Raw genomic sequence first — 57671 nt, 5'->3', positions numbered from 1 at the left:
GTGGCGACTTCCTGCGAAGCGAGCATCTTGTCGAAACGCGCTTTTTCCACGTTAAGGATTTTACCCTTCAACGGCAGGATGGCCTGATTTTTACGGTTACGTCCCTGCTTGGCTGAACCGCCTGCGGAGTCACCCTCCACCAGGTAGATTTCAGACAGCGCCGGATCACGCTCCTGGCAGTCCGCCAGTTTGCCCGGCAGGCCTGCCAGATCCAGCGCGCCTTTACGGCGGGTCATTTCACGGGCGCGACGAGCCGCTTCACGGGCGCGGGCCGCATCGATGATTTTACCGACGACAATCTTCGCATCACCCGGATTTTCCAGCAGATATTCTGCCAGCAGTTCGTTCATCTGCTGTTCAACCGCCGTCTTCACTTCAGAAGAAACCAGTTTATCTTTGGTCTGCGAAGAGAATTTCGGGTCCGGTACCTTCACGGAGACCACCGCGATCAGGCCTTCACGGGCGTCATCACCGGTGGCGCTGACTTTGGCTTTTTTGCTGTAGCCTTCTTTATCCATATAGGCATTCAGGGTACGCGTCATCGCGGTACGGAAACCAACCAGGTGCGTGCCGCCATCGCGCTGCGGAATGTTGTTGGTAAAGCAGTAGATGTTTTCCTGGAAACCATCGTTCCACTGCAAAGCCACTTCCACGCCAATACCATCTTTTTCCGTTGAGAAGTAGAAGACATTAGGGTGAATAGGCGTTTTATTTTTGTTCAGATACTCTACGAACGCCTTAATACCGCCTTCGTAGTGATAGTGATCGTTTTTGCCGTCGCGCTTGTCTTCCAGCTTGATAGAGACGCCGGAATTAAGGAACGAAAGCTCACGCAGACGCTTGGCCAGGATTTCATATTCGAAATCGGTGACATTGGTAAAGGTCTGATGGCTTGGCCAGAAACGCACGCGCGTTCCGGTCAGGTCCGTTTCACCGGTCACGCTCAGAGGAGCCTGAGGCACGCCGTGCACGTAAATCTGCTGGTGAACTTTACCTTCACGGCGGATGGTCAGCTCCAGTTTTTCCGACAGGGCATTCACCACGGATACACCTACGCCATGCAGGCCGCCAGAGACTTTATAGGAGTTATCATCGAACTTACCGCCTGCGTGCAGCACGGTCATGATCACTTCCGCAGCAGAGATACCCTCTTCTTCATGGATGCCGGTAGGAATACCACGGCCATCATCCTGCACGGAAACAGAGTTATCCGCATGAATCGTAACCAGAATATCTTTACAGTGACCGGCGAGTGCTTCGTCGATGGCGTTATCCACGACCTCGAATACCATGTGGTGCAGACCGGTGCCGTCATCCGTATCGCCGATATACATACCAGGGCGCTTGCGTACTGCATCAAGCCCTTTCAGAACTTTGATACTTGAGGAGTCATAAGAATTCGACATCAACGTTTCTCGCTCGTTTAATCTTCAGGTTGAACCGCTATTTTACCCTGTTCTACGTGGAACATCTTGCCCTTTTCGTCAGCCATGTCGAACACGTGTTCGGCACCAATTGCGCTGACAAAAACCTGGGCATGAGTGGCTTTCAGTCGCGCCGCTAACAGCTGCCGACGCGTTTCATCCAACTCAGAGGCAAAATCATCTATCAGATACAGGCAGCGTCGCCCGTTCTGTCGGGTAAGAAACTCACCCTGCGCCAGTCTGAGGGCGCACATCAGCAGCTTTAACTGGCCGCGTGAGAGTAAATCTTCCACCGGCGTCCCGTCGGCACGGATACGAAAATCCGCTTTGTGCGGGCCGCTGGCGGTATAGGTCAGCGCCCGATCGCGTTCAAACTGGCGTTCGAGCAGCTCGCTGTACTCGCTCTCTTTGTCCCAGCCGCGCTGGAAAGAGAAGTTCAGCTGAAATTCCGGTAAAAATTGCGCGCAGGTGACGTTAATATCCGCCGCAATCGCTTCACTGTAGGCTGCACGCCATGTGCTTATCTGTTCGGCCAGCGGAGCCAGCTCCTGATCCCAGGCGCGAATTTGCTGGTAGCGGGAAACCTGCCGCAACGCCGCATTGCGCTGTTTCAGCAGCCGCCGGAGGTTGCTCCAGGCGGTGAAAAAGCCGGGTTCATTGTGAAAGCAGCCCCAGTCGATGTAAGCACGGCGATATTTTGGCCCGCCATTCAACAGGGTAAAGCCTTCCGGGGTGATCAGCTGCATCGGCAGCATCTGCGCCAGCTCTGCAACTTTATGCCCGTCGCTGCCATCAATCCGTACCTTGCTCTCTCCGGCACGATTTTTAGTCAGGCCGACAGAAATTTCCCTTTCGGCGCCTTCGATGCGGCCATGCAGCACAAAAGCGTCCTGATCGTGCCGGATAACCCTTCCCGCCTGCAGGCTGCGGAAAGCCCGACCATGGCCCAGGGTGTAGATCGCTTCCAGCACGCTGGTTTTACCGCTGCCGTTAGCGCCTACCAGAAAGTTGAAGCCGGGAGCCAGCGCCAGATCCGCATTTTCAATATTGCGAAAGTCTTTGATTAGAAGGCGGGTTAAAGCCATTTGAACCACATCCGGGGCATCTCAGAAACGGGAGAAGGCGCAACTGCCGCCTGACGGCCCGCGGGCTGCCTGGCGACAGAGCTGGAACTCTGCCTCGCGTCCCGTCTCCGTTTCGCGCGGCGCCCCAAAGATATGGGGGCAAAAGTTCTGGTTACAACCTCATTGGCATCACAACGTAAGCCGCGCTCTGACTGGCCGCATCCTCGATCTGTACGCTGGAAACGGAGTCCGTTAACAGCAGACGCACGTTCTCGCATTTCAGTGCGTTAAGCACGTCAAGCACGTAGCTGACGTTGAAGCCGATTTCCAAATCGGTGCCACCATAAGTGACGTCCAGCATCTCTTCCGCTTCTTCCTGCTCAGGGTTATTCGCCGTGATCTTCAGCTGATTTTCGCTGATATAGAGGCGAACGCCACGGAACTTCTCGTTAGAGAGAATGGCCGCGCGCGCGAAAGCCTGCTTGAGAATATCGCAGCCTGCATCCAGCGTTTTATCGGGGTTCTTTGGCAAAACGCGGCGATAATCCGGGAAACGGCCATCAACAAGCTTGGAGGTAAAGATAAAGTCGCCAACGTGGGCACGAATGTTGTTGCTGCCAATCTGCACCTGCAGAGGCGTTTCGCCGCCGTCAAGCAGACGAACCAGCTCAATCACCCCTTTACGCGGCACGATCACCGAATGGTTTGGCAGCGACTGTCCAACCGGCATAGAGCAGACCGCAAGGCGGTGGCCGTCGGTGGCTACGGTACGCAGCTCTTCCCCTTCGGTTTCAAACAGCATGCCGTTCAGGTAGTAACGAACGTCCTGATGCGCCATTGAAAACTGCGTGGCTTCAATCAAACGCTTCATGGTGGCCTGAGGAAGGGTGAATTCCACCTCGCTTTGCCAGTCATCCAGGTTCGGGAAGTCGCTGGCAGGCAGCGTGGAGAGCGAGAAGCGGCTGCGACCGGAACGCACCAGCATCCTTTCACCGTCCAGCATCACGGTAATCTCCGCGCCTTCGGGCAATCCCCGACAAATATCAAAGAATTTGCGTGCCGGTACCGTGGTGGCACCCGGTTCGTGATCCTGTGTCAGCGCGACACGGGCCACCATCTCCATTTCCAGATCGGTGCCGGTCAGCAACAGGCTGCCTTCATTCACCTGCAACAGCAGGTTGCCAAGGATGGGTAAAGTTGGCCGACCGCCCAGTGGGCTGCTGACCTGCTGTAAGGGCTTAAGTAAATGCTCGCGTTCTACAATAAATTTCATAGCGTCAGGAAGATAATGTTCTGATTAAATTGGAGAAATCTTCTTTAATATCGTGACTTTCTTCACGCAGCTGCTCGATTTTACGACAGGCATGCAGCACCGTAGTATGGTCACGACCCCCGAAAGCATCACCGATTTCCGGCAAACTATGGTTGGTCAATTCTTTTGCCATCGCCATCGCCATCTGGCGGGGACGCGCCACCGAGCGGGAACGCCGCTTGGAGAGCAAATCAGCCACCTTGATTTTGTAATACTCTGCCACCGTTTTCTGGATGTTGTCGATGGTGACCAACTTTTCCTGAAGCGCCAGCAGATCGCGCAGGGCTTCCCGCACAAAATCGATAGTGATGGCCCGGCCGGTAAAATTGGCATTGGCAATCACACGGTTCAACGCGCCTTCCAGTTCACGCACGTTGGAACGCAGACGTTTAGCAATAAAGAAAGCCACTTCACCCGGCAGACGGATATCGTTTTCATCCGCTTTCTTCATCAGGATCGCCACGCGGGTTTCCAGTTCAGGCGGCTCGATCGCCACCGTTAATCCCCAGCCAAAGCGTGATTTCAGACGATCTTCCACCCCATTGATCTCTTTTGGATAGCGATCCGAGGTCAGAATGATCTGCTGATTGCCTTCCAGCAATGCGTTAAAGGTGTGGAAGAACTCTTCCTGAGATCGTTCTTTATTGGCAAAGAATTGAATATCATCAATCAACAGCGCATCTACCGAACGGTAGTAACGCTTAAACTCTTCAATAGCATTGTTCTGCAGCGCCTTCACCATATCCTGCACAAAGCGCTCGGAGTGCATGTAGACCACTTTCGCATTTGGTTTACGCGCCATAATGCCGTTGCCTACCGCATGCAGCAGGTGGGTTTTACCCAAGCCCGTGCCGCCATAAAGGAACAGAGGATTATAAGCGCCGCCGGGATTGTCTGCGACCTGGCGGGCTGCCGCACGGGCCAGCTGGTTTGATTTACCTTCAACGAAGTTATCAAAGTTGTGCTTGGTGTTAACGTTCGAGCGGTAAGAGAGCTCTGCCGGTGCCGGCATGCTGTCCCAGCTTGGGCGCGAAGGCGCCGGACGTGAACCCTGCATCGGCGCGCTGGCCTGAGCGGCGCTCGCCATAACCGGCTGGCTGATCTGCCGTGTCACCGGCTTACTGCCCACTTCAAAACGCAGTAACGGCGTGTCTGCACCGCAGAAATCATTCAGCAGGGCGTTAATGTTATTAAGGTATTTATCCCGAACCCAATCGAGCACAAACCGGTTTGGTGCATACAGGGCCAACGTGTTGTCGTTTAATTCGGCCTGCAATGGACGTATCCACATGCTGAATTCGGTGGCAGGTAGTTCATCCTGCAAACGGGCAAGACACTGTTGCCAAAGCGTAAGTGACACGGCGGACTCCACTCGAAAAAATTCGATAAGAAAAAAGGCGCTGAAGCGATAAATTCATCATTGTTGACGCATGCAGATGAGGCACATACGAACCGCTGTCCGCGGTTATCCCGCCACTGATCGACCCGGAGGATCGCAAACGGAAGGGCGGATCATAGCGTAAAGCGAAGCAGAGATCTTCACTTTCTACACAGTTTTGTTCCAATTTATCCACAGGCCCAGAGACGCGGGGATAAGTGTAGGCTTTCGGCCATAAAAGGCATTCAGGATCGTCTGCTTTCGGTGAATTTTAAAGGTGCCGTCACGTTATTATCGCAAACGTGATGTAAGCGGATCGCAAGAAGATCCTGGCCGATCCTTGCGCTTTATCCCAGACGCCGTATAATTCTTGCCCCGGCGTATTGCGCTCTGGCCCAAACCGGCTGGTTTTGCGGTCGAATGGGATATCCAGGCGCGGCTTTTTAACGCGAAGTAAATTGACTCCGGACTGTACAATTATTACAATCCCGCCTCTTTATTAAAGACACACTGAGGCGTCGGTCGGTTTTCTGACCATCAAAACGCGTCACCAAGTGAAAATTTTCCAAGTTTAGGTAGAAATCGCCATGAAACGCACTTTTCAACCGTCCGTACTGAAGCGTAACCGTTCACACGGTTTCCGTGCTCGTATGGCAACAAAAAATGGTCGTCAGGTTCTGGCACGTCGTCGTGCTAAAGGCCGTTCACGTCTGACCGTTTCTAAGTAATAAAAGCTAACCGCTGAGTGGTTAAGCTCGCATTTCCCAGGGAGTTACGTTTGTTAACTCCCACTCATTTCACTTTCGTCTTCCAGCAGCCACAAAGAGCTGGCACGCCGCAAATTACTATTCTCGGCCGCCTGAACTCGCTGGGGCATCCCCGCATCGGTCTTACCGTCGCAAAAAAACACGTCAAACGCGCGCATGAACGCAACCGGATCAAGAGATTGACCCGCGAGAGTTTTCGCCTGCGTCAGCATGAACTTCCAGCAATGGATTTTGTGATCGTGGCGAAAAAAGGCGTGGCTGACCTGGATAACCGTGCGCTGACGGAAGCGTTGGAGAAACTATGGCGTCGTCACTGTCGCCTGGCTCGCGGCTCCTGATAGCGGCCATTCGCGTGTACCAACGCGCGATAAGCCCGCTACTAGGCCCCCACTGTCGTTTCCACCCCACCTGTTCTCAATATGGAATTGAGGCCTTGCGCAGGTTTGGGGTGGTAAAAGGCAGTTGGTTGACGCTGAAACGCGTATTAAAATGCCACCCCTTGAACCCGGGTGGCGACGATCCGGTGCCGCCACATAACCATTGATACCAGAGAACATTAACGATGGATTCGCAACGCAATCTTTTTCTCATCGCTTTTCTGTTCGTGTCTTTTATGATCTGGCAAGCCTGGCAGACGGACCATGCTCCGCAGCCTGTGCAGACGCAGACCACGCAAAACACGACAGCAACCGGTGATGCCGCAAACCAGGGTGTCCCTGCCAGCGGCCAGGGCAAAACGATCACCGTTAAGACTGATGTCCTGTCTTTACATATCAACACCCGTGGTGGCGATATTGAACAGGCACAGCTGCTGACTTACCCGGACAAACTGGGTTCTTCACAGCCATTCCAGCTGCTGGAAACTACCCCAGGTTTTCTGTATCAGGCGCAAAGCGGTCTGACCGGTCGTAACGGCCCGGACAACCCGGCTAACGGCGCGCGTCCTCTGTTCACCACCACTCAGGAAAGCTATGAGATGGCGGACGGTCAGAGCGAATTGCGTATTCCGATGACCTACACCGCTGAGAACGGCGTAACCTACACCAAAACCTTCGTACTGAAGCGCGGTGAGTTTGCCATCAACGTGGATTACCAGATCAACAACACCACCCAGCAGCCGCTGGAAGTGGCGATGTTTGGTCAGCTGAAGCAGACCATCGACCTGCCTAAACATCGTGATACCGGCAGCAATAACTTTGCGCTGCATACTTTCCGTGGTGCGGCTTACTCCAGCAGTGAGACCAACTACGAGAAGTACAAATTCGATAAAATCAGCGATAACGAAAACCTGAGCACCACCACCAACAATGGTTGGGTGGCGATGCTTCAGCAATATTTCGCTACTGCCTGGGTGCCTCGTACCAACGGTACCAATACGCTTTATACCACTAATCTGGGTAACGGTATTGCCGCTGTCGGTTACAAATCTTCCCCAATCTCTGTCGCGCCGGGTTCGCAGCAAAACCTGGCTGCCACCTTGTGGGTAGGTCCGGAAATTCAGGATAAGATGGCTGCTATCGCGCCTCATCTCGACCTGACGGTGGATTACGGTTGGTTATGGTTTATCTCGCAGCCACTGTTCAAACTGCTGAAATTCCTGCACAGCTTTATCGGTAACTGGGGCTTCTCCATTATCGTTATCACCTTTATTGTTCGTGGCATCATGTACCCGCTGACCAAGGCGCAGTACACCTCCATGGCAAAAATGCGCATGCTGCAGCCGAAAATTCAGGCTATGCGTGAGCGTATGGGTGATGATAAGCAGCGCATGAGTCAGGAGATGATGGCGCTCTACAAAGCAGAGAAAGTGAACCCGCTGGGCGGCTGTCTGCCGCTGGTGATCCAGATGCCTATCTTCCTGGCACTGTATTACATGCTGATGGGCTCGATTGAACTGCGCCATGCGCCGTTTGCGCTGTGGATCCATGACCTTTCTGCGCAAGACCCGTATTACATCCTGCCGATCCTGATGGGCGTGACGATGTTCTTCATTCAGAAGATGTCGCCAACCACCGTGACCGACCCGATGCAGCAGAAGATCATGACCTTTATGCCGGTTATCTTTACCGTGTTCTTCCTGTGGTTCCCGTCCGGCCTGGTGCTGTACTACATCGTCAGTAACCTGGTGACCATTATCCAGCAGCAGCTGATCTATCGCGGCCTGGAAAAGCGTGGCTTACACAGCCGCGACAAGAAGAAAGCGTAATTTGCGCCAATAACCGCAAATAACCCAGTAAAATAAGGCGGTCATCTGACCGCCTTATTTTTTGCCTTAAAAAGAGAGTTAACTATGAATCACAGCGAAACTATTGTCGCTCAGGCGACCCCGCCAGGCCGCGGTGGTGTAGGCATTCTGCGGGTTTCCGGCAGCCAGGCGTCAGAGGTGGCTCAGGCGCTGCTGGGCAAGCTGCCAAAACCACGCTATGCCGATTACCTGCCTTTTTGCGACAGCGAAGGCAACGCGCTGGATCAGGGCATCGCGCTGTGGTTCCCCGGCCCTAACTCCTTCACCGGAGAAGATGTGCTGGAACTTCAGGGGCATGGCGGGCCGGTAATCCTCGATATGCTGTTAAAGCGGATTGTCGCCCTGCCGGGTGTACGTATTGCCCGCCCTGGCGAATTCTCTGAACGTGCATTCCTCAACGACAAACTCGACCTGGCGCAGGCAGAGGCGATTGCGGATCTGATTGATGCCAGTTCAGAGCAGGCTGCGCGTTCCGCTTTAAACTCGCTGCAGGGGGCTTTTTCGCTGCGCGTAAACAATCTTGTGGAAGCGCTCACTCACCTGCGAATCTATGTAGAGGCGGCGATCGACTTTCCGGATGAGGAGATTGACTTCCTTTCTGACGGCAAAATTGAAGCGCAGCTGAATCAGGTGATCGGCGATCTCGATGGAGTGCGTAACGAAGCCCGCCAGGGTAGCCTGCTGCGTGAAGGGATGAAGGTGGTGATTGCCGGGCGACCTAATGCCGGCAAATCCAGCCTGCTGAATGCGCTGGCAGGCCGTGAAGCCGCCATTGTGACCGACATTGCCGGTACCACCCGCGATGTCCTGCGCGAGCATATTCAGATCGACGGTATGCCGCTGCATGTGATTGATACGGCTGGCTTGCGTGAAGCCAGCGATGAAGTGGAGCGTATCGGCATTGAACGCGCCTGGAAGGAGATTGAACAGGCTGACCGCGTGCTGTTTATGGTCGACGGCACCACAACTGGCGCGACAGAACCCGCTGAAATCTGGCCAGACTTCATTGCGCGCCTTCCGGAGTCGCTACCGATCACCGTGGTACGTAATAAAGCAGATGTTACCGGTGAGCTTCAGGGCTTAACGGAAGTGAATGGTCACTCACTTATTCGTCTCTCAGCCCGCACCGGTGATGGCATTGATGTGCTGCGTAACCATCTTAAAGAGAGCATGGGCTTTTCCGGCAATATGGAAGGCGGTTTCCTGGCCCGCCGTCGCCATCTGCAGGCGCTTGAGTTAGCAGCTACTCACTTACTTCAGGGACGTGACCAGCTGCTGGGCGCACGTGCTGGTGAACTTCTTGCTGAGGAACTTCGGGTCGCGCAGCAGGCGTTAAGTGAGATTACTGGCGAATTTACCTCTGATGATTTGCTGGGCCGCATCTTCTCCAGTTTCTGCATCGGTAAATAAGCCTGCGCCGCTGGCTGGCTGACAACTTTACTTCTCCGCTTTTGTAGCAGCGAATCAGACCGGGCCGTCAGGGTACTTAACCTGACGGCCCGGTTCCCCGCACGCTGTGGTTGTGCTTCAGTTGCTCACCTTCATCTTTCTGTTTTTCATGCAGACATTTTCTTTTCAGGATCTGAGAGGCTCACTTGTATGGCTCAGGTCGCAAAACATGATCTTTATCTGAAAGTTTCCAATTACAGAGCAAGAGAGGTGATATTTGCTAAGAAAATTCTTACAATAACAGTGATGAAATTCCGACCATTTTCACGGAGCGACAGATGGCAGGTCATTTTGCACGCCGGACACTTGTCCACGGCACCTCGCTGGTGCCCAGACTCCCCCAGAACCTGATAAATTTTGCCGACACGCTGGCTGAAAAACGCCGAACGCGCTATCTCGCCGCCCGTTCGCTGCTGGCTGAACTGATGCTGCGGATTTACGGTATTACTCAACTTCCTGAATTAACCCTTTCCCCCTGTGGCCGCCCTCGTTTTGTCGATGGCGATCTGCCTGACTTCAGTATTGGCTATGCCGGGAGTATTGTTGGCGTATTGCTGGCCGAGGAAGGTGGCAGAGCCGGGTTGGGAATGGAAATTATGCGTGCCCACAGCCGTCAGACGATGGATCTCTTTCTGCGCGATCTCTCTTCGGGAGAGAGAGCCTGGATTAATGCCCAAACCGATCCGGCTGAGGCTGCAACCCAGCTTTGGACAATGCGTAAAAGCCTGCTGAAGTTGACGGATCGGGCAGAAAACCCGGGCGACTCGCTGCGCTTACATCCCGCTTCAGGCAGATTAAGAGCGCTTAATTTTCCGGATATTCAGGCTGTTTCAGACGTTGAACCCCTACTGCTCTGGTCCTGCGCCTTTTCGCCGGGCAACGAACGGCTGCATCTGTGGGAGCTGGATGAGAAGGAGAACTGGGTCCGGTTGCAGGAAATTCAGATTAACAAAGCCATTATGGGTGAACGCGTGCTGCGTCTGACCAGCATGCCAGCGGAGAGAGTAGGGAGTTGTTGATAACCGGCATCCGGCGAAGCGGTGGAAAAGGGTAAGAAACAGGCCGTTTTCACGGCCTGTCCGGGGATCAATGAGCGTCGATAAAGGCAATTTTCAGCACAAACAGCAGCGCAACAATCACCACGCAAGGGCTGATTTCACGCCAGCGACCGGTACCCAGCTTCATCACGCAATAGGAGATAAAGCCCAGCGCGATACCTTCAGTAATAGAGAAGCTGAACGGCATCATTGCGGTGGTAACAAACGCAGGCACTGCTTCGGTCAGATCATCCCACTTCACGCGCGCCAGGCTTGAGGTCATCAGCACGCCAACGTAAATCAGCGCACCGGCGGCTGCATAGGCTGGCACCATGCCTGCCAGCGGCGAAAGGAACATCACCAGCAGGAACAGAATGCCCGTCACTACCGCCATCAGGCCTGTACGTCCACCAATTGAGACGCCTGAAGAGCTTTCAATGTAGGCCGTCACGGAAGAGGTGCCGATGTAAGCACCCGCTACGGAGCTGATGCTGTCTACGTAAAGCGCCTGCTTCATGCGTGGGAAAGTGCCTTTCTCGTCAGTCAGCCCCGCCTTATCCGTCACGCCAATCAGCGTACCTGAAGAGTCAAACAGGTTAACCAGCATAAAGGAGAAGATGATGCCAGCCATGCCGACATTGAACGAGCCAGCCAGATCGACCTGACCCAGTACGGAGGTGACGCCGGTTGGCATTGAGAACACGCCACCATATTTCACATCGCCTATGGCCAGCCCAATCAGGGTGGTGATCACAATCGATATCAGAACGGCAATATGAATGTTACGGGAGGCCAGGATGGCGATAATAAAGAAGCCCAGCGCGCCCAGCAGGACGCTGTGAGAGGTTAAATCGCCTACCGCCACCAGCGTATCTTTATTGGGTACCACAATGCCGGCATTTTTCAGGCCGATCATCGCAATAAACAGACCAATCCCGGCGGTAATCCCCACGCGCAGGCTGACCGGAATATTCGCAATCATCCAGTAACGGATGCGGAAAATCGTCAATAAGAGCAGTCCCACCGCGCCCCAGAAGATGGCGCCCATGCCCACCTGCCAGGAGATACCCATCGCGCCTACCACCACAAAAGCAAAGAAGGCATTCAGGCCCATCGCCGGAGCCAGCGCAACCGGAAGGTTAGCCACCAGGCCCATCAGGATGCTGCCTCCGGCCGCAATCAGACAGGTGGTCACGAAAACCGCCTGTGTGTTCATGCCCGCCACGCCGAGGATCTGCGGGTTAACGAACACGATGTACACCATCGTCAGGAAGGTGGTGAAACCGGCAATCACTTCAGTACGCGCTGTCGTACCGTGCTCCTGCAGTTTAAAGATCCGCTGTAGTAGACCTGAATTATTCATTATGTGATTCCAAAACGGAGAAAAGTTATCGACGGCTATCCTAACCTATAAAATTTATTTTGGTAGCTAACCGCAGGGATTTTTCGCAACCGATTGCGCTGATCTTTCCGCAAGATCGCGACCACTAACTGGAATTGACATTTGTTAAGCGCAAACCCTCGCCAGTGAAGTAAAGTGAAAGGACGAGAAAATAACGAAGGGAGTGTTTGATGACCGTTGGCTGCATATTTTTTGATTGTGATGGCACACTGGTAGACAGTGAGCTGCTGTGTACGCAAGCCTATGTAAACACCTTTGCCCGGTTTGGCGGCGAGCTTTCGCTGCAGGAGATGTTTGAAAAGTACAAAGGCGTCAAGCTCTACGAGATCATCGACGATGTCTGTGCAGAGCATCACCTTACTGTGAGCAGAGAAGAGTTTGAGCCAGCCTATCGTAAAGAGGTTGCGCGGCTTTTTGATCTGGAACTGAAACCGATCGCTGGCGCCAAAACGCTGCTGGAGCAGGTCACCGTACCGATGTGCGTGGTCTCGAACGGCACCGTGCCTAAAATGCAGCACTCGCTGGGGCTGACCGGCATGTTGCGCCATTTTGATGACCGGTTGTACAGCGGCTACGATATATCAAGCTGGAAGCCTGATCCGGCGCTTATGCTGCACGCCGCAGAGCAGATGGGCGTGGCAATTGAGCAGTGCATTCTGGTCGATGATTCAGAAGCGGGAGCCAGAGCCGGTATCGCTGCGGGCATCCCGGTGTTTTACTTCTGTGCGGATGCGCACAACAAGCCGCTCGATCACCCGCTGGTCACCTCTTTTACGGAGATGTCGCAGCTCCCGGCGCTGTGGCGTGAACGCGGCTGGGATATCGCGGGCTGAAAATGCGGGGCAAGGGAACGCCCCGGTCTCTGTATGCCGCTGCTGCGTCAGGCTCTTTGCCAGGCTTCAGCCAATAGCTCCCAGCGCATCCTCACTCCCCTGCTTTTTCGGCAGCAGAAACAGCGTGGCCGCAATATCCAGCAGATAAATCAAGGCCAGCAGAGTAATTGCTGCCGTAAAGGAGAGGTTAACCACCAGCAGCCCAATAACCAGCGGACCAAAGCCGCCCACGCCGCGACCGAGGTTAAACAATACGTTCTGCGCTGTGGCACGGACCTGGGCTGGATAGGTGTCGGAAATCAGCGCACCGTAGCCGCCAATCATACCGTTCACAAACATGCCCATAATCGCGCCGGTAAAGAGCATCACCGTGGGATCGCGAAGCTGGGCATAAACAATCACCATCACTACCGCGCCGAACTGATAAAGCAGGAAAATTTTCCAACGGGCGAAGCGGTCAGCCAGTACGCCAAACAGCCAGATACCAAAGGTCATTCCTACTACCGTCACCGCAGTCCAGAGTCCCGATTTAGTCAGTGAGAAGCCAAAATTGCTGGAGAGATAGCTCGGCATCCAGATCATCAGGCCGTAATAGCCAAAGTTCTGCACCGAACAGAGGATAAAGATCCCCAGGCTGGCTTTGGTGGTGGCGGCATCCTTAAACAGCAGCCTGATGCGGGCGGAGAAAGAGAGCCCCTGATTCACATCAACATGCCGGGTGAAGCCTTCCGGCTCGCCCATGCCGCGACGGATGGCAAAAGAAGCCAGGGCAGGCAACAGCCCCACCAGAAACATGCCGCGCCAGCCAATATGGCCGAGCAGGAAAGGAGTAATAAACGCCGCCAGCAGCACGCCCAGCTGCCAGCCGATGCCAACCCAGGCTGAAGCACGGTTACGCTTGTTGGCAGGCCATGCCTCGGCGATCAGCGCCATCCCGATGCCAAACTCTCCGCCCAGGCCAACGCCCGCCAGCGTGCGATAGAGCAACAGATCCCAGTAGCCCTGCGCAATAGCGCAAAGCCCGGTAAAGAGAGAGAACATCAGAATAGTGAAGGTCAGGACACGAATGCGCCCGAAGCGGTCGCTGAGATGACCGAAGATAATGCCACCCATAACTGCGCCAATCAGCGTCCAGGTCACCAGCGAGCCGGCCTGAGAGGGATTCAGCGCCAGTGAAAGGCTGATGGCGGGCAGCATAAAGCCCAGGATCAGCAGATCAAAGCCGTCCATGGCGTAGCCGCTAATGGCAGCCAGCATCGCTTTACCCGGAGTGGCGCCCTTTACAGCTCTCTTTTGTGTCATGAGTGTTCCTTGCCAGAATGTCGTGCGGCAAGTATACGTTTTCAGCGGTTACATTCCAGACGAAAAAAGCAGGCCGGGCGAACCCGGCTTGAGGAGGGATCAGGTGGGATTGTTCTCGCCATTGCTGTCGCCGGTTAACAGCTTATCCAGCTCGTCACCGCCAACGTGGCGGAAATCCTGTCCTTTAACAAAGTAGAAGATAATTTCGCAAATGTTCTGGCAACGGTCACCGATGCGTTCGATAGCACGAGCACAGAACAGCGCGGTCAGCACGCTTGGAATGGTTCGCGGATCTTCCATCATATAGGTCATCAGCTGGCGCACGATGCCCTCATACTCCTGGTCGACTTTTTTGTCTTCCCGGTAGATCTCAATCGCCGCAGTGAGATCCATGCGCGCAAATGCATCCAGCACATCATGCAGCATCTGGATAGTATGGTGGCCAAGGGACTCCAGACTCACCAGCAGCGGCTGATGGCTTTGTCCAAACTTCTCCAACGCCGTGCGGCTGATTTTTTCAGCCACATCGCCAATACGCTCCAGCTCGGAGATGGTTTTGATGATCGCCATCACCAGACGGAGATCGCTGGCGGTTGGCTGACGTTTGGCGATGATGCGCACGCAGGCTTCATCAATCGACACTTCCATCATATTAACCTTCTGGTCGCCATCAATGACCTGCTTCGCCAGCTCGCCATCCTGGTTATGCATGGCGGTAATCGCATCCGTCAACTGCTGTTCAACCATGCCACCCATGGTTAATACCTGGGTACGGATATGCTCCAGCTCGGCGTTAAACTGCCCGGAGATATGTTTGTTCAGATTCAGGTTATCCATCGTATTCTCCAGTCAACTCAACCGTAGCGGCCGGTAATGTAGTCTTCAGTTTGTTTCTGATGCGGCTTGGTGAACAGCGTGTCGGTGTCGCTGAACTCAATCAGTTCGCCCAGATACATAAAGGCCGTGTGATCGGAGCACCGTGCAGCCTGCTGCATATTGTGCGTAACGATAACCACGGTGTAATCCTGCTTAAGCTCGGTGATCAGCTCTTCAATTCTGCCCGTAGAGATAGGGTCCAGCGCAGAGCAGGGTTCATCAAGCAGCAGCACTTCAGGGCGAATCGCAATCCCCCGTGCGATGCACAAACGCTGCTGCTGGCCGCCCGAGAGACTGTAACCACTCTGATGCAGTTTGTCTTTGGTTTCCGTCCACAGCGCCGCTTTGGTCAGCGCCCACTGCACGCGCTCATCCATATCAGCACGCGAGAGCTTTTCAAACAGACGTACGCCAAACGCAATATTGTCATAAATGGACATCGGGAACGGCGTGGGCTTCTGAAATACCATCCCCACGCGGGCGCGCAGCAGGGCGATGTCCTGGCTGGCGGTCAGAATATTTTCCCCATCCAGCATGATTTCGCCTTCGGCGCGCTGCTCCGGATAAAGTGAGAACATTTTGTTAAAAGTACGCAGCAGGGTGGACTTGCCACAGCCTGACGGGCCGATAAAGGCGGTAACCTGGTTTTTGGCAATATCCAGATTGATGTTTTTCAGCGCATGAAATTTACCGTAATAGAAGTTCAAATCACGAACCTGAATCATCTTACGTGAGGTGTTGTCAGCCATTCTCTTTCTCGCTTATTCGCGCCGCCGCAGCCGCGCCAGGGAATTAATGTTTACTACGGGCAAAAACGATGCGCGCCAGGATATTCAGTAACAGCACGCAGAGGGTAATCAGCAGCACGCCCGCCCAGGCCAGACTCTGCCATTCGGCAAACGGGCTCATGGCAAATTTAAAGATGGTCACCGGCAGGTTAGCCAGCGGCTGCATCATATCGGTACTCCAGAACTGGTTAGAGAGCGACGTAAACAGCAGCGGAGCGGTCTCTCCGGCAATACGGGCAATTGCCAGCAGTACCCCGGTCAGGATGCCGGAGACAGAAGCCTTGAGCGTAATGGCTGAAATCATCTTCCATTTCGGCGTACCCAGCGCATAGGCTGCTTCACGCAGGCTGTCCGGCACCAGTTTCAGCATGTTTTCCGTGGTACGAATCACAATGGGGATCTGCAGAAGCGCCAGAGCAATTACACCAGCCCAACCCGAGAAGTGCTGCATCTGAGCCACCACAATGGTGTAAACAAACAGGCCAACTACAATTGAGGGAGCAGAAAGCAGGATATCGTTGATAAAACGGATCACTTCTGCGAGCCAGGATTTACGCCCATACTCCGCCAGATAGATCCCGGCCATGATCCCCAGCGGGGTGCCAATCACTGTGGACCAGAGGATCAATAATCCGCTGCCCGCAATAGCGTTCGCCAGCCCGCCGCCCGCCGTATTAGGCGGCGGCGTATTTTCCGTAAACAGCGACAGCGTCATGCCGTCCACGCCGCGCGTCACGGTGGCAAACAGGATCCATACCAGCCAGAACAGCCCAAACGCCATGGTCAGCAGCGAGAGGGTCAGAGCAATGCGGTTCTTCATCCGACGCCATGCCTGCATTTTACGGCGTGACGCTAACAGCTCAGCACGAGTCTGCATCTCCATGGTGGTCATGAACGCGCTCCTTCACTTTTCGCCAGACGCAAAATCATGAACTTTGAGCAGGCCAGCACAATAAAGGTGATGACAAACAGGATCAGACCCAGCTCCATCAGTGCGGCGGTATGCACACCGGATTCAGCTTCAGCAAATTCGTTGGCCAGTGCCGAGGTAATACTGTTACCCGGCATAAACAGTGAAGGACTATCCAGCTGGTAGGTGTTACCGATAATAAAGGTCACGGCCATGGTTTCACCCAGCGCACGGCCCAGGCCCAGCATCACGCCGCCAATCACACCATTTTTGGTGAACGGAAGCACCACCCGCCAGATGACTTCCCAGGTAGTGCAGCCAATGCCGTACGCCGACTCTTTCATCATCACTGGAGTCTGTTCGAACACGTCACGCATCACTGAAGCGATATAGGGAATGATCATGATGGCCAGAATAATCCCGGCAGCCAGAATACCTATCCCAAAAGCAGGACCCGAGAACAGCGCGCCGACGATGGGAATATTTGCCATCAGGTCGCCCAGCGGCGTCTGGAAGTAGTTAGCAAACAGCGGGGCGAAGATAAACAGCCCCCACATGCCATAGACAATACTTGGGATCGCAGCCAGCAGCTCAATCGCCACACCCAGAGGGCGGCGTAGCCAGCCAGGGGCAAGTTCTGTCAGGAACAGCGCGATACCAAAACTAACCGGAACGGCGATAACTAACGCAATCACCGAGGTCACGACGGTGCCATAGATAGGCACCAGCGCGCCAAATTGTTCGTTGGGAGCATCCCAGGTTTTGGTCCACAGGAAGGAGAAGCCGAACTTCTGCATGCTGGGCCAGGAGGAGAAGATCAGAGAGACAATAATGCCGCCGAGCAGAAACAGCACAATCAGCGCAGCCAGTTTAACCAGCGCACCGAAGATGAGGTCACCCTGTTTTCCGGGAGCTTTAAATGTCGGCTTGGTTTCAGCCATAAGATTCTCGATATTGAAAGTGTAGGGGCGGCACGACGATGCCGCCCGATGGCACAGGCCGGATTAACCGGCCCCTACAACCGCTTAGTAAAGCGCTTTACCCGAGCCGTCTTTTACGTTGGTTTTCCATGCTGCGCGGATCTGCTCAACAACAGAGTCCGGCAGTGAAGCGTAGTCCAGGCTGTTAGTGGTTTTGCCACCGTTTTTGTATGCCCAGTCAAAGAACTTCAGTACAGCAGCACCTTTGTCAGCATTTGCCTGCTCTTTGTGCACCAGAATGAAGGTGGTGGAGGAGATTGGCCAGGCATCAGCTCCTTTCTGGTAAGTCAGGTCCTGCGCGAAAGATTCGCTCCAGTTAGCGCCTTTCGCGGCGTTGCTGAAACTCTTCTCGCCTGGCTCAACGGCTTTGCCATCGGCATCAACCAGTTTGGTGTAAGCCAGGCTGTTCTGTTTGGCATAGGCGTACTCAACATAGCCGATAGAGCCAGGCAGGCGCTGTACGAAGGCCGCAACGCCGTCATTGCCCTTACCGCCCAGACCGGTAGGCCAGTTTACGGTGTTGCCTTTACCAATTTTGCTGTTCCAGTCGCTGTTAACTTTTGCCAGGTAGCTGGTGAACACAAAAGAGGTGCCTGAACCATCAGCGCGGCGAACCACGTTGATGTTGCTGTCTGGCAGTTTCACACCCGGGTTCAGCTTAGTGATAGCCGGGTCGTTCCACTTTTTGATGGTGCCCAGGTAAATGTCGCCCACGGTTTTTCCATCCAGCGTCAACTGGCCAGATTTAATACCCGGGATATTAACGGCCAGAACCACGCCACCGATCACGGTAGGGAACTGGAACAGGCCGTTTTTCTGCAGATCTTCATCTTTCATTGGCGCATCAGATGCACCGAAATCAACAGTCTTAGCAATGATCTGTTTTACACCGCCGGAAGAACCGATGCCCTGATAGTTAACCTGTGCGCCCGTTTCGGTGTTGTAGTCAGCAGCCCATTTGTTATAAACAGGCGCCGGGAAGGTGCCGCCAGCGCCGGTCAGATTAGTGGCGGCAATTGCAGAAACCGCGCTCAATGAGAGGGTTACAGCTACGCATTGAGCCAGGGTTTTTTGCATCAGTGTCATGTTCCCTCCAGGGGATTTCAGGTCTGCTTTTTAACAGGAATAATGATTGTTGCTGGAGGCAAAATAGGACAGTTTGATGACATTACCGTGTACGTAATATGACAGTTTTATGACAAAAATCCGGATAGCAGTAAGGTGGGTAGAACAGGCTGGTTTTAGTGCGTCAGCTAACAGGAGTATCAGGGGCAGGAAGCTTATTTTTTTATATGTCGCGCGAGGGATCACTCCTGAAAATAAATAGTTTATCCTTAAAATCATAAAAGCCCTGACTATGACAGCCAGGGCTTTTAGGGTACTACACTTTCATTAATTAGCATTAAATTACTTAATTTTCACATACTACTGTTTGTACAACTTAGCATGTACAAGTTCACAAAGATAATATTAGGTTCTGAGTCTATAAATACCTCCTATTATTACCAATTAACATGACCTGCCTTTTCACTCTTAAACAAGACAGGCTGAACCAGTACAATTCCCTTCGCGATATCTACTTTTTGATGCGTGGCTTTACATCTTCACTTATTGATGCGTTGCCTTACATCATCGCGATTTTATCCCCACTGCGATGAACATAACAACTACGTGGCCTTAAAACATCATGTGGGAAAAGAACTCCTCACTATGATCCCCATACAACAATATAACGAGGCCTTTATCGCAGATAACTCTTTTACGCTCTTAAGCGTCAACTTACTTACTACTGACAGACAATTTCGTCTGCCGTTGATTAATAATCTACGCATCTTTAAAACGAAGTCAATACTGTTTTTAATAACATGTGATTACTTACAGCTTTTCTGCTGTGGTGGCATTAAATCGGCCGGAGAATAAATAAATATTCCCGATATTTCCTTCTTAACCGGCTCTTACTGACCGGGTTCATTAAGGAAAAACCCGTACCGGTTCACTCTGTTTTGCTGCATTAAGAAACCTGTTTACCCGTACCGTTTTCTCTGCATCGCCTATAAAAAATCCGGTCAGCCTTTTAATCGGCATAACCGGATTTTTTCAGGGAAAATCAGTCATTCATCTCACTGAACTGACTTTCCAGGGAAGCGGACTATTCCACCGTCACTGACTTCGCCAGGTTACGCGGCTGGTCAACGTCCGTGCCCTTGATCAGCGCCACGTGATAGGAGAGCATCTGCAACGGAACGGTATAGAAGATGGGGGCAATAATCTCCTCAACGTGCGGTAACGGGATAATGCGCATCCCTTCCGAGTTGCTGAAACCGGCATCCTGGTCAGCAAAGACATAGAGCAGGCCACCGCGCGCGCGAACCTCTTCAATATTCGACTTCAGCTTTTCCAGCAGCTCGTTATTTGGTGCAACCACAATCACCGGCATATCGGCATCGATCAGCGCCAGCGGGCCATGCTTGAGTTCACCTGCCGCATAGGCTTCCGCGTGAATATAGGAGATCTCTTTCAGCTTCAGCGCCCCTTCCATCGCGATCGGGTACTGATCGCCACGGCCCAGGAACAGCGCATGATGCTTATCAGAGAACTCTTCAGCCAGCGTTTCAATCAGCTTGTCCTGCGAAAGCATCTGCTCGATACGGCTTGGCAGCGCCTGCAGGCCATGCACGATGTCATGCTCGATCTGCGCGTCCATGCCTTTCAGGCGGCCCACTTTCGCCACCAGCATCAGCAGTACGGTCAACTGGGTGGTGAACGCTTTGGTCGAAGCTACGCCAATTTCGGTACCGGCTTTAGTCATCAGCGCCAGGTCAGATTCGCGCACCAGCGAGGAGCCAGCCACGTTACAGACGGCCAGCGATCCCAGATAGCCCAGCTCTTTAGAGAGGCGCAACGCCGCCAGCGTATCCGCTGTTTCGCCAGACTGAGAGAGGGTGATCAGCAGGCTGTTTTTGCGCACCGCAGATTTGCGATAACGGAATTCTGAGGCAATTTCGACGTCACAAGGAACATTCGCCAGCGCTTCAAACCAGTAGCGCGATACCATGCCGGAGTTGTAAGAGGTGCCGCAGGCCACAATCTGGATATGCTCAACCTGCTTCAGCAGCTCGTTGGCATTCGGACCCAGCTCGGAGAGATCCACTTCGCCGTGGCTGAAGCGCCCGGTCAGCGTGTTTTTGATCGCCATCGGCTGTTCATAAATCTCTTTCTGCATGTAGTGACGGAACTGGCCTTTGTCACCCGCATCATACTGTACGGTAGATTCGATTTCGCTGCGCTCTACTGACTCACCCTGACGATTAACAATTTTCACCTCACGGCGGGTAATCTCTGCAATATCGCCCTCTTCGAGGTAGATAAAGCGGCGAGTCACCGGCAAAAGGGCCAGCTGATCGGAAGCGATAAAGTTCTCACCCACGCCACGACCAATTACCAGCGGGCTGCCGGAACGCGCAGCCACCAGCACCGACGGATCGCGGCTGTCCATAATCACCATGCCATACGCACCGCGCAGCTGAGGGATCACGCGCAGTACCACTTCACGCAGCGTACCACCCTGCTGTTTCTGCTCCCAGTGTACCAGGTGAGCAACCACTTCAGTATCGGTCTCAGAGGCGAAAATATAGCCCCGTTCCGTCAGCAGTTCGCGCAGGGGTTCATGGTTTTCAATGATGCCGTTATGAACGATGATGATATGTTCAGAGATATGGGGATGCGCATTAGCCTCGGAAGGCTCTCCGTGCGTAGCCCAGCGCGTGTGCGCAATACCCGTGCCGCCCACCAGCGGGGTAGTTTCCGCAGCTTCGGCCAGCTTAGCGACCTTTCCCAGACGACGCAGACGCGTGACCTGGCCTTCTGCGGTGACCACTGCCACACCGGCAGAGTCATAACCCCGATACTCGAGGCGACGTAACCCTTCAAGCAGGATTTCAGCGATATCACGCTGGGCAACTGCACCTACAATTCCACACATAATGTTATTCCTGTCGTCATGATCCTGTGGATCATTAACTTTGTCTTCTGACCTGATTAGTCCGGCTTTACCGGTTCCCCGAGCCTTTGTAGAGAGTGGGGTTTATATTTATAACTGCACTTACGGGAGGGATGAGTCCCTCAAGAATAATAGTGGGGCAGCCTGCGCTGCCCGATTGATTTACTTCTTCTTCGCCGGACGCTGCCAGTCTGTTTTCAGATTCTGTTCTTTGCGGTTGTAAACCAGCCCGGCGGTCAGGACATCTTTCATTATCGTGGTGCCAGCCGCAATGGTTGTGCCTGCAGCGACCGAGACCGGCGCTACCAGCTGAGTATCAGACCCCACGAAGACATCATCACCAATAATCGTCAGGGATTTATTTACGCCATCGTAGTTACAGGTAATGGTGCCGGCACCGATATTGACGTTTGCGCCGATTTTCGCATCACCCAGGTAGCTCAGATGTCCGGCTTTGGAGCCTTTACCTAACGATGCCTTTTTCATTTCAACAAAGTTGCCTACGTGCGCGCCTTCTGCCAGCTGCGAGCCGGGGCGCAGACGGGCAAACGGGCCGATGGTGCAGGCCGCAGAGAGTTCCGCTTCTTCCACCACGCTGTAGGGGCTGATTTCACAATCATCGCCAATCACACAGTTTTTCAGGATGCAGCCGCTGGCAATTTTGACCCGATTGCCCAGCACTACCCGGCCTTCAATAATCACATTGGTATCGATTTCGACATCTCTTCCGTGGGTCAGCTCACCACGCAGATCGAAACGGGCAGGATCTTTCAGCATCACACCCGCTAACAGCAGTTTCTCAGCCTGTTCCGCCTGATACACCCGTTCAAGCTGAGACAGCTGCAGGCGGTTGTTCACGCCTTCCGTTTCGGTGGCCCGCTCAGGATGCACCGCTTCGGTAACGCGGCCTTCCTGATGGGCAAGGGCGATAATATCGGTGATGTAATATTCACCCTGAGCATTGTTATTGGTCAGCTTGCTTAACCAGCGTTTCAGATCGGCTCCGTTAGCCATCAGAATGCCGGTGTTGATTTCTTTGATCGCGAGCTGGACAGGGGAGGCGTCTTTCTGTTCGATAATCCCCACCACCGAGCCATTCTCGCGCAGGATGCGACCGTAGCCGGTTGGATTATCCAGCATCACCGTCAGCAGGGCGATACCGCCTTCAGGTTTGGCTTGCTGTAAACGTTGCAGCGTCTCTACCGAGATCAGCGGCACGTCGCCATAGAGCATCAGAATGTCTTCATCATCGGCAAAGTGCGGCGCGGCCTGCTGCATGGCATGGCCTGTTCCCAGCTGTTCCGCCTGCAATACCCAGTTAAGCGAAGGCTCAGGCAGGGCTGACTTCAGCAGCTCGCCGCCGTGGCCATAAACCAGATGGACATGGGCGGCACCAAGCTTGTTCGCCGCATCGATAACATGTTGCACCATCGGCTTTCCCGCCAGGCGATGCAGTACTTTCGGCAGGTCGGAGTACATGCGGGTACCCTTGCCGGCAGCAAGGATCACCACGCTCATTGCGCTGTTAGACATAGACATCCTGAATTTCAGTAATTAAACGGAAGTAAAACTGTTTAGCTGTGAAAATACTACATTTTTCTCGGCAAAAAAAATGCCAGTCAGTTTCCTGACTGGCATTCGGGCTGCTTAAACCTGAGTTACATCGCTTTTTTGGTCAACTCGATCACGCGCAGTTTGGCGATCGCTTTAGCCAGTTCAGCCGACGCGGTAGCAAAGTCCACATCACCGTGAGAGCTGTTCATATGCTCTTCGGCTTTGCGTTTCGCTTCCATCGCACGAGCTTCGTCGAGGTCGGTTCCACGGATCGCTGTATCAGCCAGCACGGTAACCGCGCCCGGCTGCACTTCCAGCAAGCCGCCGGAGAGATAAATATACTCTTCGTCGCCTTGCTGTTTAACGATGCGAACCATACCAGGTTTAATGGCGGTCAGCAGCGGAGCGTGGCCAGGGAAAATCCCCAACTCACCTTCGCTACCTGACACCTGGATTTTCTGTACTGATCCTGCGAACATTTGTTGTTCTGCGCTGACAACGTCCAGGTGATAAGTCATAGCCATGATTAACCTCCAGAGAAACTGTTACAGCTTCTTCGCTTTTTCCACGGCTTCTTCGATGGAACCAACCATGTAGAAGGCCTGCTCTGGCATATGGTCGAATTCACCTTCCATGATGCCTTTAAAGCCACGGATGGTATCTTTCAGCGACACATACTTGCCTGGAGAACCGGTGAAGACTTCTGCCACGAAGAAGGGCTGGGAGAGGAAGCGCTGCATCTTACGAGAGCGTGCTACCACCAGTTTGTCTTCTTCAGAGAGTTCGTCCATACCGAGGATGGCGATGATATCTTTCAGTTCCTGATAACGTTGCAGCAGGGACTGAACGCCACGGGCGGTATCGTAGTGCTCCTGGCCAACAACCAGTGGATCCAGCTGACGGCTGGTAGAGTCCAGTGGGTCAACCGCTGGGTAGATACCCAGAGAAGCGATCTGACGGCTCAGTACCACGGTTGCGTCAAGGTGCGCAAAGGTGGTGGCTGGTGATGGGTCAGTCAAGTCATCCGCAGGGACGTAAACGGCCTGAACGGAGGTGATTGAACCAGTCTTGGTGGAGGTAATACGCTCCTGCAGGACACCCATCTCTTCCGCCAGCGTTGGCTGATAGCCTACCGCAGAAGGCATACGACCCAGCAGTGCTGATACTTCAGTACCGGCCAGGGTGTAACGGTAGATGTTATCGATAAACAGCAGAACGTCACGACCTTCGTCACGGAACTTCTCAGCCATAGTCAGGCCGGTCAGCGCTACGCGCAGGCGGTTTCCTGGTGGCTCGTTCATCTGCCCATAAACCAGAGAAACTTTATCGATAACGTTAGAGTCGGTCATCTCGTGGTAGAAGTCGTTCCCTTCACGGGTACGCTCGCCCACACCGGCAAAGACGGAGAAACCTGAGTGCTCAGCCGCAATGTTACGGATCAGCTCCATCATGTTTACGGTTTTACCTACACCCGCACCACCGAACAGACCGACTTTACCGCCCTTAGCGAACGGACACATCAGGTCGATAACTTTGATACCGGTTTCCAGCAGCTCTTGCGAGTTGGACTGATCTTCATAAGAAGGTGCTGCACGGTGAATGGCCCAGCGCTCTTCTTCGCCGATGTCGCCCTTCATATCGATAGGCTCACCCAGCACGTTCATGATACGGCCAAGTGTGGCAGTGCCAACTGGCACTTCGATTGGGTGCTCAAGGTCAACCGTTTCCAGACCGCGCTTCAGGCCGTCGGAAGAACCCATGGCGATGGTACGAACCACGCCGCCACCCAGCTGCTGCTGGACTTCCAGCACCAGACGAGCATCACCATTTTTAACCTCAAGGGCGCTGTACACTTGTGGTACTGCGTCCTGAGGGAACTCGACGTCCACAACGGCGCCGATTACCTGGACAATCTTTCCAGTAGCCATCTTGAATCCTCTACCTAATTCGTTTATACCCCGCCAGCTCTGAGCCTCAGCAGGGTATACCTGGTTAAACCGCGGAGGCCCCACCGACAATCTCGGTAAGTTCCTGGGTGATGCTGGCCTGACGAGCTTTGTTGTATACCAACTGCAGCTCTTTGATCAGGTTTCCGCCGTTGTCGGTCGCAGCTTTCATCGCCACCATACGCGCGGCCTGCTCGCTGGCCAGGTTTTCTACAACACCCTGGTAAACCTGAGACTCGACGTAGCGACGCAGTAATGTATCCAGCAGCGCTTTCGGATCCGGCTCATACAGATAGTCCCAGGTACTCTTCTTCACAACGCCTTCGTCTTCATCTGCTGGCGGTAACGGCAGCAGCTGGACGATTTGTGGAGACTGGGACATGGTGTTGATAAATTTGTTGCTGACGATAAACAGCTTGTCGAGACGACCTTCATCATAGGCTTGCAGCATGACTTTCACTGGGCCAATCAGATCGGACAGAGAAGGTTTATCTCCCATGCCGGTCACCTGGGCAACCACGTTGCCACCAACAGAGCTGAAGAACGACAGGCCTTTGGAACCGATAATGGCGAGATCGCTCTCGACGCCTTTATCAGACCAGCCTTTCATATCTGCCAGCAATCTTTTGAACAGGTTAATGTTCAAACCACCACAAAGCCCGCGGTCGGTAGACACGACCAGGTAGCCGACGCGCTTGACGTCACGCTCTTCCAGGTAAGGGTGCTTGTACTCCAGATTCCCTAACGCAATGTGACCAATCACTTTGCGCATGGTCTCTGCATAAGGACGGCTGGCCGCCATGCGTTCTTGCGATTTACGCATTTTGGAGGCGGCGACCATTTCCATCGCTTTGGTGATCTTTTGCGTGTTCTGGACGCTTCCGATCTTACTACGTATCTCTTTTGCGCCGGCCATAAGCTTCTCCTCAAAGCCTTGCGGCCTGCTCCCTGAGGAGCAAGCCGCCAGACATTACCAGGACTGGGTTTTCTTAAACGTTTCGAGGAGGCCTTTCAGCTTCTCTTCGATTTCGCCGTTATAGTTACCAGCCTGGTTGATTTCAGCCATCAGCTCAGCGTGATCGCGATCCGCAAAAGCCAGCAGCGCCGCTTCGAAGCTGCCAATTTTCGCCAGTTCGACGTCATTCAGGAAGCCACGCTCGGCCGCAAACAGCACCAGACCCTGCTGCGCTACGGACATCGGCGCATACTGTTTCTGTTTCAGCAGCTCGGTCACTTTCTGACCATGGCTCAGCTGTTTACGGGTTGCTTCATCCAGATCGGAAGCGAACTGAGAGAACGCTGCCAGTTCACGATACTGTGCCAGCGCGGTACGAATACCACCGGACAGTTTCTTGATGATCTTGGTCTGAGCTGCACCACCCACACGGGATACCGAGATACCTGGGTTAACCGCCGGACGAATACCGGAGTTAAACAGGTTCGTTTCCAGGAAGATCTGACCATCGGTAATCGAGATTACGTTAGTCGGAACGAACGCAGAAACGTCGCCAGCCTGAGTTTCGATGATTGGCAGCGCGGTCAGTGAACCGGTTTTACCTTTCACTTCGCCGTTGGTGAAACGCTCAACGTAGTCAGCACTCACACGGGAAGCACGCTCCAGCAGACGGGAGTGGAGGTAGAACACGTCACCAGGGAAAGCTTCACGACCCGGTGGACGACGCAGCAGCAGAGAAACCTGACGGTAAGCAACAGCCTGTTTAGACAGGTCATCGTATACGATCAGCGCATCTTCACCGCGGTCACGGAAGTATTCACCCATTGCGCAACCGGCATACGGTGCCAGGTACTGCAGCGCAGCAGACTCAGAAGCGGTAGCCACAACCACGATGGTGTTAGCCAGCGCATTGTGCTCTTCCAGTTTGCGAACCACGTTAGCGATAGTCGACGCTTTCTGACCGATAGCGACGTACACACACTTGATGCCGGAATCACGCTGGTTGATGATGGCATCGATCGCCATCGCGGTTTTACCGGTCTGACGGTCACCGATGATCAGCTCACGCTGGCCACGGCCGATTGGAATCATCGCATCGACTGACTTATAGCCAGTCTGTACAGGCTGGTCAACAGACTGACGATCGATAACGCCAGGTGCAATCACTTCGATTGGCGAGAAGCCATCGTTGTCGATTGCGCCTTTGCCGTCGATTGGTGCACCCAGGGTGTTCACCACGCGGCCTAACAGGCCACGGCCAACCGGTACTTCAAGAATACGGCCAGTACACTTAACTTTCATGCCTTCGGCAAGGTCAGCGTAAGGGCCCATCACTACTGCACCAACAGAGTCGCGCTCCAGGTTCAGTGCGATTGCGTAACGGTTGCCCGGCAGTGCGATCATCTCACCCTGCATAACATCGGCCAGGCCGTTTACGCGGATGATACCGTCACTGACGGAAACAATAGTACCTTCATTGTGAGCTTCGCTCACTACATTGAACTGAGCAATGCGCTGCTTGATCAGTTCGCTGATTTCGGTGGAATTCAGTTGCATATGCTCCAGTCCCCTTAAGACTGCAAGACGTCTGCAAGACGCTCAAGACGGCCGCGTACGCTGCCGTCAATGACCATATCACCCGCACGGATGATTACGCCTGCCATTACAGACTTATCGATTTTGCAATTCAGCTTAACTTTGCGTGACAGACGTTTTTCCATAGCGGCGCTGATTTTGGTCAGCTGTTCGTCACTCAGTGTGGTGGAAGAGATTACCTCAACGTCCGCGGTCGCATCATGTGCGGCACGTAGCTGGATAAACTGAGCCAGAACACTGGGAAGCGCTGGCAAACGTTTGTTTTCGGCCATGATCTTAATCAGATTTTGACCGGCTTCGTCCAATTGATCACCACAGATAGCGATGAACTGTGCAGACAACGCTTCCGGCGCAAGCGCGCCGGAAAGAAGTTCTGCTACCTGTTCATTGCTGGCTACCTCGGTAGCGAACGCCAGCATCTGCTGCCAGCGATCGACACTTTGATGCTCAACAGCAAAGTCAAAAGCTGCTTTGGCGTAGGGGCGAGCTACAGTAGTAAATTCAGACATCAGCCCCTCCCTCCTTACAGTTCAGCGACCAGTTTATCAACGATGTCGCTGTTAGCAGCTTCATCCACGGAACGTTCAATGATTTTTTCGGCGCCAGCCACAGCCAGCATCGCGACTTGCTTACGCAACTCTTCACGTGCACGTTTGCGTTCGGCGTCGATTTCAGCCTGCGCCTGGGTGACGATCTTGTTACGTTCCTGCTCAGCCTCAGCTTTCGCTTCGTCCAGGATCTGCGAACGACGCTTGTTAGCCTGTTCGATGATTACCTGAGCTTCTTCTTTCGCTTTCTTCAGCTGATCGGTCGCATTAGCCTGTGCAAGATCCAAATCTTTTTTGGCACGTTCAGCGGAAGCAAGGCCTTCGGCAACTTCTTTCTGGCGCTTTTCGATAGCGGCCATCAGCGGCGGCCATACGTACTTCATGCAGAACAGGACAAACAGGATGAACGCGATAGCCTGGCCGAGGATTGTTGCGTTAATGTTCACAGCACAATGCCTCTTGTTAAGTTAACTTTTTCTCCGGCCGGCAAGCCAACCGGAAGAATCGGTTCATCGCCAGGTGACCAGCGATGAACTATCGGTTATTACGCGACAGCAAACATCACGTACAGACCCAGACCAACAGCGATCATTGGGATTGCATCCACCAGACCCATTACAACAAAGAACTGCGTACGCAGCAGAGGGATCAGATCCGGTTGACGCGCGGCGCCTTCCAGGAATTTGCCTCCGAGGATGCCGATACCGATCGCAGCACCGATTGCCGCTAAGCCCATCATCACAGCGGCAGCCATGTACAGCAGATCCATATTCAGGTTTTCCATGACAGTCTCCAGTTTGTTTCAGTTAAAACGCAGTAGTGTTGAGAAAAAAATCAATGTTCTTCAGATGCCATCGACAGATAGACAATCGTTAAGACCATGAAAATGAAAGCCTGCAACGAAATGATCAGGATGTGGAAAATGGCCCAGGGCACATTCAGAATCCACTGTGACCACCACGGCAACAGACCGGCAATCAGGATAAAAATCAATTCACCCGCATACATGTTTCCGAACAGTCGCAGACCCAGGGAAACCGGTTTGGACAACAGGCTTACACCTTCAAGGATCAGGTTGATCGGAATGAAAATCGGGTGATTGAAGGGTTGCAGTGTCAGCTCTTTAGTAAAGCCGCCAATGCCTTTCATCTTGATGCTGTAGAACAGAATCAAAATAAATACGCCAAGTGCCATTGAGAGCGTGATGTTCACGTCTGCAGAAGGCACAACACGCAACGCTGGCAAACCTAAGAAGTGCTCACCGATATAGGGCAGCAAGTCGATAGGCAGCAGGTCCATGAAGTTCATCAGGAAGACCCAGACGAAAATCGTCAGAGCCAGCGGTGCGATTACTTTGCTTTTACCATGGTACATGTCGCGAACGTTGTCATCGACAAAGCCGACAACCAGTTCAATCGCGGCCTGCATTTTTCCCGGCACGCCGCTGGTGGCTGTCTTCGCAACTTTACGAAACAGCACCAGGAACACCAGTCCCAGCACCACAGAGAAAAACATGGAGTCGATATTCAATACCCAGAACGTCGCCGGTGCGTCGTGTGGATTCACCAGCTCGAAGGTACGCAGGTCCAACTGAAGGTTATTCAGATGATGGCCTATGTATTCCTGCGGCGTAGAGATTTCTCCTGCAGCCATGATGCCTCTTACCCTTTGTTGTTAATTACAGCCGGTGCGACGATTTGCACAATCAGCACCGATAACCAGGCCAGTCCGAGCGGTGTAAACACCGCCCCAAATACCGCCAGCGCCACGACAAGCAAGAGAATGGTGGCCAGAACCTTCAGCACCTCACCCAATAAAAAACTCCAGGCTATGCGCCCTTTTATCGGGTCTCCTGCCTGATGACGCCAGGCAAAAATCATAAATACAATGTTTGGCAGCCAGGCTGCCAGTCCACCTGCAAGGGCGGATAAGCTCCATGCCAGATCTTTAAAGGCAAACAGCGCGCCGATTACGACAAAGGTCACCAGCTGAAGCAGCAGCACGGTTCGGGCAAATTTCACTCTGTAAAGGGACACTGACATGACGCTGAAACTCTCCTGCCCCCTCGGGGGTATGTCGCGTGTCGTATAAAACTGCCTTTGCTCTTTTGAGTCAAGCAGCAAAAAACGAGCAAATTATACGGTGCGCCCCTGCGATTTCAATGGATAAGTAGCGAAAAGGTGAACAATTATTTAAATTTCTTTCGCGAGGCCTGTTTTTCAAAACTCAGAAGAACGGCAAACCGGAAGAAATTTCCTGCAAGAGTCGACAAACCTTGCTCATAAAGCGTGCTGAAGATCACAATTCAGCAACTTAATGATTAAGTTATGTTCAGGAATAATCTTAATTTAATAAAAAACCAGTCTATATAATAGAGAAAATTCAATGGCTTATGGATATTTATTTTAAAAAGAACACCTCTCAGCGTTTAAAACCTTATATTGACATTTGAAGCATCGAATTATTCCACCAAAGCGCCTTACTCACGTCGATTTATAAACAGAAAATATTTTCCGCCGTCACCATCTGACAGGGAATAATCGTTGCTTAAGGTGATAAACATGATAACAGAATGTGAAATTATCGTTAAATGTTACAGAGAGTTTCTGATAATTTCAGCCTGCCGTTTTAACCTTATGGAAACAACCTGGCAGCGATAAAAAGTGTGAAGAAGATCGTTTGAGTGATGCATTTTCAGACAACGCCTGCCGGGCGGTAACGCAGAGGGTGCGGTTACGGTTAACGATAGTCACGCAACTTAACTAAAATCCTGTTACTTAAAGCACTTACGGTCAATAAGGCTATTCGGCTTTTACGCGACACTAAGATTAAAAAACCGTAATAACAGCCGCCTGTTTTGGTTACTTAAACAGCAATCTGACTTCACTTATTCACATTTACTACGATCAGATGACGCTCACCTTCCAGCTGAGGTACCAGCAGTTTAACTACGCGATCGACGGTAAATCCATCCGGCAAATGGGCTAATTCATCCTGCGGAACTACTCCTTTAAGAGCATAAAACTGACCTGTTTTACCAGGCAAATGGTGGCACCAGTTTAGCATGTCATTCAGCGAGGCGAAGGCACGGCTGATAACCCCGTCGAACGGCGGTTCGGCCGGAAAGTCCTCTACCCTGCTCTGCACCGGTGTGATGTTACTCAGCTTCAGCTCATGCTGGACCTGTTTGAGGAAACGGATGCGTTTGCCCAGGCTGTCCAGCAGGGTAAAGTGCGAATCAGGGCGGACAATAGCCAGCGGCACGCCTGGCAGGCCCGGACCGGTTCCCACATCAATAAAGCGCGTTCCCTGTAGCTGTGGCTCAACCACAATGCTGTCCATAATATGGCGAATCAGCATCTGCTCAGGGTCACGTACCGAGGTCAGATTATAGGCTTTATTCCACTTGTGCAGCATGTTGACATACCCCACCAGCAGATCCTTTTGCCGATCGGAGAGAGAAATATGGGCGGCGTTAAGCAGCGAAGTGAGTTTGGTAATCACACTGAGTTCCTGTGAAAAGGTCTGCGGGCGAAGGTATTCGTCCCGCCTTACAAAAACAAGAGGGGCGGATTCTCTTCCGCCCCCTTACGTTATGACAGCTGAACAGATCAGGCGCTTTTACGCAGCAATCCCTGTTTCTTCAGGTAAATCAGCAAAATGGAAATGGCTGCGGGCGTGATCCCTGAAATACGGGAAGCCTGGCCAATCGATCCCGGTTTGTGATCGTTAAGCTTGGCAATCACCTCATTTGAAAGGCCGCTCACCTGACGGTAATCCAGTTCAACCGGCAGCAGCGTATTTTCATTGCGCAGCTGGCGGTCAATCTCTTCCTGCTGGCGAGCGATATAGCCTTCGTACTTCACCTGAATTTCAACCTGCTCTGCGGCCTGAGGGTCGCTCAGCGCCGGGGCAAAGGTGCTCAGGGTCATCAGCTGCGGATAAGTCATCTCAGGACGGCGCAACAGGTCTTCACCGCTTGCCTCTTTGGTCAGCGCCGCGCTCAGTACGCCGTTGACCTCCTCAACACACTCCGACTTCGGGTGCACCCAGATGTCACGCAGACGCTGGCGTTCCTGTTCAATGCTTTCCAGCTTCTGATTGAAGCGTGCCCAGCGGGTATCATCCACCAGACCCAGCTCACGGCCCGCTTCGGTCAGTCGCAGATCGGCGTTATCTTCACGCAGCATCAGACGATATTCCGCACGGGAGGTAAACATGCGGTATGGCTCTTTCGTGCCCAGGGTGCAGAGATCATCAACCAGCACGCCGAGATAAGCCTGATCGCGACGTGGCGCCCAGGTCTCTTTGTCTGCCGAAAGGCGACCGGCATTCAGACCAGCAAGAAGGCCCTGCGCCGCCGCTTCTTCATAGCCAGTGGTGCCGTTGATTTGTCCTGCAAAGAACAGCCCCTGAATATATTTACTTTCGAGCGACGGTTTCAGATCGCGCGGATCGAAGAAATCATACTCAATAGCGTAACCAGGCCGGACGATCTTCGCGTTTTCCAGACCCTGCATGGAGCGGACGATCTGGATCTGTACATCAAACGGCAGGCTTGTTGAGATGCCGTTCGGGTAAATTTCATTGCTGGTCAGGCCTTCCGGCTCCAGGAAGATCTGGTGAGCGTTACGATCGGCAAAACGCATCACCTTGTCTTCGATAGAAGGGCAGTAGCGCGGACCAATACCTTCGATAACGCCTGAATACATCGGGCTGCGATCCAGATTATTACGGATCACATCATGCGTTTTCTCGTTTGTGTAGGTGATGTAGCAAGGCACCTGTTCAGGGTGCTGGTTCACATTTCCCATAAACGAGAAGACCGGCATTGGCGTATCGCCATGCTGCGGCGTCAGTACGCTGAAATCAATGGTTCTGGCATCAATGCGCGGTGGCGTTCCGGTTTTCAGACGGCTGACGCGCAGAGGCAACTCACGCAGACGGCGGGCCAGAGGGATCGAAGGAGGATCGCCAGCACGGCCGCCGCTGTAGTTATCGAGACCAATATGAATTTTCCCATCAAGGAAAGTACCTACGGTCAGCACAACGGCTTTTGCACGGAACTTCAGGCCCATCTGGGTCACTGCGCCTACAACCCGATCGTTCTCAACGATAAGATCGTCTACAGCCTGCTGGAAGATCATCAGGTTTGGCTGATTCTCTAACGCTGTACGAACAGCCTGTCGATACAACACGCGGTCTGCCTGAGCACGAGTAGCCCGCACTGCCGGGCCTTTGCTCGCGTTTAGTATCCTAAACTGTATGCCTGCCTGGTCGATTGCATGTGCCATCAACCCGCCAAGTGCGTCCACTTCTTTAACCAGATGTCCTTTTCCAATACCACCGATCGCCGGGTTACAGGACATTTGTCCAAGCGTATCAATGTTATGGGTTAATAGCAGGGTTTGCTGACCCATTCGGGCAGCCGCCATGGCGGCTTCGGTACCCGCATGACCACCACCGATTACGATGACGTCAAAAGGATCTGGATAAAACATGGTACTGCACCTCGCGATTGTGCGAATGAGAGATTACTGCCGGGCCGTGGATTCTACTCAACTTTAGACGAAGGGGAAAGCACACAGCCCGGCGTGTATTAAAAAGAAGATCTTTTTTATCTAGAGATCTCTTTGTTAGATCTTCTATTAGGATCGACGATCTCTGTGGATAAGCCTTTTTTCCTGATAACGATCATCAGGTTATTAAGGATCGTATGCTGTGAAAGATCGGTGATCCTGTGGCGTATAAGCTGGGATCTAAATGGCATGTTATACACAGGCTTAGCCAGGGTGCCAAGTTGTTATTGGGATAAACACCGGTTATTACCGGGTATTGAGCATAGTTATCCACAATTGATCGCTAATTTATTGTACAAAAAAGGGCAATATTTACAAAACTTGGCCGCTTTTTTCGACAGAGGCAGCAAAAATCGGGACGATCGGCCGCCCGCGATCCTCAGTTAAGCAGGTTTTTCCAGCTGGCGATCCAAACCTCAGCCGGATCTTCAGGGATCTCATGCTCCAGTACATCTATCTCGAGACGATCGCCGATCCGCTGAGCGCCACATGAAGTCAGCAGAACATCCATTTTTTCAATGGCACCGCAGAAAAGATCGTATTCGCGGTTACCAATTCCCACCGCACCGTAGCGAACCTGACTCAAATCGGGTTTCTTTTCTTCTATTGCATCAAACAGGGGAAGCAGGTTGTCAGGAAGATCGCCTGCGCCATGGGTGGAGGAGACCACCAGCCAGATCCCTTGCGTGTTTAGCTCATCCAGCTCCGGACCGTGAAGCATTTCCGTTGAAAAGCCTGCTTCTTCCAACTTCTCTGCCAGATGTTCAGCCACATATTCTGCGCCGCCTAAGGTGCTGCCACTGATTAAGGTTACGTCTGCCATGATGAAGATCCCTGGATTACAAAGGCGGGTATTGTACGCTGTGATTAAGCAGGGATCTACCTGTGGAAAAGTGAGGGTTTATGTGGATGCCTGGCTAACTTGCTATTTTCGACTCGGGCAGTGCTCGCGGTCCTCATGTACTTAAGTACACTGCGGGCACTGGGCGAAGCAAAACGCTCTGCAACGCCGACAGCACGATCGTCTGAAAGAAAAAAATGCAAAACAGACTGTGGATAATTCTGTGCACAGATCAGGGCTTAATGGTGCGCATGATCGGATTTTGCAGCGAGATCAGCGTCTCGGTGGACTGGATTTCATCAATGGTCTGGATCTTGTTGATCAACACTTGTTGCAGAGCATCGATCGACCGGCACATGACCTTGATAAAGATGCTGTAGTGGCCGGTGGTGTAATAGGCTTCAACCACTTCATCCAGACTCTCCAGCCGGGCCAGCGCGGAAGGATAATCTTTGGCGCTCTTCAGGATGATGCCAATAAAGCAGCAGACGTCATAGCCCAGATGTTTGGGGTCAATCTCAACTCGGGTTCCTTTGATCACTCCGGCCTGTTTCATTTTCTCCACGCGTACGTGAATGGTTCCAGGGCTGACGTTAAATACTTTTGCCAGTTCGGCATAGGCGGTACGGGCGTTCGCCATCAGGGCATTCAGAATGCCGCGATCGAGATTATCTATTTGCAGATTATCTGCCATAAGGGTTCCAGAGTTAGCGAATATGCAGTGTGATAAAGATTAATGTGCAGGAAAGGGGGAGAACAGGCAATATCATTGTGGAATGAACAGCGGGCGCTGTTAACGCCCGCTACACAGTTTAACGTTTACGCCAGAGGGTGAGCTGCGCAACGGTGTGCTGATACTTACGTGCGGTTTCGCGGATCACAAAAGGCACATCCTGAGGTGAAGCCATCTCTTCAAAATCTTTAGCCAGCAGGCGTTGTAGTGCCTGATAAGTTGTCAGCGCTTCACCGTTCTCCCGAATGCCACCCAGCCAGTTCTCCTTTGGCGTGTACTCTTCAAGCCAGGTGTAAGGCGAGGAGAGCATCAGTACGCCACCAGAGCGGATCATCGCCGTCACATCCCGCAGGAAGCGCTCAGGCTGACGCAGCCGGTCAATCAGATTGGAGGCGAGTACCAGGTCGTAACGATCGGGCTGAGGCTTAAGGTTGCAGGCATCCCCCTGGATAAACTGAATGCGGCTGGTCTGCTCCGGCCCCAGACCAAAATCTTTCAGGTGAACCTGACGATACTCCACCAGTTCGCCCTCTTCCTGGGTGACGTAGCGGAACGTTTCGCCTGAAGTAAGCTGCAGTGCCACATCAATAAAGCGGGCCGAATAATCCATGCCGACGACTTCATCAAAATGGCGGGCAAGTTCGAAGCTGGCGCGACCGGTTGCACAGCCAATATCCAGCGCCCGGCCCCGTTTTTCCGTCATCTGACAGGCGATATCTACCAGCGCTTTGCCATAGTTGGCGGTGCCGAAATAGTCCGGGCCGTACTGAAAGTCCAGATACTGCGAAACCATGCTGTCCGTTTCGTAAGGATTGAGCGCGATTTTTTCCTGATGCGTGGAAACCACGTAGCGGAAGCCGGCATGCTGGAAGAAGTGACGGCGGAAGGCGTAGCGGGCAGATTTCAGCGCTTCGTTGCCGGTGGAGATCCAGCTACCTCCTTTAATCAGCGCATGCTTGCCGTCAAAAGTTGGCGTAGAGAAATCATCATACAGAGGGTGAACTTTAAAGCCTTCCAGCCCGCTAATGGGCGTAGTGGTCCATTGCCAGACGTTGCCGGTGAGATCAAAGAACTCCCCCTGGGCAAAGCGATCCACCGGACAGGAAGAGGCCCACCATGCCAGATTCAGATTACCCGACTCTTTAACAGACCGATCCTCCGCAACCTGCTCGCGCAGCAGCAGCCATTCAGCCTCGCTGGGAAGCTGAACAGACTTGCCGGTTTCTGCCGCTTTCCAGCGACAAAACGCAGCGGCTTCCAGCTGATTGACTTCTGCCGGCCAGTCCCAGGGCATGGCGACTTCTTCAGTCAGCAGGCGCAGCTTCAGATTTTCAGGCGCTTCAGGAGAACCGATCCAGAAGGTGGGCTGTGTGGCCTGGGCAAAATCACGCCAGCCCCGGCCTTCATCATCCCACCAGCGGTTATCCTGGTAACCTCCGGCCAGGATAAATTCAAAGAACTCAGCATTGCTGGTCAGCATTTTGCTGGCTTCAAAGGATTTTACCTCTGTGGTCAGGGTGCCGTACTCGTTATCCCAACCATACGTCTCATCGCTTTTACCTTGCGTCACGCGGGCGCCGGCTACGCTAATAAGCGAATTTTGTGGGACAGCAAAGCGATCGTGGCGCGCTGAAGGGCATGCTGGCCAATGGGGCTGCGGTTTCACCCATTCAACCGGGAGCTGGCGGATCAGTACGCTGGAGGTCTCCAGATGAATGCGTTCATGCTCAATCCCCATCAGTACGACCCAGGCCGGACTGTTCCAGTTAATGGGCAGCGTCAGCGGCATCTCTTTTATTAAGGCTCTCACCAGTGAACGTACTTTGCCGCGATAGTCGCGTAGTCGGGCAACAGTAGGCCACTGATACTGGCTGGTATCCAGATCGTCCCAGCTCATCTCGTCCACGCCAATGGCCATCATCGCTTCAATCTGATCATCCACGCGCTGCTCCATCAGCCCGGCAGCCATCAGTTTATTGATATAGAACGTGGCGGTGTGGCCAAAATAGAAAATCAGCGGATGGCGCAGGGAGATCGCTTTGCTGTAATAAGCCTGTTCATCGGCCAGGCAGTCAAACAGGCTCTCGTAGAGAGACCAGGTCTGATTGAAGTATTCGAGGAGTTCCTGACGTTTTTGTTCTGCGCTGCTGCCGCTTAATAATAGTGTTTGGGTTGGTGCGGGTAAGCCTGCTGCAATATCCTGGTTTTGTACTGACACGTAATACTCCCAATCTCTCTGGTGGCTGAAGCGTATAAAGCACAGCTGAGACTATAACAAATAAGCATTGCCAGAGTGTTTCTGCGGGCTTTTAACGTTGCCAGCGACGGAGAAGGCGGCTTTTCAGGCCGGTATCAAAACGCCAGATATGGTTGAAAATGCGCATAATGCCCGGTTTTCCGTGATCGGACAGCGCAACGGCATGAAAACGCTGCTGCTGCTTTAACTGGTGCTGTTTGATTCTTTTTACCAAATCTTCGGGCAGCCGCTGGGCAATAAAGTCGGAAATGATCACCGCATCGGCATCATTCCATACCGGAGTGGCCAGCTTCAGCAATACGGCATCGAGACAGGCGGCAAGATCTGTGCCGCCGCGAAAACGCTGGCTGAGGAAACGAATAGCCTGGGCAATGCCGTCGCCCGCCGTAAGCTCATAGCTCACTACCTCATGGGCAAACAGCATAATGTAGCAGCGACGGTTATCGGCCAGCGCAACTTTTAATAACGCCAGACAAAAGGCTTTGGCACAGCGTTCGTTAAAGCCGCCCATCGAACCGGACGTATCCACGCAGACAATAAAGGGGCCGCGAGGCTGTTCATCATGATGCTGGTGGCTGACCGGACGCATTGTGACCTTGTCGTGCCAGCCTTCTCCCTGCAGGCGATAGGTGAGCAGCCTTTTTTCCACCAGCCGGCGATAGAACTCTACTTCCAGCTCACTGATGCCCAGCGTCACCAGCTCGGGCGGCAGCAGGCGCAGGATATCGTCACTTTGATGCAGACCGCTGACCTCTTCAGGTACGCTTGCAGGCTCCCTAATCATCTGATGGAATGCTTCCAGCGGCGCCTCTTCGCTGGGGAGCGCTTTGGCTTCTTTGCTGCGGCCAAGCTGTTCAGCCAGTTTCTTTAACGCTGGCTGCTGCACCAGAAAATCGCCATATTCCACAATCAGCTGGTAGTCACTACGCTGCAACGGGCTTTTAGTCAGATCCCACAGGCGACCCGCCGCCGCTTCGTTGTTATCAGAGAGCACGTCAGCCAGCTGGCCGCTCATCGCCAGCCGCTGTTGAAGTTCTGCCAGCAGCTTTTCCCGCTCCTGCTCCAGCAGCTGTTGATTCAGGGTCAGGGTTTGCAGCGTCAGGCTAAGCCGCCAGCGTTGCAGAAACAGGGTTTGCTGCGCCGGGCTGAGATTCGTGGGGTCGGTATTGGCAAGCAGCTGCGTGGCTTTTTCCGTAAAGGGTGACTGATGCTGACTGAGCCAGGCCAGGAGTTCGGGCAGCTTCTGGCAAAAAGGGGCGTGCGAAAGTCCCTGAAACTGCTGGAATAAAGCGAATTCAGCCGCCAGGTCTGCCGGAACTGCCGTGGTTCTCATCTGTTCCAGTACGTCATTTTTCCAGCGTGGCAGATCGCGTAAAAGCGCTTTTTTCATGCCGGGGAATTTTTCAAAAAACAGCGCCAGCTGGGGGCTGGCAAGCAGGGCAATCACCAGCTCTTCCAGCAAATCGCCCTCACTGACCGCCAGCAGCGCGCTCAGCGTATCCAGGGTGATCACCGCCGCGCCTGCTTCAGCTGCTCAGCAACCTGTTGCAGGCTCTCTTCGATGCGCGCCAGCCAGTCGTCACTGATAAACAGGCAGCGCTGGTGCTGACTGAACAGGGTTCGCTGCGCCCGAAGCTGCGTTTCCAGCTCGTCCAACGCCTGCGCAATCTCTTCCGGCAGTCCGCTGGCTTGTTGTTTACCCGGCAGCATTAGCCTGGAAACCTGCAGGCTGATATCGCGCAGGGTCAGGCAGTCATTGCTGTCCACATGGAGATCCAGCGTCTGCGCAAAGCCAATTCCGTTCAGCTTGCCACGGATATCGCCGCCTTTCTGCAGCCAGTGATGCAGCGCTTCGCGGGCAATGACCACGTGTGTCACCTGCATATCATGCAGCATCAGCGTTTTTTGCAGCATCAGCGTCAGCGTGTCGTCTGCCAGCGCGGACGGCAGTTCATAGTGCGGCTTGCGGCTGAACATGCCGCCATGTTTCTCCAGCCGAATCGCCAGCTCCACGCTTTTTTCCTGCTGCAAAGCGAGACGGCGCGACTCAATCTGTTGCAGTTTGATCAGCATTGGCTGCTGCTGCCAGGCCTGCTGGGTAATCAGATTATCAATCTCCTGATCCAGCAGCTTCATGGAACCGACGTCATGCCACAGGCAATCTTTCAGCAGGATCAGATCCACCGGCGCGATGCTGTTGCGCCCGCTGTAAAACGCGCAGGCCTGAAGCAGATGAATGGCTTTTTTCCAGCGGCGGTCAGAGATATAGGGCGCTTCAGGCTGATTCTCTAACTGCTGGCGCAGCAGGAAAATCAGCTCAAAAACCGCATCAGGCAGCGAAACCTGGGAAATGCCTTTCTGCCACTCGCTATACTCTTCATCACTGATACAGAGCGACTCCGCCACCGGATTGCTGTTCTCATCCTGCTGGTGGGTGAGCATGCTGCGGAAGTTCTGTTTTTCGTGCACGTTGTCCAGCCAGAGGCGGATCAGCATACGGTCATACAGGGCTTCCAGCCCGCTGTCCGCTTCCGGCAGCTCGTTGGAGGCGGTGACCAGCAGGCGCATCGGGATATTCTCTTCACTGTCTCCGTTGCGGAAACGGCGTTCGTTAATGGCTGTCAGCAGGGTGTTGAGAATGGCCGGGCCAGCTTTCCAGATCTCATCAAGAAAGACAATTTCTGCATCAGGAAGATACCCTTTGGTCAGGCGCTGGTAGCGTCCTTCATCTTTCAGAGCCTGAATAGAGAGGGGGCCGAACACCTCTTCCGGTGTGGAGAAGCGCGTCATCAGGTATTCAAAAGCGCGGGAGTGCTGGAAAGCGTATTTCAGCCTGCGGGCAATCAGACTTTTGGCAATACCCGGCGGGCCAAGCAAAAAGACGCTCTCTCCGCTCAGCGCAGCCAACAGACAGAGGCGAATCGCATGATGCCGCTCGTAAAGTCCCTTTTCTAATGCGTTGCTGAGGCGGGCGATTCTTTCCGCAAGTAAATGGGGCTGAGGCATAATCAAACATTCATCCTTTTCTACGGTCAGGCCAGCTGTTGACTGGCGAGCGCAAACACTACTGGCTATGATGCTTGAAAGAGTTGATTCGAGTCAGCTTTTTTCTTGTCAAAGAGTGACCCAGGGCAGTGAAGTCATTTTTCTTAACGTAATTAGGATAGGCATTCATCATGATTCATGCATACTGTGCGCGTTTTGATGGCTTGATGAGCAGGGCGCAATACCGCGTCACCCGGCTCCAACAAAAGACTAGTCTATGAGTTCTGAGAAAAAGCAGTCCCTGGGTGCCGTGACCTTAGCGGCTATCGGCGTCGTCTATGGCGACATCGGTACAAGCCCACTCTATACCCTTCGCGAATGTCTCTCCGGCCAGTTTGGCTTTGGCGTCGAGCGTGACGCCGTATTTGGCTTTCTGTCACTGATTTTCTGGCTGCTGGTGCTGGTGGTGTCGCTGAAGTACATCAGTTACGTGATGCGTGCCGATAACGCGGGAGAAGGGGGAATTCTGACGCTGATGTCGCTGGCGGGGCGCAATACCGGGGCAAGAGCCACTGCGGTGCTGGTGATTATGGGCCTGATCGGCGGCAGCTTTTTCTATGGCGAGGTGGTTATCACCCCTGCCGTTTCCGTGCTCTCTGCTATAGAAGGGCTGGAGATTGCCGCGCCCAACCTTGATGCTTATATTGTCCCCATAGCCATAGCGGTACTGACGCTGCTTTTTATCATTCAGAAACACGGAACCGGGCTGGTGGGAAAACTGTTCGCCCCGGTGATGATGCTGTGGTTTATCGTGCTGGCGGTGCTGGGCGCGCGCAGTATTATCAACAATCCCGACGTGCTCCATGCGCTCAACCCTTACTGGGCGATGCACTTCTTTATGGAATATAAAGAGGTCTCTTTCTTTGCGCTGGGTGCCGTGGTGCTGGCCATTACCGGTGTGGAAGCGTTGTATGCCGATATGGGCCATTTCGGGAAATTCCCGATTCGCCTGGCGTGGTTTCTGGTGGTGTTGCCGTCGCTGGTGCTGAACTACTTTGGTCAGGGCGCGCTGTTATTAGCCCACCCGGAGGCGATCAAAAACCCCTTCTTCCTGCTGGCGCCTGACTGGGCGCTGATCCCAATGCTGATCCTGGCGACGCTGGCCACGGTGATTGCTTCTCAGGCGGTGATTTCCGGCGTCTTCTCGCTGACTCGTCAGGCGGTGCGCCTGGGTTATCTGCCGCCGATGCGTATTGTGCATACCTCTGAAGAGGAGTCCGGGCAAATCTATATCCCGGTCATCAACTGGCTGCTCTACTTCGCGGTAGTGATTGTGATTGTAGGCTTTGAACACTCCAGTAACCTGGCTGCCGCCTATGGTATTGCGGTCACCGGTACCATGGTACTGACCGCCATACTCTGTACCACGGTGGCGATCAAAAACTGGCACTGGAACCGCTATGTGGTGCTGCTGGTGTTGGTGTTCATGCTGTGCATTGACGTTTCGCTGTTCTCGGCCAACCTGGTGAAAATTTTCTCCGGCGGCTGGCTGCCGCTCTGTCTGGCGCTGATGATGTTTATCATCATGACCACCTGGAAAAGTGAGCGCTTCCGCCTGTTGCGCCGTATGCATGAGCACGGTAACTCTCTGGAGGCGATGATCGCCTCGCTGGAGAAATCGCCGCCGGTGCGGGTGCCGGGCACGGCCGTTTATATGTCACGTGCATTGAACGTCATCCCCTTTGCCATGCTGCACAATTTGAAGCACAACAAGGTGCTGCATGAACGGGTGGTTCTGCTGACTCTGCGAACGGAAGATGCGCCTTATGTGCATAATATCCGGCGTGTCTCCATTGAGCAGCTTTCTCCCACCTTCTGGCGGGTGGTGGCCAGCTACGGCTGGCGCGAAACGCCCAATGTCGAAGAGATTTTCCACCGCTGCGGGCTGGAAGGCCTGAGCTGCAGGATGATGGAAACCTCCTTCTTTATGTCCCACGAGTCGCTGATTATCGGCAAACGTCCGTGGTATCTGCGCCTGCGCGGCAAGCTGTTCCTGATGCTGCAAAAGAATGCGCTGCGTGCGCCGGATCAGTTTGAAATCCCGCCAAACAGAGTGATCGAACTGGGGACTCAGGTAGAGATTTAGCCTGCGTTGCTGGCAGAGAAAGGGCCTTCGGGCCCTTTTTTATGACCAGCTGATCTTCACCGCAAAACCCCCTTCGCTGCGGTTGGCAAAACTGATTTGCATACCGTGAAGGTGAGCGATATTGCTGACAATAGAGAGCCCAAGCCCACTCCCGGACTTCTCCTGGCCCGGTGGCCGGTAAAATCTCTCTCCTATGCGTTCAAGGGCATCCCGCGTGACGCCCGGCCCTTTATCCAGCACTTCAAGCGTGTGTGGCGTGAGCGCCAGTTGCACTTCACCGCCGGTCAGACTGTAACGGATGGCGTTATCCAGCAGGTTGCGTATCATCAGCGCCAGCAGCAGGGGCTGCCCCTTTTTGATGACCGGGACCTCAGGCGCCTCCAGGCTAAGCTCAATACCGGCAGCCTGCGCTTTGGCGTAGTGATCCACCACAGCCTGTTGTAACAGCTGTTGCAGGTTAACCGGCTGCTTTTCAAGATCCTGTTCACTCTCCAGCCGGGAAAGCGTCAGCAGCTGATCCACCAGCCGGGTGGCGCGATCGATACCGGCATCAAGATTAGAGAGTGCGTGGTGCCGCATTTGCGGATCGTCATGGGCGAGCTGGGCGACTTCAGTTTGCACCTTGATCGCTGCCAGCGGGCTGCGAAGCTCATGTGCGGCGTCAGAGGTGAAGCGGCGCTCCCGGGCCAGCATTCTGGCAATGCGCGCAAAAAGCGAGTTCAGTTCATCCACCAGTGGGCGCACCTCCTGTGGCAGTCGACTCTCTGTCAACGGCGTCCGGTCGTCCGGTGAGCGGCTGCGCAACTGGCTGGCGATGCGCTTTAAAGGGGCTAACTCGCGGGTGACCAGCCACAGCAGCAGAATAAGCATCACCGGCAGCGCTATAAGCCAGGGCCAGAGGTTAGTCTGCACGATATCTCTGGTCATCTCATCGCGGTACTCCCACTCCTGTCCGACCACCACCACGGAGCGATCTGGTGTGGTCAGCCAGACCATTCGCCACAAATCATCGTCGCCCTTCAGCTTGCCGTCGGTAAAGCCGTCCCGTTGATAACTGAAAAGAAAGTCTTTGCCATTGTCGCCATCGTTCATCACCATGCGGCCATCATGAGTAAAGATGGCAAAGGCGAGCGCATCGTCCTCCTGTTCTCCACGATGGTGTTTTATCAGCTTTTTGGTTTCAGGCAGAATCAGCGGCTCATGGCTGAGCTGTTCCGGGTTAATGGCGGCCAGCCTTTTGGCAAACAGCATCTGCTGGGTATCGAATAATTCGTTGATTTTATGCCGGGTCTGCCACCACGAGCCTATACCAGCGCTGCCCCAGCCGATCAGGATCAGCAGCAGGAAACCCAGCATCAGACGCAGGCGTAAACTTAACCGGCTCAAACCGGTTCTCCCAGCGTATAACCCACTCCGTGGATAGTACGAATAAACTGGCTACCCAGTTTTTTTCGCAGGTGATGGATATGCACCTCCACGGCGTTACTGGAGACGTCATCATCCCAGCCATAGAGCTTCTCTTCGAGCTGGGCGCGCGTCAGCACCCGGCCTTTGTTGATCAGGAACAGCTCCAGCAGCGCCAGCTCGCGGGATTTTAACAACAGGGGTTCGCCATCCAGCGTAACAGTATGGGAAGCGCTCTCCATCACCACGGCGCCATGGCTTAAAACGGATTGCAGCTGGCCGTGGCGACGGCGGATCAGCGCCTGCAAACGGGCGGCGACTTCGCTCAGGGCAAACGGCTTGCAAAGATAATCATCGGCCCCTTGTTGAAGACCAGCAACGCGCTGTTCCAGGGCATCCCTTGCTGTCAGGATCAGCACGGGTTCATCCTGTCCCTGCTGACGCCACTGACGCAGGATCGCCAGTCCATCGATTCCCGGCAGGCTTAAATCGAGCACCACCGCGTCAAAAGGCGCGCTGCTGAGCGCCGTCATGCCCTCTTTGCCTTCGGTAAACCAGTCGACACTGAAACCCAGCTTTATCAGCCCGGCTTTGATCCCGTCACCGATTAACGGATCGTCCTCTATAACTAAAATACGCATGCAAAGTTCCTTATGGGGTTAACGGTTTTATACGAAACCAGCAGGGGCTTTGTACAGTGTCGATCCGGGAAGTTCGGGCTTTTTCGTCAATTTAAACAAATAAAAGCCGTTGTCAGACCTTCTTAAGATCCTGTTAAGAACCTTTTGTTTTACTGGACCTCAACCAACGCAATAACAACTGTTACTCCTGAAAGGAATAAGGTGAAAACGATGAAAAAGAGCGCTGCTTTATTAGCTATTACTGCCCTGATTTCTATGCCGGTTCTGGCCGCGCAGACCGGTGGATTTGTCGATCCGAACGCGCCCGCTGCCGTGGCGCAGAAAGGCGGCTTCTCCGGCCCCAATGGCACGGTAGCCACGGTGAAACAGGCCCAGGATATGAGTGATGACGCATGGGTCACGATGCGTGGCAACATTGAGAAACGCGTGGGTGATGAGGATTACACCTTCCGAGACGCCACAGGCTCTATGACGGTAGAAATCGATGATAAGCGCTGGGATGGGCAGAGCGTCACGCCAGCCGATAAAGTCGAGCTGCAGGGCAAGCTTGATAAAGATTTTAACTCGCTTGAACTGGACGTGAAGCAGATCCGTAAAGTTAAGGGCTAGCCTGACTGGCAGGAGAAGGGACTTCCTGACTCCTGCCAGACAACATCGCCACCAGATGCAGTACCGCTGGTGAGCGATCATGCCTGCGCCATGCCAGCGCAATATCGCTGTTCAGCACCGCATCGTCAATCGGATGAAACGTCACCCCAGGGTGACGGATGCACACCAGCGATTCCGGCACGAGGGTAAACCCAAATCCGCTGGCCACCATGCCGATAGCTGAAGCGATTTGCGGAGCCTGCTGCCCGTTGCGGGGTTGAAAGCCGGCGCGCAGGCAGGCGCTGATAATCATTTCATACAGGCTGGGCGAGACTTCCCGGGGAAACAGCACCATCGGCTCCTTTGCCAGCTGCTTCAGGGAGAGCGTTCCCTCTTCGGCCAGCCTGTGTCCGGGCGGCAGCACCGCCAGCATCTTTTCGCTGGCAATCACCTTCAGATTAAAGGTCTTGCTGCTCTCACAGGGCAAGCGGACAAATGCCGCATCCAGCACCCCTTCCTGCAGGTCATGCATCAGCGACGCCATATTCTGCTCACGCGTATTCATGACCATATCGGGATAACTATCCTGAAACGCCCTTAACAGACGGAAAACCGAAGCGTGAAAAGCGACCGAACTGGCAAAGCCCAGTGAAAGCTGTCCGCTGATGCCGCGGGCAATGCCTTTGGCTTTTTCCAGCGCCAGGCCGCTCAGCTCCAGAATCTGGCAGGCATCGTGATAAAACGCTTCGCCAGCCTCCGTCAGCTCAACGCTGCGGGTAAGCCTTTTCAGCAACGGTAAGCCAATTTCACGCTCAAGACGCAAAATTTGCTGGCTCAGCGGAGGTTGTGAAATGCCCAACATTTCCGCTGCCCTGGTGAAGCTGTGCGTGCGGGCAACAGCAACGAAATAACGCAGATGGCGAAGTTCCATATTAAAAACGTCTCAAAGTCATGGCTTCCCTATATTGGTATTTACGGCTGAACCGAGTCAACATCCTGTTAATGATTCTTAACCTTTTAGCCAGGAGGGAAGCCATGAAACATTCTGTAACTGACTGTTTGTGTGAGCAACAGTTGGCGACAACCGTCAGCCTGCTGCAGCAAGATAAACCAGAAAGTGTAATCTATCAGACCTCGCTGATGAGCGCGTTGCTCAGTGGCGTGTATGAAGGCAGCCTCTCCGTCGCTGAGCTGTTGAAAAAAGGGGATTTTGGCCTGGGGACGTTCAACCAGTTGGATGGTGAAATGATCGCTTTCGACAGTAATGTCTACCAGCTCAAATCAGATGGCAGCGCGCGTGAAGCCAACCCGCAGCAGAAAACGCCTTTTGCGGTAATGACCTTTTTCAGACCCCAGCATCGTATCCAGCTCAGTGAGCCAGCCAGCCGCGAAGCTATTCATGACCTTATCGATCGCCAGGTGACGTCAGACAATCAATTCTGCGCGCTGCGTATTGACGGGCGCTTTTCTGCCGCGCAGACCCGCACCGTTCCCTGCCAGCATCGCCCTTACCGCTCTATGCCGGAAGTGTTAGACAAGCAGCCTACTTTTCATTTCAGCCAGCGTGATGGCGTGCTGATTGGCTTCCGTACGCCGCAATACATGCAGGGCATCAACGTTGCAGGCTATCACGAGCACTTCATTACCGATGACCGTCAGGGCGGAGGACATCTGCTTGATTATCAGCTGGAGCAGGGCCTGCTGACCTTTGGTGAAATCAGCAAACTGGTGATCGATCTGCCCAAAGACAGCGATTTCTTACAGGCCGATCTGAATCCCGACAATCTGGATTCAGCCATCCGTTCCGTTGAAAGCTAATTATCAGGAGTGATGATGAAAACCCCATCCGACACAACGCTCTGGCAACATGGCGCCGACCTGGTCGTCGCCCAGCTTGAGGCGCAGGGCGTGAAGCAGGTCTTTGGTATTCCCGGTGCCAAAATCGATAAGGTCTTTGATTCGCTGGTGGACTCCTCAATCCAGACCATTCCCGTGCGGCATGAGGCCAACGCGGCATTTATGGCGGCGGCCGTTGGCCGGCTGACCGGCAATGCCGGGGTAGCGTTGGTCACCTCCGGCCCCGGCTGTTCCAACCTCATCACCGGTATGGCTACCGCCACCAGCGAGGGCGACCCGGTGGTCGCGCTGGGTGGGGCAGTAAAGCGGGCGGACAGCGCCAAACAGGTTCATCAGAGCATGGATACCGTTGCCATGTTCCGCCCGGTCACCAAATATGCGGTGGAGGTAACGGATGCGAATGCTTTGTCTGAAGTGGTCTCCAACGCCTTCCGTCAGGCGGAGCAGGGGCGCGGCGGCGGTGCATTTGTCAGTTTGCCCCAGGATATCGTTGACCAGCCTGCCCGTGGCAACTTGCTGAACTGCAAAGGTCAGGTGCTGCTGGGCGCCGCGCCGGACCAGGCCATTGCAGCGGTAGCGGCTCAAATCGCCAGCGCGAAAAATCCTGTTCTGCTGCTGGGGCTGATGGCCAGCCAGCCAGGGAACAGCGAGGCGCTGCACCGTCTGCTGGATCGCAGCCATATCCCTGTCACCAGTACCTATCAGGCAGCAGGCGCGGTCAGACAGGATCACTTCTCTCGCTTTGCCGGTCGGGTGGGACTGTTTAACAATCAGGCGGGCGATCGGTTATTACGCCAGGCTGATTTGATCATCACCATCGGCTACAGCCCGGTGGAGTATGAGCCTGCCATGTGGAACAGCGGTACGGCGACGCTGGTGCATATCGATGTACTGGCCGCTGATGCGGATAACTGCTATTTGCCGGATGCAGAGCTGGTGGGGGATATCGCCGCCACGCTGGATAAACTGGCTGCGCGGATCGCCTCTCCCTTACAGCTCAGCGCTCAGGCCACCGCCATTCTGGAGGATCGGCAGCAGCAGCGTGAACTGCTCTCCCTGCAGGGCCAGAACCTGAATCAGTTTGCTCTGCATCCGCTGCGCATCGTGCGGGCAATGCAGGACATCATCAACAGTGACGTGACCCTGACGGTGGATATGGGCAGCTTCCATATCTGGATAGCCCGTTACCTTTACAGCTTCCGCGCACGACAAATCATGATCTCCAACGGACAACAGACCATGGGCGTGGCCTTGCCGTGGGCGATAGGGGCCTGGCTGGTCGATCCTGGCCGTAAAGTGGTCTCCGTCTCCGGTGACGGCGGTTTCCTGCAATCCAGCATGGAACTAGAAACAGCGGTCAGGCTGAAGGCCAATATCCTGCACATCATCTGGGTGGATGAGGAATACAACATGGTGGCGATGCAGGAGCAGAAAAAGTACCAGCGTGTCTCTGGCGTGAAATTCGGGCCGGTTGATTTCAAAGCCTATGCCGAGGCGTTTGGCGCGGCAGGCTTTGCCGTTGAGAGCGCAGCAGCGCTGGAACCTACGCTGCGTAAAGCGATGGATGTGCAGGGGCCTGCTGTGGTAGCGGTGCCGGTCGACTATGCCGACAACCCGATGCTGATGGGCCAGCTGCATCTGAGTCAAATTCTTTAAATACCGTTCAGGGAGTAGAGATGAAAACGAAAGTAGCGTTAGTGACCGGCAGCGGTCAGGGAATTGGCAGAGCGATTGCCCTCCGGCTGGCAAAAGATGGTTTCGCCGTTGCCGTGGCAGACTTCAACAGCCAGACGGCACGCCAGGTTGCCGACGAGATTATCGCGCAGGGAGGGAAAGCGTTAGCCGTTACGGTAGATGTTTCCGACCGCGATCAGGTATTTGCCGCCGTTGAGCAGGCCCGTAAAGAGTTGGGAGGCTTTGACGTTATCGTCAACAATGCCGGGATAGCACCCACCACGATTATTGAAGAGATCACGCCGGAAATTGTCGATAAAGTTTACGCTATCAACGTAAAAGGGGTGATCTGGGGCATTCAGGCTGCGGTGAAAGCCTTTAAGGCTGAAGGACATGGCGGCAAGATCATCAACGCCTGTTCTCAGGCTGGGCATGTGGGTAACCCGGAACTGGCGATTTACAGCTCCAGCAAATTTGCTGTACGTGGGTTAACGCAAACCGCTGCGCGCGATCTGGCTTCTGCTGGCATCACCGTGAACGGCTACTGTCCGGGAATCGTTAAAACCCCGATGTGGGAAGAGATCGATCGTCAGATTTCCAGCGCGGCAGGTAAGCCAGCAGGGTATGGCACGGCTGAGTTTGCCAAACGCATCACTCTGGGTCGTCTCTCTGAGCCAGAAGATGTCTCCGCCTGTGTCTCCTTCCTGGCAGGACCTGATTCTGACTATATGACCGGCCAGTCTCTGCTGATTGATGGCGGTATGGTCTTCAATTAATTTCGTTGCACATGGCCGGTTGCTGCCGGCCATTTCTTCCTGATCTCCCGTTTATCTGTGCCTAAGTCAAACTTCGCCACAGGACAGCGAAACGTTTCGATGGCGATCACAATTTCACACTTTGCTCGTTGTTTTCCCCTCTGCCTCTCATACACTCCTGTTCAGCGAAACGTTTCGCTCTGGAGTGAAAGATGAAAAAAGGCACCTTACTGAATTCTGAAATTTCGTCGCTGGTTTCCCGCCTGGGGCATACCGACAGCGTGGTGGTGGGCGATGCTGGTCTGCCGATCCCGGCCGGACCGCAGCGCATCGATCTGGCGCTGACGCAGGGTATCCCGAGCTTTATGCAGGTAGTGAAGAGTGTTACGGAAGAGATGCAGGTAGAAAGCGCCATCATTGCGGAAGAGATCAAAACCCACAATCCTCAACTCCACAGTGAGCTGTTAGCCCTGCTCGACTTGCTGCAACAACATCAGGGAAACACCCTTTCTATTCAGTACGTCACTCATCAACAGTTCAAACAGCAAACCCAGCGCAGCCAGGCGGTTATCCGTAGCGGGGAGTGTTCTCCCTTCGCGAATATTATCCTTTGTGCTGGCGTGACCTTCTGAGGCCATGATGCAACCTTTACTGCAACTGCAAGGCATTGATAAATCCTTCCCGGGCGTGAAAGCGCTCTCCGGGGCCGCGCTCTCGGTTTTTCCGGGCAGGGTGATGGCGCTGGTGGGTGAAAACGGCGCCGGGAAATCCACCATGATGAAAGTGATGACCGGCATCTATGCGCGTGATGCCGGCAGCATTCACTGGCTGGGTAACGAGGTCTCTTTTAACGGGCCTAAAGCGTCGCAGGAAGCGGGAATTGGCATTATCCATCAGGAGCTTAACCTTATCCCGCAGCTCAGCATTGCGGAAAATATCTTCCTGGGCCGTGAGTTTGTGAACGCCATCGGGCGTATCCAGTGGAAGAAGATGCACGCCGAAGCGGAGGTGCTGTTAAAGCGGCTGAATCTGCGCTTCAGCAGCCATACGCTGGTGGGCGATCTCTCGATTGGCGATCAGCAAATGGTCGAAATTGCCAAAGTCCTGAGCTATCAATCCAGAGTGATAGTGATGGATGAACCTACCGATGCGCTGACCGATACCGAAACTGCTTCGCTTTTCCGCGTGATCCGCGAGCTGAAGGCGCAGGGCTGCGGCATTGTCTATATCTCGCATCGCATGAAGGAGATTTTCGAGATCTGCGATGACGTCACCATTTTCCGCGACGGCCAGTTTATCGCTGAGCGTGAAGTTGATTCGCTCAATGAGGATTCGCTGATTGAAATGATGGTGGGGCGCAAACTGGAAGAGCAGTATCCGCGCCTGGATAAAGCGCCGGGCGAGGTTCGCCTGAAGGTTGAGCACCTTACCGGACCGGGGGTGAATGACGTGAGCTTCACTTTACGCAAAGGTGAAATCCTCGGCGTAGCCGGACTGATGGGCGCAGGGCGTACCGAATTAATGAAGGTGCTTTATGGCGCGCTGCCGCGTACTAAAGGCCGCATCCAGCTGGATGGCAAAGAGGTGGTCACCCGTTCCCCCGAAGAGGGGCTGCAACACGGCATCGTTTATATCTCTGAAGACCGCAAGCGCGACGGGCTGGTGCTGGGCATGTCGGTAAAAGAGAACATGTCGCTGACGGCGCTGGACTACTTCAGCCATCGCGGCGGCCGGCTGAAGCATGCCGAAGAACAGCTGGCGGTCAGCGACTTTATCAAACTCTTTAACGTCAAAACGCCTTCAATGGAGCAACCCATTGGGCTGCTCTCCGGCGGTAATCAGCAAAAGGTCGCTATCGCCCGTGGGCTGATGACCCGACCAAAAGTGCTGATTCTGGATGAACCGACCCGCGGCGTAGATGTGGGGGCAAAGAAAGAGATTTATCAGTTAATTAATCAGTTCAAAGAGGAAGGGCTGAGCATCATTCTCGTTTCCTCTGAAATGCCAGAGGTACTGGGCATGAGCGATCGCGTGCTGGTAATGCACGAAGGCCGCCTGAGCGGAGATTTCCCCATCGAACAAGCCACGCAGGAAGTATTAATGGCGGCGGCAGTCGGTAAGCAACTTAGCGTGGAGCAACCATGAGTACCCAAACCCTTCGTGCCAACCGGCCGTTCAGCAAGAGCTGGCTGCTGGAGCAAAAATCCCTGATCGCCCTGATTGTGCTGATCGCTATTGTCTCCAGCCTCAGCCCCAACTTCTTTACGCTGAACAACCTGTTCAACATTCTGCAGCAGACCTCGGTCAACGCGATCATGGCTGTAGGCATGACGCTGGTGATCCTGACCTCTGGCATTGACCTTTCCGTGGGATCGTTGCTGGCACTGACCGGCGCGGTAGGCGCTTCACTGGTGGGGCTGGAGGTGAATGCGCTGGTGGCCGTGGTGGCTTCGCTGGCGCTTGGCACCGCGATTGGCGCGATTACCGGCACGATTGTCGCGAAAGGCAAAGTCCAGGCGTTTATCGCCACGCTGGTGATGATGCTGCTGCTGCGCGGCGTAACTATGGTCTACACCAACGGCAGTCCGGTCACTACTGGCTTTAATGACAATGCCGATCTGTTCGGCTGGTTCGGTATTGGCCGCCCGCTGGGTATTCCCGCGCCGGTCTGGATTATGGCGCTGGTGTTCCTGGCCGCCTGGTACATGCTGCACCATACCCGACTGGGCCGCTACATCTATGCGCTTGGCGGCAACGAAGCGGCAACCCGCTTATCCGGCATCAGCGTCAGCCGCGTCAAAATTACCGTTTATGCCCTGAGCGGCATGCTGGCTGCGCTGGCTGGCACCATTGAGGTCGCACGACTCTCCTCGGCTCAACCCACGGCAGGCACGGGCTACGAGCTGGATGCCATTGCGGCGGTGGTGCTGGGCGGTACCAGTCTGGCCGGGGGCAAAGGACGTATTATGGGAACGCTGATTGGTGCGCTGATCCTCGGTTTCCTGAATAACGGCCTTAACCTGCTCGGCGTTTCTTCTTACTACCAAATGATCGTTAAAGCGGTGGTGATACTGCTCGCGGTGCTGGTAGATAACAAAAGCAGTAAATAACTCTCCCTACAGGACTTTATAATGAAAATGAAACTGACTGCACTGGCCGTTCTGCTTGGCGTAACCGTAAGCGCTAACGCGCTGGCAAAAGAGACTATCGCGCTGGTGGTTTCCACCCTGAATAATCCTTTCTTCGTCTCGCTGAAAGATGGCGCGCAAAAAGAAGCTGACAAACTGGGCTATAACCTGGTGGTACTGGATTCGCAGAACAATCCGGCGAAAGAGCTGGCTAACGTGCAGGATCTGACCGTCCGTGGCGCTAAGCTGCTACTGATCAACCCAACCGATTCTGATGCCGTAGGCAATGCCGTCAAAATGGCTAACCAGGCAAATATCCCGGTCATTACTCTCGACCGTATGGCAGCGCAGGGAAAAGTGGTCAGCCACGTCGCCTCTGATAACCGTTTCGGCGGTAAAATGGCCGGTGATTACATCGCGAAGAAAATTGGCGAAAATGCCAAAATTATTGAGCTTTCCGGCATTGCCGGTACTTCTGCCGCGCGTGAACGTGGCGAAGGCTTCAAAATGGCGGCGGATGCCCATAAATTCCAGATCCTGGCCAGCCAGCCCGCTGATTTTGACCGCACAAAGGGCCTCAACGTGATGCAGAACTTGCTGACGGCGCACCCTGACGTGCAGGCGGTATTTGCCCAGAACGATGAAATGGCATTAGGTGCAATGCGCGCATTGCAAACCGCAGGCAAATCTGATGTTGTGGTAGTCGGCTTTGACGGCACTGCAGATGGTATGAAAGCCGTTGAAGGGGGCAAACTGGCCGCGACCGTGGCACAGCAGCCTGAGCAGATCGGCGTTATCGGCGTGGATACGGCTGATAAAGTGCTGAAGGGCCAGAAAGTTCAGGCGATTAATCCGGTTGACCTGAAGCTGGTCACTAAATAAATCAAAGAAAAGCAGGGCACGCGCCACCTCATTGAGGTGGCGCCTTTTTCTGGACGACACCCTATGAAAAGTACCGACAAGCTGGCCGTCCTTGGCAGCATTAATGCCGATCACATCCTTAATCTGGAGACGTTCCCCCGTCCCGGAGAAACGGTGATCGGTAAGCATTATCAGGTAGCCTTTGGTGGCAAAGGCGCCAATCAGGCTGTCGCTGCCGGACGCAGCGGCGCGAATATCGCCTTTATTGCCTGTGTGGGTGAAGACGATATCGGCCAGCGCATCCGTCAGCAGCTGGCTGAAGACAAAATCGACATAACGTCAGTGGAAGTCATCGCGGGGGAACCAACCGGCGTGGCGCTGATTTTTGTGAACGGGGAAGGTGAAAACAGCATCGCCATTCAGGCAGGAGCTAATGCAGCATTAACGCCTGCGCTGGTGGAAAAACATCACCAGACTATTGCTGACGCAGCGGCATTATTAATGCAGCTTGAGTCCCCGCTGGAGAGCGTGCTGGCTGCGGCAAAAATTGCCCATCGCCATCAGACGAAAGTGATCCTGAATCCCGCCCCGGCGACCCCGCTTTCTGATGAACTGCTGGCGCTGGTGGATATGATTACCCCTAATGAAACCGAAGCCGAGATTCTGACTGGTGTGCATGTTGATTCTGATGATTCAGCAGCGCGTGCGGCGGCGGTTTTGCATAAAAAAGGTATCGACAGCGTGTTAATTACGCTGGGCAGCCGTGGCGTCTGGCTGAGTGAACAGGGCCAGGGCAAGCGTATTCCCGGTTTCAAAGTAGCGGCGGTAGATACCATTGCGGCTGGCGATACTTTTAACGGAGCCTTGATAACGGCCTTGCTGGAACAGCGGCCAATGACAGAGGCAGTGCTTTTTGCTCATGCCGCTGCTGCCATCGCAGTCACCCGGCCTGGCGCGCAGCCTTCCGTGCCGTGGCGTGATGAAACCGATCGTTTCTTACAGCAGCAGGGGTAGCCCGTGGCCACGATGAAGGATGTCGCAAGGCTGGCGGGTGTTTCAACGTCAACCGTGTCTCACGTCATCAATAACAATCGCTTCGTCAGTGAGGCGGTGCGGGAAAAAATCACCTCAGCTATTTCGCAACTTAATTATGCGCCCTCGGCTCTGGCGCGCAGCCTGAAGATTAACCAGACCCGCACTATCGGAATGTTACTGACCGCCAGCAGCAACCCGTTCTATGCAGAAGTGGTACGCGGCGTGGAAAGAAGCTGTTATGAGCGCGGTTACAGCCTGGTGCTCTGCAATACCGACGGCGATGAAAACCGTATGAACCGCAGTCTGGAAACGCTGCTGCAAAAGCGTGTGGATGGCTTGCTGATCATGTGTACCGAAAGTCACATCCCCTCTGCTGAGATCCTTAACCGCTATCCCTCTATTCCCTCTGTGATGATGGACTGGTCCCCCTTTGAGGGTGGCAGCGATATTATTCAGGACAATTCTCTGCTGGGCGGGGAGATGGCTACCCGCTATCTGATCGCGCGTGGTTACACCCGCATTGCCTGTATTGCCGGGCCGCAGGATAAAACGCCCGCGCGTCTGCGGCTTGAAGGCTTTCAGCAGGCGATGGCCCATGCCGGGCTACCTCTACCGCCAGACTATATTGTGAACGGGGATTTTGAGTTTCAGGGCGGCTATAACGCTATGAACCAACTGCTGGCGCTCAATCCCTTACCCGAGGCCGTTTTTACCAGTAACGATGCAATGGCAGTGGGTGTTTACCATGCGCTGTTCCAGGCCGGTCTTTCCGTGCCGCAGGACATTGCGGTTATTGGCTATGACGATATTGAACTGGCCCGCTACATGACGCCGCCGCTGACCACCATCCATCAGCCTAAAGATGAACTGGGCGAGTTGGCTATCGATACGCTGCTCCATCGTCTGGCAGAGCCGGGCGGCAGTCAGCAGCTGCTGGTGCTGACCCCGGAACTGATTGAACGCGGATCGGTTGCGGAACGCTAAGCTTTTTTCCGGCGTTTCTCACGGTCACTGATCAGATGTCTGCCGTCGCCTGGCTTCAGCATCATAAAGACCAGCCCTGAGATCACCGACAACACGCCCATTGTCAGGAAGGTGGCATGGAAGTGCTGAACGGTAGTGCCATCAAAGTTTTCATAGAAGCGGAGTACGGCAGCACTTACCGCAACGCCGAAGCTGATTGCCAGCTGTTGCGTCACCGCCAGCATACTGTTACCGCTGCTGGCGTTGGCATCATTCAGATCGGCCAGCGTAATGGTGTTCATGGCGGTGAACTGGGTCGACATTGCCATGCCGAGTATAAAGAGGGGCAGCAGCAGCAGGGTCAGACCCATTGCCGGCGTCTGTAAGGAGAAGCTGGCGATCAGTACGCCGATAATCACACTTATCCATACCAGAGTTTTTCGGTAGCCGAACCAGCGTAGCACCTGGGTTACGGTGGATTTAGCCATTATTGAACCCAGCGCAGTGGGTGCCATCATGCATCCGGCCAGGATAGCGGAATAACCAAACCCGACCTGCAACATCAGCGGCATCAGGAAAGGAATACATCCCGTGCCCAGCCTGGAGGCGATGTTGCCCAAAATCCCCACGGAGAATGTCCGGGTCTTAAACATCGGCAAGGGGATAAGTGGGGTGGGATGTCGCCGGGCATGCACTATATAAAGAAGAAGCAACAGAATGCCGCCTGAGGTCACCGCCAGCGCAATGCTGGAAGCCACAATCTTCTCGCCAAACAGCTCTATACCGCTCGACAACAAAACCAATCCTGTGCCAAAGAGCAGAAAGCCCAGCAAATCAAACCGTCGGCGCGGCGTGGTAAAGTCCGGCATATATTTGCGTGCGTAAATAACCCCGGCGACGCCCACAGGAATGTTAATCAGGAAGATCCAGTGCCAGGTGGCGTAGGTAACCATCACGCCACCCAGCAGAGGCCCCAATACCGGACCAATCAGTCCCGGCATGGTGACAAAGTTCAGCACGGGGAGCAGTTCACTTCTGGGATAGGCCCGCAGCAAGGCCAGGCGTGCAACCGGCATCATCATCGCCCCGCCTACGCCTTGCAACACTCTGAACAGTACTAAAGAGGTTAAAGAACCTGAGAGGGCACAGGCCAGCGACCCCAGCGTAAAAAGCGAAACGGCGACGATAAAAACTTTGCGGGTACCAAAGCGATCGGCCAGCCAGCCGCTAACGGGAATAAGCAGGGCTACGGTTAAGGTATAGCTAATGACGGCGGACTGCATTGCCAGGGGAGAACGGTTGAGGCTTTGAGCTATAGCGGGAAGGGCGGTATTTAATATCGTGGCATCCAGCGCCTGCATAAAAAAAGCCATGGCGGCAATCCAGGGCAGCCCGGCCATACTGCGCGCGGATTTTATCATTTAGCGTCCTTATCTTTGTTCGGTTGGGGCGGGCGTAACGGACAATGTTTAAAGAATAGCATCTGTCAGCCGCGTTTCGTCAGGGTTAAAAGGGTTTCAGCCTGGTAATATGCTGCATAATCAGGCGCAAAAAGACTGATTTTTCGCCTTTTGGCGAAAAAAGAAACGGTCAGAATTTTTCTTTACAGAAACACTTGTCAGCCGTCAGGAACTCCCTATAATGCGCCTCCATCGACACGGAACAACGGCTTACCGGCCGCCGGGTTGAGAGGTTCGGCACGCTGAACCGCCGGAGAAAAACTTCTGAAACAGAGGTTGACTCTGAGGGAGGAAAGCGTAATATACGCCACCTCGCAGTAACGCCTCAGGGCGCTTGCCGCAACGCTCTTTAACAATTTATCAGACAATCTGTGTGGGCACTCGCAGGATTGATATCA

Annotated in this window: 50 protein-coding genes and 1 pseudogene (1 of these 51 running past the window's edge); 18 read left to right on the top strand and 33 right to left on the bottom strand. The window is 53.9% G+C overall.

The annotated features are described in order from the left end of the window. The 4 genes from gyrB to dnaA form a co-directional block, all read right to left on the bottom strand. On the bottom strand, positions 1-1406 hold the 5' portion of the coding sequence (gene gyrB / locus SD961_RS03290) for a DNA topoisomerase (ATP-hydrolyzing) subunit B (protein WP_318788977.1). The gene continues 1003 nt to the left of window position 1, outside the view; 1406 of the gene's 2409 nt are visible here — the first part of the coding sequence; its start codon is at positions 1404-1406; the stop codon falls past the left edge of the window. A 17-nt stretch (positions 1407-1423) separates the two neighbouring features. Then, a complete protein-coding gene (gene recF, locus SD961_RS03285) occupies positions 1424-2509 on the bottom strand; it encodes a DNA replication/repair protein RecF (RefSeq protein ID WP_318788976.1) in 1086 nt (361 codons plus the stop codon). Positions 2510-2660: 151 nt separating this feature from the next. After that, the gene (gene dnaN / locus SD961_RS03280) at positions 2661-3761 is read right to left on the bottom strand and encodes a DNA polymerase III subunit beta (RefSeq protein WP_318788975.1); all 1101 of its coding nucleotides are present in this window, start codon (positions 3759-3761) and stop codon (positions 2661-2663) included. Positions 3762-3765: 4 nt separating this feature from the next. Next, the gene (gene dnaA / locus SD961_RS03275; RefSeq protein WP_318788974.1) at positions 3766-5160 is read right to left on the bottom strand and encodes a chromosomal replication initiator protein DnaA; all 1395 of its coding nucleotides are present in this window, start codon (positions 5158-5160) and stop codon (positions 3766-3768) included. A 605-nt stretch (positions 5161-5765) separates the two neighbouring features. Here dnaA and rpmH point away from each other — a divergent pair. From rpmH to SD961_RS03245, 6 genes and pseudogenes are all read left to right on the top strand, one after another. After that, on the top strand, positions 5766-5906 hold the full coding sequence (gene rpmH, locus SD961_RS03270) for a 50S ribosomal protein L34 (RefSeq protein ID WP_003849659.1): 141 nt from the start codon (positions 5766-5768) through the stop codon (positions 5904-5906). Between the two features lie 17 nt (positions 5907-5923). Then, positions 5924-6283 (top strand): ribonuclease P protein component, encoded by a 360-nt coding sequence (rnpA, locus tag SD961_RS03265; RefSeq protein ID WP_034889333.1) that lies wholly within the window; start codon positions 5924-5926, stop codon positions 6281-6283. After that, positions 6247-6505 (top strand): annotated as a pseudogene (gene yidD / locus SD961_RS03260) (membrane protein insertion efficiency factor YidD). The gene rnpA and the pseudogene yidD overlap by 37 nt, the downstream one beginning before the upstream one ends. A 2-nt stretch (positions 6506-6507) precedes the next feature. Continuing rightward, on the top strand, positions 6508-8151 hold the full coding sequence (gene yidC, locus SD961_RS03255) for a membrane protein insertase YidC (RefSeq protein ID WP_318788973.1): 1644 nt from the start codon (positions 6508-6510) through the stop codon (positions 8149-8151). Between the two features lie 84 nt (positions 8152-8235). Beyond that, positions 8236-9600, top strand: a complete 1365-nt coding sequence (mnmE, locus tag SD961_RS03250) for a tRNA uridine-5-carboxymethylaminomethyl(34) synthesis GTPase MnmE (RefSeq protein WP_318788972.1) — start codon at positions 8236-8238, stop codon at positions 9598-9600. Positions 9601-9917: 317 nt separating this feature from the next. Further along, entirely contained in the window at positions 9918-10658 is a 741-nt protein-coding gene (locus SD961_RS03245; RefSeq protein ID WP_318788971.1) for a phosphopantetheinyl transferase, read from the top strand. 67 nt (positions 10659-10725) lie between these two features. On the opposite strand, the gene SD961_RS03240 is transcribed toward SD961_RS03245, so the two are convergent. Continuing rightward, complete coding sequence (locus SD961_RS03240; protein ID WP_318788970.1) at positions 10726-12039, bottom strand: NCS2 family permease; 1314 nt, start codon at positions 12037-12039, stop codon at positions 10726-10728. Between the two features lie 209 nt (positions 12040-12248). Between SD961_RS03240 and yieH the strand changes: the two genes are divergently transcribed. Beyond that, positions 12249-12911, top strand: a complete 663-nt coding sequence (yieH, locus tag SD961_RS03235) for a 6-phosphogluconate phosphatase (RefSeq protein ID WP_318788969.1) — start codon at positions 12249-12251, stop codon at positions 12909-12911. A 66-nt stretch (positions 12912-12977) separates the two neighbouring features. Here yieH and SD961_RS03230 read toward each other — a convergent pair whose 3' ends face one another. The 24 genes from SD961_RS03230 to ravA form a co-directional block, all read right to left on the bottom strand. Next, positions 12978-14213 carry an MFS transporter gene (locus SD961_RS03230; RefSeq protein WP_318788968.1) on the bottom strand — a complete coding sequence of 412 codons (1236 nt, stop codon included), beginning with the start codon at positions 14211-14213 and terminating at the stop codon, positions 12978-12980. Between the two features lie 99 nt (positions 14214-14312). Further along, a complete protein-coding gene (gene phoU / locus SD961_RS03225; protein ID WP_318788967.1) occupies positions 14313-15050 on the bottom strand; it encodes a phosphate signaling complex protein PhoU in 738 nt (245 codons plus the stop codon). 17 nt (positions 15051-15067) lie between these two features. Then, on the bottom strand, positions 15068-15838 hold the full coding sequence (gene pstB / locus SD961_RS03220; protein WP_306209263.1) for a phosphate ABC transporter ATP-binding protein PstB: 771 nt from the start codon (positions 15836-15838) through the stop codon (positions 15068-15070). A gap of 43 nt (positions 15839-15881) precedes the next feature. Beyond that, positions 15882-16769, bottom strand: a complete 888-nt coding sequence (gene pstA / locus SD961_RS03215; protein WP_318788966.1) for a phosphate ABC transporter permease PstA — start codon at positions 16767-16769, stop codon at positions 15882-15884. Next, a complete protein-coding gene (gene pstC, locus SD961_RS03210) occupies positions 16766-17728 on the bottom strand; it encodes a phosphate ABC transporter permease PstC (RefSeq protein ID WP_318788965.1) in 963 nt (320 codons plus the stop codon). The genes pstA and pstC overlap by 4 nt, the downstream gene beginning before the upstream one ends. A gap of 84 nt (positions 17729-17812) precedes the next feature. After that, entirely contained in the window at positions 17813-18853 is a 1041-nt protein-coding gene (pstS, locus tag SD961_RS03205) for a phosphate ABC transporter substrate-binding protein PstS (RefSeq protein WP_318788964.1), read from the bottom strand. Between the two features lie 1063 nt (positions 18854-19916). Beyond that, positions 19917-21749: a glutamine--fructose-6-phosphate transaminase (isomerizing) gene (glmS, locus tag SD961_RS03200; RefSeq protein ID WP_318788963.1), complete on the bottom strand. Its 1833-nt coding sequence runs from the start codon at positions 21747-21749 to the stop codon at positions 19917-19919. A gap of 180 nt (positions 21750-21929) precedes the next feature. Continuing rightward, entirely contained in the window at positions 21930-23300 is a 1371-nt protein-coding gene (glmU, locus tag SD961_RS03195) for a bifunctional UDP-N-acetylglucosamine diphosphorylase/glucosamine-1-phosphate N-acetyltransferase GlmU (RefSeq protein ID WP_318788962.1), read from the bottom strand. A 125-nt stretch (positions 23301-23425) separates the two neighbouring features. Further along, the gene (locus tag SD961_RS03190) at positions 23426-23845 is read right to left on the bottom strand and encodes a F0F1 ATP synthase subunit epsilon (RefSeq protein WP_318788961.1); all 420 of its coding nucleotides are present in this window, start codon (positions 23843-23845) and stop codon (positions 23426-23428) included. Between the two features lie 21 nt (positions 23846-23866). Next, positions 23867-25249, bottom strand: coding sequence for a F0F1 ATP synthase subunit beta (gene atpD / locus SD961_RS03185; protein ID WP_306209250.1), 1383 nt, complete (start codon positions 25247-25249; stop codon positions 23867-23869). 64 nt (positions 25250-25313) lie between these two features. Then, entirely contained in the window at positions 25314-26183 is an 870-nt protein-coding gene (gene atpG / locus SD961_RS03180) for a F0F1 ATP synthase subunit gamma (RefSeq protein ID WP_318788960.1), read from the bottom strand. A gap of 54 nt (positions 26184-26237) precedes the next feature. Beyond that, positions 26238-27779: a F0F1 ATP synthase subunit alpha gene (atpA, locus tag SD961_RS03175; protein ID WP_306209247.1), complete on the bottom strand. Its 1542-nt coding sequence runs from the start codon at positions 27777-27779 to the stop codon at positions 26238-26240. 14 nt (positions 27780-27793) lie between these two features. Continuing rightward, a complete protein-coding gene (gene atpH / locus SD961_RS03170; RefSeq protein WP_318788959.1) occupies positions 27794-28327 on the bottom strand; it encodes a F0F1 ATP synthase subunit delta in 534 nt (177 codons plus the stop codon). A gap of 14 nt (positions 28328-28341) precedes the next feature. Beyond that, entirely contained in the window at positions 28342-28812 is a 471-nt protein-coding gene (atpF, locus tag SD961_RS03165) for a F0F1 ATP synthase subunit B (protein WP_034918222.1), read from the bottom strand. Positions 28813-28910: 98 nt separating this feature from the next. After that, positions 28911-29150: a F0F1 ATP synthase subunit C gene (gene atpE, locus SD961_RS03160; RefSeq protein ID WP_003849523.1), complete on the bottom strand. Its 240-nt coding sequence runs from the start codon at positions 29148-29150 to the stop codon at positions 28911-28913. 50 nt (positions 29151-29200) lie between these two features. Further along, positions 29201-30019 (bottom strand): F0F1 ATP synthase subunit A, encoded by an 819-nt coding sequence (gene atpB / locus SD961_RS03155; protein ID WP_306209243.1) that lies wholly within the window; start codon positions 30017-30019, stop codon positions 29201-29203. A gap of 8 nt (positions 30020-30027) precedes the next feature. Continuing rightward, entirely contained in the window at positions 30028-30408 is a 381-nt protein-coding gene (atpI, locus tag SD961_RS03150; protein WP_318788958.1) for a F0F1 ATP synthase subunit I, read from the bottom strand. Positions 30409-31249: 841 nt separating this feature from the next. Next, positions 31250-31870, bottom strand: coding sequence for a 16S rRNA (guanine(527)-N(7))-methyltransferase RsmG (gene rsmG / locus SD961_RS03145; protein WP_318788957.1), 621 nt, complete (start codon positions 31868-31870; stop codon positions 31250-31252). Between the two features lie 107 nt (positions 31871-31977). Then, positions 31978-33867: a tRNA uridine-5-carboxymethylaminomethyl(34) synthesis enzyme MnmG gene (mnmG, locus tag SD961_RS03140; protein WP_318788956.1), complete on the bottom strand. Its 1890-nt coding sequence runs from the start codon at positions 33865-33867 to the stop codon at positions 31978-31980. Between the two features lie 457 nt (positions 33868-34324). Continuing rightward, the gene (gene mioC, locus SD961_RS03135; protein ID WP_318788955.1) at positions 34325-34768 is read right to left on the bottom strand and encodes an FMN-binding protein MioC; all 444 of its coding nucleotides are present in this window, start codon (positions 34766-34768) and stop codon (positions 34325-34327) included. 250 nt (positions 34769-35018) lie between these two features. Continuing rightward, on the bottom strand, positions 35019-35480 hold the full coding sequence (gene asnC, locus SD961_RS03130; protein ID WP_318788954.1) for a transcriptional regulator AsnC: 462 nt from the start codon (positions 35478-35480) through the stop codon (positions 35019-35021). Between the two features lie 118 nt (positions 35481-35598). Beyond that, on the bottom strand, positions 35599-37737 hold the full coding sequence (ovoA, locus tag SD961_RS03125; RefSeq protein ID WP_318788953.1) for a 5-histidylcysteine sulfoxide synthase: 2139 nt from the start codon (positions 37735-37737) through the stop codon (positions 35599-35601). Positions 37738-37828: 91 nt separating this feature from the next. Next, complete coding sequence (viaA, locus tag SD961_RS03120) at positions 37829-39289, bottom strand: ATPase RavA stimulator ViaA (RefSeq protein ID WP_318788951.1); 1461 nt, start codon at positions 39287-39289, stop codon at positions 37829-37831. After that, complete coding sequence (ravA, locus tag SD961_RS03115; protein ID WP_318788950.1) at positions 39286-40782, bottom strand: ATPase RavA; 1497 nt, start codon at positions 40780-40782, stop codon at positions 39286-39288. Before ravA ends, viaA begins: the two co-directional genes overlap by 4 nt. A gap of 256 nt (positions 40783-41038) precedes the next feature. Between ravA and kup the strand changes: the two genes are divergently transcribed. Continuing rightward, entirely contained in the window at positions 41039-42907 is a 1869-nt protein-coding gene (kup, locus tag SD961_RS03110) for a low affinity potassium transporter Kup (RefSeq protein WP_318788949.1), read from the top strand. Between the two features lie 39 nt (positions 42908-42946). On the opposite strand, the gene qseC is transcribed toward kup, so the two are convergent. Together qseC and qseB are read right to left on the bottom strand one after the other, a co-directional pair. After that, positions 42947-44293 carry a quorum sensing histidine kinase QseC gene (qseC, locus tag SD961_RS03105; RefSeq protein ID WP_318788948.1) on the bottom strand — a complete coding sequence of 449 codons (1347 nt, stop codon included), beginning with the start codon at positions 44291-44293 and terminating at the stop codon, positions 42947-42949. Then, complete coding sequence (qseB, locus tag SD961_RS03100; RefSeq protein ID WP_318788947.1) at positions 44290-44952, bottom strand: quorum sensing response regulator transcription factor QseB; 663 nt, start codon at positions 44950-44952, stop codon at positions 44290-44292. Before qseB ends, qseC begins: the two co-directional genes overlap by 4 nt. Before the next feature lie 210 nt (positions 44953-45162). Between qseB and SD961_RS03095 the strand changes: the two genes are divergently transcribed. Further along, positions 45163-45561 (top strand): YgiW/YdeI family stress tolerance OB fold protein, encoded by a 399-nt coding sequence (locus SD961_RS03095; protein WP_318788946.1) that lies wholly within the window; start codon positions 45163-45165, stop codon positions 45559-45561. On the opposite strand, the gene SD961_RS03090 is transcribed toward SD961_RS03095, so the two are convergent. Next, positions 45551-46471 (bottom strand): LysR family transcriptional regulator, encoded by a 921-nt coding sequence (locus tag SD961_RS03090; protein WP_318788945.1) that lies wholly within the window; start codon positions 46469-46471, stop codon positions 45551-45553. The two genes, SD961_RS03095 and SD961_RS03090, sit on opposite strands and share 11 nt — an antisense overlap. A gap of 104 nt (positions 46472-46575) precedes the next feature. On the opposite strand from SD961_RS03090, the gene budA reads away from it, so the two are divergent. From budA to rbsR, 9 genes are all read left to right on the top strand, one after another. Beyond that, the gene (gene budA, locus SD961_RS03085) at positions 46576-47358 is read left to right on the top strand and encodes an acetolactate decarboxylase (RefSeq protein WP_318788944.1); all 783 of its coding nucleotides are present in this window, start codon (positions 46576-46578) and stop codon (positions 47356-47358) included. 15 nt (positions 47359-47373) lie between these two features. Beyond that, positions 47374-49053: an acetolactate synthase AlsS gene (alsS, locus tag SD961_RS03080; RefSeq protein ID WP_318789385.1), complete on the top strand. Its 1680-nt coding sequence runs from the start codon at positions 47374-47376 to the stop codon at positions 49051-49053. A 20-nt stretch (positions 49054-49073) separates the two neighbouring features. Next, complete coding sequence (locus SD961_RS03075) at positions 49074-49847, top strand: (S)-acetoin forming diacetyl reductase (RefSeq protein ID WP_318788943.1); 774 nt, start codon at positions 49074-49076, stop codon at positions 49845-49847. Between the two features lie 191 nt (positions 49848-50038). Continuing rightward, a complete protein-coding gene (rbsD, locus tag SD961_RS03070) occupies positions 50039-50458 on the top strand; it encodes a D-ribose pyranase (protein WP_318788942.1) in 420 nt (139 codons plus the stop codon). Between the two features lie 7 nt (positions 50459-50465). Further along, on the top strand, positions 50466-51971 hold the full coding sequence (rbsA, locus tag SD961_RS03065) for a ribose ABC transporter ATP-binding protein RbsA (protein WP_318789384.1): 1506 nt from the start codon (positions 50466-50468) through the stop codon (positions 51969-51971). Then, complete coding sequence (gene rbsC, locus SD961_RS03060) at positions 51968-52936, top strand: ribose ABC transporter permease (RefSeq protein WP_318788941.1); 969 nt, start codon at positions 51968-51970, stop codon at positions 52934-52936. Before rbsA ends, rbsC begins: the two co-directional genes overlap by 4 nt. 21 nt (positions 52937-52957) lie before the next feature. Beyond that, positions 52958-53836, top strand: a complete 879-nt coding sequence (rbsB, locus tag SD961_RS03055; protein ID WP_318788940.1) for a ribose ABC transporter substrate-binding protein RbsB — start codon at positions 52958-52960, stop codon at positions 53834-53836. Between the two features lie 63 nt (positions 53837-53899). Further along, positions 53900-54829, top strand: coding sequence for a ribokinase (gene rbsK / locus SD961_RS03050; protein ID WP_318788939.1), 930 nt, complete (start codon positions 53900-53902; stop codon positions 54827-54829). A 3-nt stretch (positions 54830-54832) separates the two neighbouring features. Continuing rightward, on the top strand, positions 54833-55834 hold the full coding sequence (gene rbsR / locus SD961_RS03045; protein WP_318788938.1) for a ribose operon transcriptional repressor RbsR: 1002 nt from the start codon (positions 54833-54835) through the stop codon (positions 55832-55834). Here rbsR and mdtD read toward each other — a convergent pair. Next, a complete protein-coding gene (mdtD, locus tag SD961_RS03040) occupies positions 55831-57234 on the bottom strand; it encodes a multidrug transporter subunit MdtD (protein WP_318788937.1) in 1404 nt (467 codons plus the stop codon). The two genes, rbsR and mdtD, sit on opposite strands and share 4 nt — an antisense overlap. Positions 57235-57671 lie beyond the last annotated feature (437 nt).

It is taken from the genome of Erwinia sp. MMLR14_017 (assembly GCF_033657285.1).
GTDB lineage: Bacteria > Pseudomonadota > Gammaproteobacteria > Enterobacterales > Enterobacteriaceae > Erwinia.
This window is presented reverse-complemented; position numbering and strand designations above follow the sequence as displayed.

Excerpts from the sequence above, each read along its gene's own strand:
- recF (WP_318788976.1), bottom strand. The coding sequence starts at position 2,509 with ATGGCTTTAACCCGCCTTCTAATCAAAGACTTTCGCAATATTGAAAAT.
- dnaN (WP_318788975.1), bottom strand. The coding sequence starts at position 3,761 with ATGAAATTTATTGTAGAACGCGAGCATTTACTTAAGCCCTTACAGCAG.
- rpmH (WP_003849659.1), top strand. The coding sequence starts at position 5,766 with ATGAAACGCACTTTTCAACCGTCCGTACTGAAGCGTAACCGTTCACAC.
- yidC (WP_318788973.1), top strand. The coding sequence starts at position 6,508 with ATGGATTCGCAACGCAATCTTTTTCTCATCGCTTTTCTGTTCGTGTCT.
- mnmE (WP_318788972.1), top strand. The coding sequence starts at position 8,236 with ATGAATCACAGCGAAACTATTGTCGCTCAGGCGACCCCGCCAGGCCGC.
- SD961_RS03245 (WP_318788971.1), top strand. The coding sequence starts at position 9,918 with ATGGCAGGTCATTTTGCACGCCGGACACTTGTCCACGGCACCTCGCTG.
- SD961_RS03240 (WP_318788970.1), bottom strand. The coding sequence starts at position 12,039 with ATGAATAATTCAGGTCTACTACAGCGGATCTTTAAACTGCAGGAGCAC.
- yieH (WP_318788969.1), top strand. The coding sequence starts at position 12,249 with ATGACCGTTGGCTGCATATTTTTTGATTGTGATGGCACACTGGTAGAC.
- SD961_RS03230 (WP_318788968.1), bottom strand. The coding sequence starts at position 14,213 with ATGACACAAAAGAGAGCTGTAAAGGGCGCCACTCCGGGTAAAGCGATG.
- phoU (WP_318788967.1), bottom strand. The coding sequence starts at position 15,050 with ATGGATAACCTGAATCTGAACAAACATATCTCCGGGCAGTTTAACGCC.
- pstB (WP_306209263.1), bottom strand. The coding sequence starts at position 15,838 with ATGGCTGACAACACCTCACGTAAGATGATTCAGGTTCGTGATTTGAAC.
- pstA (WP_318788966.1), bottom strand. The coding sequence starts at position 16,769 with ATGACCACCATGGAGATGCAGACTCGTGCTGAGCTGTTAGCGTCACGC.
- pstC (WP_318788965.1), bottom strand. The coding sequence starts at position 17,728 with ATGGCTGAAACCAAGCCGACATTTAAAGCTCCCGGAAAACAGGGTGAC.
- pstS (WP_318788964.1), bottom strand. The coding sequence starts at position 18,853 with ATGACACTGATGCAAAAAACCCTGGCTCAATGCGTAGCTGTAACCCTC.
- glmS (WP_318788963.1), bottom strand. The coding sequence starts at position 21,749 with ATGTGTGGAATTGTAGGTGCAGTTGCCCAGCGTGATATCGCTGAAATC.
- glmU (WP_318788962.1), bottom strand. The coding sequence starts at position 23,300 with ATGTCTAACAGCGCAATGAGCGTGGTGATCCTTGCTGCCGGCAAGGGT.
- SD961_RS03190 (WP_318788961.1), bottom strand. The coding sequence starts at position 23,845 with ATGGCTATGACTTATCACCTGGACGTTGTCAGCGCAGAACAACAAATG.
- atpD (WP_306209250.1), bottom strand. The coding sequence starts at position 25,249 with ATGGCTACTGGAAAGATTGTCCAGGTAATCGGCGCCGTTGTGGACGTC.
- atpG (WP_318788960.1), bottom strand. The coding sequence starts at position 26,183 with ATGGCCGGCGCAAAAGAGATACGTAGTAAGATCGGAAGCGTCCAGAAC.
- atpA (WP_306209247.1), bottom strand. The coding sequence starts at position 27,779 with ATGCAACTGAATTCCACCGAAATCAGCGAACTGATCAAGCAGCGCATT.
- atpH (WP_318788959.1), bottom strand. The coding sequence starts at position 28,327 with ATGTCTGAATTTACTACTGTAGCTCGCCCCTACGCCAAAGCAGCTTTT.
- atpE (WP_003849523.1), bottom strand. The coding sequence starts at position 29,150 with ATGGAAAACCTGAATATGGATCTGCTGTACATGGCTGCCGCTGTGATG.
- atpB (WP_306209243.1), bottom strand. The coding sequence starts at position 30,019 with ATGGCTGCAGGAGAAATCTCTACGCCGCAGGAATACATAGGCCATCAT.
- atpI (WP_318788958.1), bottom strand. The coding sequence starts at position 30,408 with ATGTCAGTGTCCCTTTACAGAGTGAAATTTGCCCGAACCGTGCTGCTG.
- mnmG (WP_318788956.1), bottom strand. The coding sequence starts at position 33,867 with ATGTTTTATCCAGATCCTTTTGACGTCATCGTAATCGGTGGTGGTCAT.
- mioC (WP_318788955.1), bottom strand. The coding sequence starts at position 34,768 with ATGGCAGACGTAACCTTAATCAGTGGCAGCACCTTAGGCGGCGCAGAA.
- asnC (WP_318788954.1), bottom strand. The coding sequence starts at position 35,480 with ATGGCAGATAATCTGCAAATAGATAATCTCGATCGCGGCATTCTGAAT.
- ravA (WP_318788950.1), bottom strand. The coding sequence starts at position 40,782 with ATGCCTCAGCCCCATTTACTTGCGGAAAGAATCGCCCGCCTCAGCAAC.
- kup (WP_318788949.1), top strand. The coding sequence starts at position 41,039 with ATGAGTTCTGAGAAAAAGCAGTCCCTGGGTGCCGTGACCTTAGCGGCT.
- qseB (WP_318788947.1), bottom strand. The coding sequence starts at position 44,952 with ATGCGTATTTTAGTTATAGAGGACGATCCGTTAATCGGTGACGGGATC.
- SD961_RS03095 (WP_318788946.1), top strand. The coding sequence starts at position 45,163 with ATGAAAAAGAGCGCTGCTTTATTAGCTATTACTGCCCTGATTTCTATG.
- SD961_RS03090 (WP_318788945.1), bottom strand. The coding sequence starts at position 46,471 with ATGGAACTTCGCCATCTGCGTTATTTCGTTGCTGTTGCCCGCACGCAC.
- budA (WP_318788944.1), top strand. The coding sequence starts at position 46,576 with ATGAAACATTCTGTAACTGACTGTTTGTGTGAGCAACAGTTGGCGACA.
- alsS (WP_318789385.1), top strand. The coding sequence starts at position 47,374 with ATGAAAACCCCATCCGACACAACGCTCTGGCAACATGGCGCCGACCTG.
- SD961_RS03075 (WP_318788943.1), top strand. The coding sequence starts at position 49,074 with ATGAAAACGAAAGTAGCGTTAGTGACCGGCAGCGGTCAGGGAATTGGC.
- rbsD (WP_318788942.1), top strand. The coding sequence starts at position 50,039 with ATGAAAAAAGGCACCTTACTGAATTCTGAAATTTCGTCGCTGGTTTCC.
- rbsA (WP_318789384.1), top strand. The coding sequence starts at position 50,466 with ATGCAACCTTTACTGCAACTGCAAGGCATTGATAAATCCTTCCCGGGC.
- rbsC (WP_318788941.1), top strand. The coding sequence starts at position 51,968 with ATGAGTACCCAAACCCTTCGTGCCAACCGGCCGTTCAGCAAGAGCTGG.
- rbsB (WP_318788940.1), top strand. The coding sequence starts at position 52,958 with ATGAAAATGAAACTGACTGCACTGGCCGTTCTGCTTGGCGTAACCGTA.
- rbsK (WP_318788939.1), top strand. The coding sequence starts at position 53,900 with ATGAAAAGTACCGACAAGCTGGCCGTCCTTGGCAGCATTAATGCCGAT.
- mdtD (WP_318788937.1), bottom strand. The coding sequence starts at position 57,234 with ATGATAAAATCCGCGCGCAGTATGGCCGGGCTGCCCTGGATTGCCGCC.